The organism is Ralstonia pickettii, assembly GCF_001699815.1.
In the GTDB taxonomy this organism is placed as follows: Bacteria; Pseudomonadota; Gammaproteobacteria; order Burkholderiales; family Burkholderiaceae; genus Ralstonia; species Ralstonia thomasii.
In genome coordinates this window covers 57,043-98,789 of record NZ_MCGB01000074.1, presented here as the reverse complement: position 1 = coordinate 98,789, position 41,747 = coordinate 57,043, and the positions used below count along the sequence as shown (strand labels likewise).

General features: G+C 63.7%; 45 protein-coding genes and 2 pseudogenes (1 of these 47 running past the window's edge). 23 read left to right on the top strand and 24 right to left on the bottom strand.

Translation table 11 applies throughout. The features are described 5' to 3' along the window. Positions 1-239, top strand: a 239-nt coding sequence (locus BEK68_RS24990; RefSeq protein ID WP_139111357.1) for a transposase, incomplete at its 5' end; no start/stop codon positions are given. Positions 240-246: 7 nt separating this feature from the next. On the opposite strand, the pseudogene BEK68_RS15445 reads toward BEK68_RS24990, so the two are convergent. After that, positions 247-1,113, bottom strand: a pseudogene (locus BEK68_RS15445) (bifunctional transcriptional activator/DNA repair enzyme AdaA); the annotation flags it as partial. Positions 1,114-1,251: 138 nt separating this feature from the next. On the opposite strand from BEK68_RS15445, the gene BEK68_RS15440 reads away from it, so the two are divergent. Further along, a complete protein-coding gene (locus BEK68_RS15440; protein WP_004631879.1) occupies positions 1,252-1,998 on the top strand; it encodes an SDR family oxidoreductase in 747 nt (248 codons plus the stop codon). Positions 1,999-2,005: 7 nt separating this feature from the next. Here the strand turns inward: BEK68_RS15440 and ypfJ are convergent, their stop codons facing one another. Next, positions 2,006-2,893 (bottom strand): KPN_02809 family neutral zinc metallopeptidase, encoded by an 888-nt coding sequence (gene ypfJ, locus BEK68_RS15435; protein ID WP_004631881.1) that lies wholly within the window; start codon positions 2,891-2,893, stop codon positions 2,006-2,008. Between the two features lie 318 nt (positions 2,894-3,211). Between ypfJ and BEK68_RS15430 the strand changes: the two genes are divergently transcribed. Then, entirely contained in the window at positions 3,212-3,802 is a 591-nt protein-coding gene (locus tag BEK68_RS15430) for a hypothetical protein (protein ID WP_012436282.1), read from the top strand. Positions 3,803-3,812: 10 nt separating this feature from the next. On the opposite strand, the gene dapA is transcribed toward BEK68_RS15430, so the two are convergent. The 4 genes from dapA to BEK68_RS15410 form a co-directional block, all read right to left on the bottom strand. Continuing rightward, the gene (gene dapA / locus BEK68_RS15425; RefSeq protein WP_012436281.1) at positions 3,813-4,703 is read right to left on the bottom strand and encodes a 4-hydroxy-tetrahydrodipicolinate synthase; all 891 of its coding nucleotides are present in this window, start codon (positions 4,701-4,703) and stop codon (positions 3,813-3,815) included. A gap of 8 nt (positions 4,704-4,711) precedes the next feature. Beyond that, positions 4,712-5,059, bottom strand: a complete 348-nt coding sequence (locus BEK68_RS15420) for a hypothetical protein (protein WP_024542260.1) — start codon at positions 5,057-5,059, stop codon at positions 4,712-4,714. 129 nt (positions 5,060-5,188) lie between these two features. Beyond that, the gene (locus tag BEK68_RS15415; protein WP_004631889.1) at positions 5,189-6,505 is read right to left on the bottom strand and encodes an MFS transporter; all 1,317 of its coding nucleotides are present in this window, start codon (positions 6,503-6,505) and stop codon (positions 5,189-5,191) included. A 101-nt stretch (positions 6,506-6,606) separates the two neighbouring features. Then, positions 6,607-8,235 carry a gamma-glutamyltransferase family protein gene (locus tag BEK68_RS15410; RefSeq protein WP_012436279.1) on the bottom strand — a complete coding sequence of 543 codons (1,629 nt, stop codon included), beginning with the start codon at positions 8,233-8,235 and terminating at the stop codon, positions 6,607-6,609. A gap of 124 nt (positions 8,236-8,359) precedes the next feature. On the opposite strand from BEK68_RS15410, the gene BEK68_RS15405 reads away from it, so the two are divergent. Both BEK68_RS15405 and BEK68_RS15400 read left to right on the top strand, forming a co-directional pair. Then, the gene (locus BEK68_RS15405) at positions 8,360-9,244 is read left to right on the top strand and encodes a LysR family transcriptional regulator (RefSeq protein WP_004631893.1); all 885 of its coding nucleotides are present in this window, start codon (positions 8,360-8,362) and stop codon (positions 9,242-9,244) included. A gap of 35 nt (positions 9,245-9,279) precedes the next feature. Next, a complete protein-coding gene (locus tag BEK68_RS15400; protein ID WP_012436278.1) occupies positions 9,280-9,690 on the top strand; it encodes a DoxX family protein in 411 nt (136 codons plus the stop codon). A 7-nt stretch (positions 9,691-9,697) separates the two neighbouring features. Here BEK68_RS15400 and BEK68_RS15395 read toward each other — a convergent pair whose 3' ends face one another. Next, complete coding sequence (locus tag BEK68_RS15395) at positions 9,698-11,254, bottom strand: MFS transporter (protein WP_004631897.1); 1,557 nt, start codon at positions 11,252-11,254, stop codon at positions 9,698-9,700. A 73-nt stretch (positions 11,255-11,327) separates the two neighbouring features. On the opposite strand from BEK68_RS15395, the gene BEK68_RS15390 reads away from it, so the two are divergent. From BEK68_RS15390 to BEK68_RS15380, 3 genes are all read left to right on the top strand, one after another. Next, positions 11,328-12,236, top strand: a complete 909-nt coding sequence (locus BEK68_RS15390) for a LysR family transcriptional regulator (RefSeq protein ID WP_004631898.1) — start codon at positions 11,328-11,330, stop codon at positions 12,234-12,236. Positions 12,237-12,300: 64 nt separating this feature from the next. Beyond that, positions 12,301-13,266 carry a LysR family transcriptional regulator gene (locus BEK68_RS15385; protein WP_004631901.1) on the top strand — a complete coding sequence of 322 codons (966 nt, stop codon included), beginning with the start codon at positions 12,301-12,303 and terminating at the stop codon, positions 13,264-13,266. Positions 13,267-13,301: 35 nt separating this feature from the next. Next, positions 13,302-13,769 carry an MliC family protein gene (locus tag BEK68_RS15380; protein ID WP_004631903.1) on the top strand — a complete coding sequence of 156 codons (468 nt, stop codon included), beginning with the start codon at positions 13,302-13,304 and terminating at the stop codon, positions 13,767-13,769. On the opposite strand, the gene BEK68_RS15375 is transcribed toward BEK68_RS15380, so the two are convergent. The 5 genes from BEK68_RS15375 to BEK68_RS15355 form a co-directional block, all read right to left on the bottom strand. Next, a complete protein-coding gene (locus BEK68_RS15375; protein ID WP_012436277.1) occupies positions 13,766-14,731 on the bottom strand; it encodes an MBL fold metallo-hydrolase in 966 nt (321 codons plus the stop codon). The two genes, BEK68_RS15380 and BEK68_RS15375, sit on opposite strands and share 4 nt — an antisense overlap. Before the next feature lie 38 nt (positions 14,732-14,769). Further along, positions 14,770-15,231: a DUF192 domain-containing protein gene (locus BEK68_RS15370; RefSeq protein WP_004631906.1), complete on the bottom strand. Its 462-nt coding sequence runs from the start codon at positions 15,229-15,231 to the stop codon at positions 14,770-14,772. Between the two features lie 90 nt (positions 15,232-15,321). Continuing rightward, positions 15,322-16,662: a cytochrome-c peroxidase gene (locus tag BEK68_RS15365; RefSeq protein WP_012436276.1), complete on the bottom strand. Its 1,341-nt coding sequence runs from the start codon at positions 16,660-16,662 to the stop codon at positions 15,322-15,324. Next, complete coding sequence (locus BEK68_RS15360) at positions 16,659-18,173, bottom strand: metallophosphoesterase (protein ID WP_012436275.1); 1,515 nt, start codon at positions 18,171-18,173, stop codon at positions 16,659-16,661. Before BEK68_RS15360 ends, BEK68_RS15365 begins: the two co-directional genes overlap by 4 nt. 187 nt (positions 18,174-18,360) lie before the next feature. Continuing rightward, positions 18,361-18,573, bottom strand: a complete 213-nt coding sequence (locus tag BEK68_RS15355) for a hypothetical protein (protein WP_004631913.1) — start codon at positions 18,571-18,573, stop codon at positions 18,361-18,363. A 146-nt stretch (positions 18,574-18,719) separates the two neighbouring features. Here BEK68_RS15355 and BEK68_RS15350 point away from each other — a divergent pair, with 146 nt between their 5' ends. From BEK68_RS15350 to BEK68_RS15305, 11 genes are all read left to right on the top strand, one after another. Further along, positions 18,720-19,334 (top strand): hypothetical protein, encoded by a 615-nt coding sequence (locus BEK68_RS15350; protein ID WP_012436274.1) that lies wholly within the window; start codon positions 18,720-18,722, stop codon positions 19,332-19,334. Positions 19,335-19,594: 260 nt separating this feature from the next. Continuing rightward, positions 19,595-20,845 carry an NADP-dependent isocitrate dehydrogenase gene (gene icd / locus BEK68_RS15345; protein ID WP_004631917.1) on the top strand — a complete coding sequence of 417 codons (1,251 nt, stop codon included), beginning with the start codon at positions 19,595-19,597 and terminating at the stop codon, positions 20,843-20,845. 179 nt (positions 20,846-21,024) lie between these two features. Further along, on the top strand, positions 21,025-22,272 hold the full coding sequence (locus BEK68_RS15340; protein WP_012436273.1) for a tyrosine-type recombinase/integrase: 1,248 nt from the start codon (positions 21,025-21,027) through the stop codon (positions 22,270-22,272). A 97-nt stretch (positions 22,273-22,369) separates the two neighbouring features. Further along, positions 22,370-23,158 carry a hypothetical protein gene (locus BEK68_RS15335; protein ID WP_012436272.1) on the top strand — a complete coding sequence of 263 codons (789 nt, stop codon included), beginning with the start codon at positions 22,370-22,372 and terminating at the stop codon, positions 23,156-23,158. 91 nt (positions 23,159-23,249) lie between these two features. After that, positions 23,250-23,453, top strand: a complete 204-nt coding sequence (locus tag BEK68_RS15330; protein WP_012436271.1) for an AlpA family transcriptional regulator — start codon at positions 23,250-23,252, stop codon at positions 23,451-23,453. A gap of 11 nt (positions 23,454-23,464) precedes the next feature. Continuing rightward, complete coding sequence (locus tag BEK68_RS15325; protein WP_012436270.1) at positions 23,465-23,800, top strand: helix-turn-helix domain-containing protein; 336 nt, start codon at positions 23,465-23,467, stop codon at positions 23,798-23,800. Further along, positions 23,797-24,258: a hypothetical protein gene (locus tag BEK68_RS15320; RefSeq protein ID WP_012436269.1), complete on the top strand. Its 462-nt coding sequence runs from the start codon at positions 23,797-23,799 to the stop codon at positions 24,256-24,258. Before BEK68_RS15325 ends, BEK68_RS15320 begins: the two co-directional genes overlap by 4 nt. A gap of 138 nt (positions 24,259-24,396) precedes the next feature. Beyond that, positions 24,397-24,948, top strand: coding sequence for a hypothetical protein (locus BEK68_RS15315; protein WP_012436268.1), 552 nt, complete (start codon positions 24,397-24,399; stop codon positions 24,946-24,948). Positions 24,949-24,987: 39 nt separating this feature from the next. Next, positions 24,988-26,487, top strand: coding sequence for a hypothetical protein (locus BEK68_RS26195; RefSeq protein ID WP_012436267.1), 1,500 nt, complete (start codon positions 24,988-24,990; stop codon positions 26,485-26,487). Beyond that, positions 26,369-26,950 (top strand): HGGxSTG domain-containing protein, encoded by a 582-nt coding sequence (locus BEK68_RS26465; protein ID WP_316685515.1) that lies wholly within the window; start codon positions 26,369-26,371, stop codon positions 26,948-26,950. Before BEK68_RS26195 ends, BEK68_RS26465 begins: the two co-directional genes overlap by 119 nt. Positions 26,951-27,095: 145 nt before the next feature. After that, entirely contained in the window at positions 27,096-27,614 is a 519-nt protein-coding gene (locus BEK68_RS15305; protein ID WP_012436265.1) for an HGGxSTG domain-containing protein, read from the top strand. Here BEK68_RS15305 and BEK68_RS15300 read toward each other — a convergent pair. Further along, positions 27,611-28,150, bottom strand: a complete 540-nt coding sequence (locus BEK68_RS15300) for a zinc ribbon domain-containing protein (protein WP_012436264.1) — start codon at positions 28,148-28,150, stop codon at positions 27,611-27,613. The genes BEK68_RS15305 and BEK68_RS15300 overlap by 4 nt on opposite strands. A 296-nt stretch (positions 28,151-28,446) precedes the next feature. Here BEK68_RS15300 and BEK68_RS15295 point away from each other — a divergent pair, with 296 nt between their 5' ends. Continuing rightward, positions 28,447-28,971 (top strand): hypothetical protein, encoded by a 525-nt coding sequence (locus BEK68_RS15295; RefSeq protein ID WP_012436263.1) that lies wholly within the window; start codon positions 28,447-28,449, stop codon positions 28,969-28,971. Positions 28,972-29,612: 641 nt separating this feature from the next. Here BEK68_RS15295 and BEK68_RS15290 read toward each other — a convergent pair. From BEK68_RS15290 to BEK68_RS15270, 5 genes and pseudogenes are all read right to left on the bottom strand, one after another. Next, a pseudogene (locus BEK68_RS15290) lies at positions 29,613-29,856 on the bottom strand (DUF3761 domain-containing protein). Between the two features lie 31 nt (positions 29,857-29,887). Further along, complete coding sequence (locus BEK68_RS15285) at positions 29,888-30,616, bottom strand: hypothetical protein (protein ID WP_012436262.1); 729 nt, start codon at positions 30,614-30,616, stop codon at positions 29,888-29,890. Positions 30,617-31,602: 986 nt separating this feature from the next. Beyond that, complete coding sequence (locus BEK68_RS15280) at positions 31,603-32,223, bottom strand: DUF4126 domain-containing protein (protein ID WP_004631947.1); 621 nt, start codon at positions 32,221-32,223, stop codon at positions 31,603-31,605. A 78-nt stretch (positions 32,224-32,301) separates the two neighbouring features. Next, positions 32,302-32,757 (bottom strand): DUF2501 domain-containing protein, encoded by a 456-nt coding sequence (locus BEK68_RS15275; protein WP_012436260.1) that lies wholly within the window; start codon positions 32,755-32,757, stop codon positions 32,302-32,304. A 185-nt stretch (positions 32,758-32,942) separates the two neighbouring features. Next, positions 32,943-33,146: a cold-shock protein gene (locus tag BEK68_RS15270; protein ID WP_004631953.1), complete on the bottom strand. Its 204-nt coding sequence runs from the start codon at positions 33,144-33,146 to the stop codon at positions 32,943-32,945. 577 nt (positions 33,147-33,723) lie between these two features. Here BEK68_RS15270 and clpS point away from each other — a divergent pair. Both clpS and clpA read left to right on the top strand, forming a co-directional pair. Next, complete coding sequence (clpS, locus tag BEK68_RS15265; RefSeq protein WP_004631954.1) at positions 33,724-34,050, top strand: ATP-dependent Clp protease adapter ClpS; 327 nt, start codon at positions 33,724-33,726, stop codon at positions 34,048-34,050. After that, a complete protein-coding gene (gene clpA / locus BEK68_RS15260) occupies positions 34,047-36,335 on the top strand; it encodes an ATP-dependent Clp protease ATP-binding subunit ClpA (RefSeq protein WP_004631957.1) in 2,289 nt (762 codons plus the stop codon). The genes clpS and clpA overlap by 4 nt, the downstream gene beginning before the upstream one ends. A gap of 65 nt (positions 36,336-36,400) precedes the next feature. Here the strand turns inward: clpA and dut are convergent, their stop codons facing one another. Genes dut through coaBC form a run of 3 tightly spaced genes read right to left on the bottom strand, consistent with a single transcriptional unit; the run spans position 36,401 to position 39,092 of the window. Next, on the bottom strand, positions 36,401-36,847 hold the full coding sequence (dut, locus tag BEK68_RS15255; RefSeq protein ID WP_004631959.1) for a dUTP diphosphatase: 447 nt from the start codon (positions 36,845-36,847) through the stop codon (positions 36,401-36,403). Next, positions 36,844-37,890 carry an LLM class flavin-dependent oxidoreductase gene (locus BEK68_RS15250; protein WP_012436259.1) on the bottom strand — a complete coding sequence of 349 codons (1,047 nt, stop codon included), beginning with the start codon at positions 37,888-37,890 and terminating at the stop codon, positions 36,844-36,846. The genes dut and BEK68_RS15250 overlap by 4 nt, the downstream gene beginning before the upstream one ends. Continuing rightward, positions 37,887-39,092: a bifunctional phosphopantothenoylcysteine decarboxylase/phosphopantothenate--cysteine ligase CoaBC gene (gene coaBC / locus BEK68_RS15245; protein ID WP_012436258.1), complete on the bottom strand. Its 1,206-nt coding sequence runs from the start codon at positions 39,090-39,092 to the stop codon at positions 37,887-37,889. The genes BEK68_RS15250 and coaBC overlap by 4 nt, the downstream gene beginning before the upstream one ends. Positions 39,093-39,241: 149 nt before the next feature. Between coaBC and BEK68_RS15240 the strand changes: the two genes are divergently transcribed. After that, complete coding sequence (locus BEK68_RS15240) at positions 39,242-39,820, top strand: YdcF family protein (protein WP_012436257.1); 579 nt, start codon at positions 39,242-39,244, stop codon at positions 39,818-39,820. 3 nt (positions 39,821-39,823) lie between these two features. Here BEK68_RS15240 and BEK68_RS15235 read toward each other — a convergent pair whose 3' ends face one another. The 3 genes in view from BEK68_RS15235 to ileS are tightly spaced (at most 7 nt apart) and all read right to left on the bottom strand, a layout consistent with a single transcriptional unit that may run on beyond the window. Beyond that, positions 39,824-40,201 carry a DUF4180 domain-containing protein gene (locus BEK68_RS15235; protein ID WP_012436256.1) on the bottom strand — a complete coding sequence of 126 codons (378 nt, stop codon included), beginning with the start codon at positions 40,199-40,201 and terminating at the stop codon, positions 39,824-39,826. Between the two features lie 7 nt (positions 40,202-40,208). Then, positions 40,209-40,733, bottom strand: coding sequence for a signal peptidase II (lspA, locus tag BEK68_RS15230; RefSeq protein ID WP_004631969.1), 525 nt, complete (start codon positions 40,731-40,733; stop codon positions 40,209-40,211). Further along, on the bottom strand, positions 40,733-41,747 hold the end of the coding sequence (gene ileS / locus BEK68_RS15225) for an isoleucine--tRNA ligase (RefSeq protein ID WP_012436255.1). Its footprint extends 1,865 nt past the window's final position; the window shows 1,015 of its 2,880 coding nt (coding positions 1,866-2,880); the start codon falls outside the window, past its right edge; the stop codon is at positions 40,733-40,735. Before ileS ends, lspA begins: the two co-directional genes overlap by 1 nt.

Sequence of the window (41,747 nt, the reverse complement as noted above, 5' to 3'; positions counted from 1 at the left end):
CGCAAGCCGCGCGGGACGAAGGCATCGAATTGCAGGTCATCAAACTGCCAGAGGCGAAGAAAGGCTTTGTCCTGCTGCCACGCCGATGGGTCGTCGAGCGCAGTTTCGGATGGCTCAATCGGTTTCGAAGACTCGCACGCGACTACGAGCGCTTGCCTGAAACACTCGCCGGCTTGCATTTCGTCGTCTTTGCCATGCTCATGCTCGTTCACGCCGCACCTGTCGTCCAAAGTGCATAACACGCTCTAGGTCCGGGCGGCAATCGAGATCGAACAGCCGCCGCGTACGCGCCAGCACGGGCGGCATGGCGTGCAGCAGACTGGGCGACAGGGTCAGTGCCACCGCGTGGCGTTGCGGCACATTGCGCGCGTGCAGCCAGCCGATGTGCCGCACGCCGCCGTAGTCGACGGTGATCGTGCGGGCGTAGCTGTCGGCGGTGACCACCTCGACGCCGTCGACGGCACGGGCGCGCAGAAATTCGAGCAACGCCGGCCACGCAAACGGCGGACGGCAGCCGAGCATGAGCGTGGGGCCGTCTTCGGTGCGCGGTGCCGTCGTGCGCGAGCGCAGGCGCGTGGGTGTAAAGCCGTAGCGCTCGATAAAGCCGCTGTTCAGGCGCCGGACGCTTCCGAAGCCGGCGGCAAAGGCGACGTCGCCGACGGGCATGGCCGTATCGGTCAGCAGCTGTTTGGCGAGCAGCAGGCGCTGCGTTTGCGCGTACTCGATGGGCGAGACGTCGAACTCCGCGCGGAAGATGCGGCGCAAGTGGCGGTCGGTCACGCCCACGGCTGCAGCCAGCGCGGTCAGGTCGTGTTCTTGCAGAAAGCCTTCGTCGATCATGCGAGCGGCGGCGCGTGCAAGGTTGGACGACATCTCAGCCAGGCTGTGCCCCGGTGCCAGTTCTGGCCGGCAGCGCAGGCAGGGCCGAAAACCCGCGCGCTCGGCAGCGGCCGCCGTGGTGAAGAAGCGGCAGTTCTTCTCCAGCGGCGTGCGCACCGCGCAGACCGGGCGGCAATATACGCCGGTGGATGTCACACCGACGAAGAACCAGCCGTCAAAACGTCGGTCGCGCGATTGCACGGCGTGGTAGCAGGCGTTGTGGTCGAGATGCATGGTGGTGATCGGGGGACTCGCCAGCTAGTCTAGCCCTGTCGGCCCGAATGAATTCGCCGGATTCGGACACATCCCTCGATGTCAAAACTTCGGTATCTCGGCACAATTGCGAACACAACTACACATCAGGAGACCGGCATGTCCAAGACCATCGTCATTACCGGCGGGAGCCGGGGTATCGGTCGCGCCACGGCGGTGCTGTGCGCGCAACGCGGCTGGTCTGTCGCGCTGCAATACCGCGGCAACCGCCAGGCGGCGGAAGAGACGGTGGGGCTGATCGAACAGGCCGGCGGCCATGCGCTGGCGGTGCAGGGCGACGTGTCGAACGACGAAGACGTCATCGCGCTATTCGAGGCAGCGACGGGTCGCTTTGGTGCGCTGCATGGGGTGGTCAACAACGCCGGCATCGTGGCCGAGGCGCAGGACGTGGCCGATATGACCACGCACCGGCTGCGGACGATGTTCGAGACCAATGTGCTGGGCGCCTTTCTGGTCGCGCGCGAGGCGGCGCGGCGGTTGTCGACGTCGCGCGGTGGTGTGGGCGGTTCGGTGGTGAACGTGTCGTCGGCGGCGTCGCGCCTGGGGTCGCCGCACGAATATGTCGACTACGCCGCCTCAAAGGGTGCCGTCGACACCATGACGCTGGGCTTGGCGCGTGAACTCGGGCGCGATGGCGTACGTGTCAATGCCGTGCGCCCCGGTTTGATCGAGACCGATATTCACGCCTCTGGCGGCCAGCCCGACCGCGCTCAGCGCCTTGGCAGCGGCACGCCGATCGGCCGCCCCGGCACGCCGCAAGAAGTGGCCGAGACCATCGTCTGGCTGCTCTCCGATGCGGCGTCGTACGTGACTGGCGCGCTGCTGGATTGCGCGGGTGGGCGCTGACGGGTGATCAGGCGTCCGCCCCCGCGCGGAAGGTATCGCACTGGCGAAGGTCGCCGCCATCGAAGCCCTGACGGAACCAGTGCATGCGCTGCTCGGACGTGCCATGCGTGAAGGCATCGGGCGTGACGCTGCGGCCGGCGTTGCGCTGCAGGGTGTCGTCGCCGATGGCGTGTGCGGCGGTCAGAGCTTGCTCCAGGTCGCCGCGCTCAAGCAGACCGCGTTGCTGCGCAAAGTGGCCCCACACGCCAGCCAGGCAATCGGCCTGCAGCTCCAGCTTGACCGACAGCGCATTCGTCCCGGCCTGCGATTTGCCGGCCTGTGCGCGGCTGACCTTCTCCGACACGCCCAGCAGGTTCTGCACATGGTGGCCCACTTCGTGCGCGACGACGTACGCAGCGGCAAAGTCCCCTGGGGCGCCAAACTTGCGGCGCAGTTCATCGAAGAAACCGAGGTCCAGGTAGACCTTGGTGTCGGCCGGACAATAGAACGGGCCGACGGCCGAGGTGGCGTCGCCGCAACCTGAGCGGATGCCCTGGCGGAACAGCACGAGCTTGGGCGGCTGATACGCGCGGCCGGCTTGCTTGAACAGTTGGCTCCACGTGTCTTCGGTGTCGCCCAGCACGTGCGAGACCAATTGCTTGCTGCGGTCGTTGTCGGTCTCGCCGGTCGGCCTGGCCGGGCTGTGCGGCGCGGATTGCGTCGGCGCATTCTGCGACACCTGCATCACCATGCTGAGGATTTCCAGCGGGTTCTTGCCCATCAGCAAGCCCACCACGGCCACGATCGCGATGCCGCCGATGCCGAGCCGCATGCCGCCCCCGCCGAAGCCGCCGCCGCCCGAGGATGAGCGCTCATCCTCGACATTGTTGCTTTCGCGCATGTCATCCCAACGCACGGTGTTCTCCTTGAGGGGCCTGTGAGGCAATTAGGGCGGGGTAAGGCCGGGTGTCACACCCGGCAAACTTTGCAAAGTCTACCTGCTGTGCGTACGTACGGGCATGCCGCCGCGCTGCCGAATCGTCTGTACGGAGCGCCAGCGCGAGCATTGGCAAGGGTTCACGGCGATTTGCGGCGCCGCACAAAGCCCGGCAGGAAACTTGCTAGCCAAGGCTGCTCATCCTCCGTCCGGCTGTCACACAGGTGACATGCGGCGGTTCCCGAATAACGTTCGGCAGAAGATGACGCTGCCGATCCATGACCTCGAGTTCTCACCATGCGCTTGCCTGCTTCGATCACTGCTCAACCACCCGGCGCCACAGAGCCGTCGCATCTGGCTGCCACCCATGTCGATCCGACCGAGGTGTCGGACGTGGAGCAAGCCACAGCCGAGCGCAAGCCGTGGTGGGGACGCGTGTCGGATGCAGTCATGGGCGGCGCATTCAGCAGTGTGGCAGCCGCGTTGATTGCGGTGACGGGCGCGATTTACGTTGGGATGTACCACGCGCCATGGGTGAAGAGCCTCGCCGGCCACACGCCGTCGGCCGCACAGGCCGGCGATGCGATGAGCGTTGCCATGGCCGCCGGGCCTGCCAACGCCGCCGCGCCGGCGCTGACGGCTGCACCCGCGCCGGCGGAAGCTGCCACGCAACCCGCATCGCCCGACCGGGTTGCGGCCGCGCGTGACCGGATGGAGCAACGCGTCTACTCGCAGGTCCAGCCGCCGCGTGCCCGCACGGTGGCCGAACGCGAGACGATGGAAGACAACGACGCGCCGGCGCCGGCCAACGCGCGCCGTCATCATCGCGGTACGCGCTACATGCGCCACGGCGCGCCGTTCAACGCGGCGTGGTACAAGGGCGCCTGATCGGCCCTCTCTACATCGCGGCCAGCTGCGGCGGGCAATCCGCTTTGACGTTTTCCAACGCGTGCATCGCTGCCACCAGGCGGCGGTGCAGCGATTCGGATACCGGCAGAATCGGCGCGCGCGTGTCTGCGCCAATGCGGCCCTCCGCTGACAACACCGCCTTGACCGGCGCGGGGTTCGGCTCTGCAAACAGCAGCGCAGCCAGCGGCGCCAACGCGTCGGCCAGGCGGCGCGCCTCGTCGATGCGGCCCGCACGATGGTGCGCGACGAGCGCCACGAACAACTCCGGCCGCAGATGCGCGCCGGCCAGGATGCCTCCCGTGCCGCCATGTGCGAGGCAATCGAGCAGCGCGCTGTCATCGCCGCTCAGCACATCCAGCGGCCCATCCTGCAACGCGCCGAAATGCTCGGCCACACATTCCTTGATGGCGATGATGTTGGGCTGTTCAGCCAGCGCCAGCGCGGTATCGGGCGCGATCGAGACGCCTGTGCGCTTGGGCACGTTGTAGAGCACCACGGGGCGGGCCGTGCTGGCCGCCACGTGTGCGTAGTGCCAGTGCAATCCCGCTTGCGAAGGGCAGACGTAATACGGCGGGGGCACGAGGTAGCCGGCGCTGTTCCAACGCTCGTAGTGGCGGATCTGCGCGCACACGTCGCGTGTGTCCGTCGCGCCGACGCCGATCAGAAACGGCGTGCGCTCGCCGCAAGCGTCCGCGATGGCCTCCAAAACGGTGTAGCGCTCGATCTGAGAGAGCAGCGCGGCTTCACCGGTCGTGCCCAGCGCCACGAAGCCCGACACACCGGCGCCCTCGTAATGGCGTACCAGTTGCCGCAGTGCGGCGGTGTCGACCTGTCCATGGTGGAACGGCGTGACCAGCGGAATCCAGATTCCTGAGAACATGGCACGCCTCAATGCAGCACAGCATGCGCGCGCTTGTGCGACGTGCGCAGCGGCGTAATACGGCCCAGCGTGGCGCGCGGCAAGCCATGCAGCAGCGCGCCGATTACCGCATCCACATCTGCGTGAGCCAGTTCGAGATCAACGGTGACCGCTTTGCGGCGCGCGTCATGCCGCACGATGTACAGCCCGAGCGCGTCCCCAAGCAATGCATGCATCTGCCGCCGAACCGCATGCGGTGTGTCACCGGGCACGGTCACGCGCAGACGCACGTGCTGGCGTGCCGGCAGAGCCACTGCGCGAGGTACCGCCGCCGGAGAAGGCGGCAGCAATTGCGGAACCAGCGAAGATAGGAGCATCGATCGCGCCATGATGGAAGGTGGCGACGGCCCGCGTCGCCATGTCGTTGAACATGACGACACCGTATCGATTCGCTCGTAAAAAGCGTGAAAAAGGGGTGTGACGCTCCGTAAAGAAAGTGTAAATGCTCAGGCAGCGCCCACTGCCTTGCGACGACGCAGCGCGATGATCGTCAGCGAGATGCCGCTCACCGCAGCGGCCGTCAGCACGTAGTAGCTCGGTGCCAGCGTATCGCCCGTCGTATGGATCAGCCATGTGACGATGAACGGCGCGAACCCGCCAAACAGCGTCACGCCGAGGCTGTAGCCGAGCGACAGGCCGGTCGAGCGCACGCGCGTGGGGAAGATCTCCGACATCAACGCCGGCATCGGGCCTGAATACGCTGCCTTGAAGATGCCCGACACGGCTTGCAGCGCCAGCAGCGCACCGATGGTCGGGTACGCGCGCAACAGCGCAAACATGGGGTAGATCAGCAGGATCATCAGCGCCGATGTGGTGAGCATGATTCGGATGCGGCCGATGCGATCCGACAGCGCGCCCATCACCGGCGAGAGCAAGAACTGCAACCCGCCGTTGAGCACCACCACCGCGAACGACTGCGCCGCCGGCAGGTGCAGTTGCTTGACGGCGTACGTGGGCATGTAGAGCTGCAGCACATACACCGACACCGTCGACTGCGCCACCACGCCCACCGCCAGCAGCAGGTTGGTCCACTGCGCTTTGAACGACGCCTGCGGGTCGACCGTTGCTTTCTTCTGCTCGGCGACGAACTCCGGCGTCTCATCCAGATGACGGCGGATGTAGAACCCCACCGGCCCGACCAGCAGACCGAAGATGAACGGCAACCGCCAGCCCCAGCCTTCCAGATCCGCTTGCGTGAGCGATGCCGTGAGCAGCGCTCCCAGCCCGGCCGCCAGAATGGTGGCAATGCCCTGGCTGGCGAATTGCCAACTGGCGTAGTATCCGCGCCCGCGCGGGCTGTGCTCGACCATGAAGGCCGTCGCGCTGCCGAATTCACCACCCACCGCAAAGCCCTGCACCAGCCGTGCGAGCAGGATGGTGATGGGCGCGACGATACCGATTTGCTGGTAGCTCGGCATCACGGCAATCACCAGCGTGCCGATGATCATCAGCAGGATCGACAGTGTCAGTGCTGCCTTGCGCCCCTTCCTGTCGGCATACATGCCCAACACGATCGCGCCGACCGGCCGCGTGATGAACGACACGCCAAAGCTGCCCACCGCAAACAGCAGCGACACCCATTCGTCATCGGCCGGAAAGAACAGCTTGCCGATGACCGACGCGAAGAAGCCGTAGACAAGAAAGTCGTACCACTCCAGCGCATTGCCGATTGACGACGAAATGACGATGCGGCGTGCGTGCGCTGCACTCGTGGGCGCAGGACGAGCAGGTGCAGCAGTGCCTGCCGCAGAGGGGGCGGTCATGATGAGGGTTCCTTTGGTGCCGGCCGGGATCGTTTTTATGGGAACTGCAGCGCGTTGCCCGCCCGGTCCAACGGGTCAGCGCGCTGGTGCGGCGGGCCTCTTTAGAAGCCCACCGCGTGGCCGTCGCGGCGGCTGTCGCTGGCGGCCACGTAGCCGTGGTCGGCGTCGTCCGACAGGCGCCAGATGAACTGGCCGGAGCCGAAATCCATGTACGGATCGGCCACCGATTCAAGCTTGTGGCCTCGCGCTTCCAGTGCAGCGACGGTCTTGGCGTTCATCGTGCCTTCCACGTCGAGCGTGAAATCGCGGTTGACCTTCCAGCGCGGGGCATCGCACGCGGCCTGCGGCTGCTGCTTGTAATCGAGCATGCGCACGAGCGTCTGCAGGTGGCCTTGCGGCTGCATATCGCCGCCCATCACGCCAAAGCTCATCTGCGGCTGGCCGTCCTTGGTCAGGAACGCCGGGATGATCGTGTGGAATGGCCGCTTGCCGCCTTCCACCACGTTGGCCGAACGCGCGTCCATCGAAAAACCGAAGCCGCGGTTCTGCAGGCTGATGCCGGTGCCGGGCACCACCACGCCGGAGCCGAAGCCCATGTAGTTGGACTGGATGAACGAGACCATCATGCCGTTCTCGTCGGCGGCCGTCAGGTACACCGTGCCGCCGGCGCGTGGCATGCCGAAGGTCGGCATCTGCGCGCGGCCCATGTCGATCAGCTTGGCGCGCGCATCGAGGTACGCGTCGTCGAGCATCTGCTCGGGCGTGACGTCCATCGAGCGCGGGTCGGCCACGTATTGGTAGAGATCGGCAAACGCCAGCTTCATCGCCTCAATCTGCAGATGCTGCGAGTCTGCCGAGTCGACGGGCAGGGCGCCAAGATCGAAGCGATCCAGAATACCCAGCGCGATGAGCGCGGCGATGCCCTGGCCGTTCGGCGGGATTTCGTGCAGGTCGTAGCCGCGGTAGCGCTTGGTGATCGGCTTGACCCATTCGGGGCGATAGTCGCGCAGGTCTTGTGCGGTCATGCTGCCGCCGCATTCTCGTGAATAGGCGGCGATGCGCTCGGCGAGTTCGCCTTCGTAGAAATCGCGGCCGTTGGTCTGGCCGAGGCGGCGCAGCGTGGCGGCTGCGTCGGGCAGCTTGAACTTCTCGCCCACTTCCGGCGCGCGGCCGTGCGGCATGAAGGCCTGCGCGTAGCCGGGCTGGTTGTGCAGTTCGGGAATGGCCGCTGCCCATTTGTGCGCAACGATGGGCGCGATGGTGTGGCCGCGCTCGGCAATCTCGGCGGCGGGTTCCAGCACATCGGCAAACGGCAGCTTGCCGAAGCGTTCGTGCAATGCAGCCCACGCGGAGATGGCGCCGGGCACGGTCACCGCGTCCCAGCCGCGTGTGGGGCGCTTGGGGTTGCCGTTGGCGTCTTCGCCGTATTTCTTGCGGAAGTAGTCGAGGCTCCAAGCCTGCGGCGCCGTGCCGGAAGCGTTCAGCCCATGCAGTTCCTTGCCGTCCCACAGGATCGCGAATGCATCGCTGCCGAGTCCGCACGAGACGGGCTCGACCACGGTCAGCATGGCCGCCGCGGCGATGGCTGCATCCACGGCGCTGCCGCCCGCGAGCAGCATGCGCAGTCCAGCCTGTGCGGCCAGCGGGTGCGACGTGGAGACAACGTTGCGCGCAAACAGGGGAATGCGGACGGTGGGATAGGGGTTTTGCCAATCGAAGCGGTGGGACATGGGGCTCAAGCGGTGATAAGCGGGAATGTTTGACGAATGATTATTTGCGGTGCGCTGGATTTAATAAAGTTAAAATTCATTGGATCTTGCTTAAGAAAAACTTGATAGTCCGCCGCGCCTTGCCGTGAGTACCGTCCGCTTTCTCCGCACCTTTGTCGCCGTGGCGCGCCATGGCTCGTTTGCCGCAGCCGCCGAGCGCGTGGCACTCACGCAGGCCGCTGTGAGCCTGCAGATGCGCGCGCTCGAAGCCGAGCTGCGCCGCGACTTGTTCGACCGGTCGGGGCGGACTGTCACGCTGAATGCGCATGGTCGCGCGCTGCTGCCACAAGCCGAGCACCTGCTGGCGCTCTACGACGCCATGCGCGTCGGTGACGAACCGCAGACGGCGTTGTCCGGCGCGGTGGCGATTGGTGCGGTGGTGTCGGTGATGGGGTCGCTGGCACATGCGGTGGCGGGGCTCAAGCAGGCGCACAAGGGACTGGACGTGAAGCTCATTACCGGCAAATCGGGCGAGCTGGTGGAGCAGGTGGAAGCGGGCGAGCTGGATGGGGCACTGGTGGTCGAACACCTTGAGCGCCTGCCTGCCAACCTTGTGTGGCACCCGCTCTATACCGAGCCGCTGGTCGTTGTGGCGGGCCGCCACACACGCGGCCGCGCAGAGGAAGTCCTGCGCACTCACCCGTTCCTGCGCTTCGACCGCGCGGTACGCACCGGCGCCCTGATCGATCGCGCCCTGCGCAAGACGCACATGGCGGTCAACGAGTTCATCGAGGTCAATTCCATCGAGGCGATTGTCGAACTGGTGCGCCAGCAGGTAGGGGTGACACTGGTGCCGCGCCTGCGCCGCGCAAGCTGGGAGAGCGACCCGGCCCTGCGCGTGCTGCCCCTGCCGCCGCAGACGCCGGTGCGCACCGTCGGCATGATCGAGCGGAAAGAGCACGTGCGGCACGGTGTGATTCAGGCGGTACTCGATGCGCTCGAAACCACACTTGGTAAATCCAGCGCCTAGACTGCAATCACCAAAGCCCGCCCTGGAGGCCCAAAATGGACGCGTTCATCGAACGTTGGCGCAACGAACTAATGCTGCTCGCCCGCATCCTCATGATGGTGCTGTTCGTGATGTCCGGGTGGGGCAAGCTGACGGGCTTTCAGGGCACCGTCGGCTACATGGCCAGCACGGGCGCGCCCATGCCGATGGTGGCCGCAGCGGTTGCCGTCGTCATGGAGTTTGGCGTGGGTATCGCCTTGCTGATCGGTTTCTGGACGCGGCCGCTGGCGCTGCTGATGGCGTTGTTCGTGCTGGGCACTTCGTTCATCGCCCACAGCTACTGGAGTATGGAAGGCTCCATGGAGGCCGCCAACAAGATCCAGTTCTACAAGAACCTGAGCATCATGGGCGGGCTGTTCCTGCTGGCAGCGGTGGGGCCGGGCAAGTACGCGGTGCAGAAGTCGTAGTGCGCGCTCAGCGCAACGACCGCTGCACCAGCACCAGCACGGCAAACACGCCGCACGCCACGGCAAACCAGCTGAAGAGCTGCGTGCCGGCCAGCAGCGTTGCCTGCCGGTCGATCTCGGCCGACAGGCTGGCCAGGCGCTCCGGCGTGAGCGGGTTGGCAGCCTGCAGGTCTGCCGTGAAGCGCGTGACGTGCGCCACGATCAGCGAGCGCGATTCCGCCTGCTGCGTCTGCAGCGACACAGCCGCCAGCCCCGTGCCCACCGCGGTCGCAAACTGGCGCGCAATGTTCTTCATCTGGTAGCCGTGCGCGAAGTCTTCGCGGTCGAGATCGAGGTAGGTCATCATCGCGACCTGGATCATCACCGCGCCTGGCGTGATGCCTTCCAGAATCGACACGGGGAAGAACGCGTAGTCTGGCGCGCCCGGCATCAGGCTTGTTGCCAGCAGCAGCGCCGCTGCCGCATACACGGCAAAGCCGATGGCGATGAAGCGCCGCTTGCGGAAGAAGAACGGCAACCAGGCGGTCATGGCGACGGCTACCACGGTCGACACTGCCCCGCTGATCATCAGGAACAACGTGGTCGTGCGGAACGTAAAACCCAGGCCGCCTTGCGATACCGCCGGAAAGAGGTACGACCAGTACCCGCTCATCAAGTAATAGATGCCGTAGAAACCGATGCCCCACAGGTAGCGGCGGCCGTTCAGCCGCGAGAGATCGAGCCACGGGTCTGGGTGCGTGCGCAGGCGGTGGATGGCCAGCAGCAAAGAAGCCGTACCGCCCAGCAACAGCAGCGGAATCAAAGGCGAGGCCGTCAGCCGGTTGTAGCGCAGCTCCGACAGGCCCACCAGGAACGACAGCGCACCGATGGCCATGGCGCCCACGCCAACCCAATCCCACTGGCCGTCTTCAGGCGGCGCTTCATCGGGGCGCCGCGCGGCGCGTGTGCGCGGCTGATGATGCTCGGGCGGCAGGAAGAACACCGCCATCCATGCCACACCGGCCAGCGCCAGTTCGATCCAGAAAATCACGCGCCATTCGCTGTATTCCAGCACTTCGGCGCAGATCCACGGCGCAATGGTGGTCAGTCCGAACAGGCCGACGCTGAACATCAGCATCGGCGGAATGCGTTCGTCGGGCTCGGCTGCGAGTTGCACCAGGATGCGCGACGCCGAGAACAGGCCACCCGCGCCCAGGCCCTGGATGGCCCGTCCGATGATCAGTTCGCCGATGTTGTTGGACTCGGCGCACACCACGCAGCCGATGGCGAACAGCACGATGCCCACCAGCGAATACATGCGGTAGCCCACGTGCGCCGCAATGCGGCCGATGGCGAGGTTGGCGACGACGGCCGCCACGGCATACGCTGTGACAGCGTACAGATAGGCATCGGGGCTCGCATGCACACCGCCCTGGATGTGCTGGCCCGCCACGGCGAACATCTGCGACGAGACGAAATCGAGGCCCGTGGAGAGGCCCATCGCCAGCCCAAAAGCGTGGACGCGCGCCGAAGAAAAATGGGGAAACGCCCGCAGGGATGCGGGTTTGAGGATTTGCAGCGACATGTGCCCGAGCTTAAACTTGCCCGCCAGCCGGATAAACGGCCAACTCTAGGAACACTGTCCAGTCATGCGAACAATGGAGTGGAACGATTGGGAAACCTTCTGCCGCGTGGTGGAGGCCGGCAGCTTTACCGCCGCCGCCGAGGCGCTGGGCATCCCCAAATCGACCGCCAGCGCCGCCGTTTCACGGCTGGAAGCCGGGCTGGGCGTGCGGCTCATGACGCGCACCACGCGACAGTTGCGGCTGACCGAAGCGGGCTCGCACTTCTACGACGACATCGCGCCGCTGTTCGAGCGCCTGCGCGAAGTGCACGCCGACACCACCGCGGCCAGCGAAACCGTGGCCGGCACGCTGCGCATCGCTGCGCCGTACGAAGTCGGTGCGCAGCACCTGACCGAACCCGTGTGCCGCACGCTGGAGAAATACCCGCATCTGCAAATCCAGGTGCACATCTCATGGGAACAGCCAGACCTGCTAGCCAGCGGCTTCGACATCGTCTTCGTCATGGTTGACCAGGTGTTGCCGGATTCGTCGCTCGTGGCGCGCCGCGTGGTGCTCATCCCGCGCGGCTTGTATGCATCGCCGGCCTTGCTGGCGGAACGCCCGCCGCTCAAGACGCCCGCCGACCTGGCCGGCTGGCCCTGCCTCTCCGGGCCTGACGACGCGAGTTGGGCCTTCCGCCCCGTTGGCGAGCCCGCCGTCGAACCAATCGAAGTCCCCATCCAGCCACGCCTGCAGACGTTGAATGCCGAAATGCGCGCCCGCGCCGCCGTGCGGGGCCTGGGCGTGGCCCGCATGGCGCGCTCTGTGGGCGATACGGAAGTCGCGGCCGGCCGGCTTGTGCGCGTGCTGCCCGATTTCGAGTTGACCGCGCTGCGCGTCTACGCGTTGATGCCTGCCCGCAAGCTGGTGCCGCGCAAGGTCCGCGTGTTTCTGGATGCGCTGGAAGCGGAGGGCGCTTCCGCCACACCTGCACCCGCCTAGCCGAAGACCGGCGCCGGATGTCACAATCGGCGCTTCCCTATTCGGATTGTGAGGACCGGCGGCTATGCGTTTGCGCCAGATCGAAGTCTTCCGCGCCGTGATGCTGGTCGGGACCGTCAGCGAGGCGGCGCGCATGCTGAACGTGTCGCAACCCGTGGTGACGCGCGTGCTGCAGCACACCGAGCTGCAACTCGGTTTCCGCCTGTTCGACCGCACCAAGGGCCGCCTGCAGCCCACCGCCGAGGCGTTCGAACTGTTCAGCGAAGTCGAGCGGCTGTACCAGGAGGTCGAGCGCGTGCGGCGCGTGTCGGCCAACTTGCGCCACAAGGGGGCGGGGCGCTTGCGCGTGGCGGCTACGCCCAGCCTGGCGCCGAGCATTCTCGCGCCCGCCGTGCGGCGTTTCTCGCAGCGGCATCCCGATACGCTGGTGCGTGTGTTCACGCACCACACCGCCGAGATCGTGCAGGGCTTACTCTCGCAGGACATCGACGTCGGTTTCGCCTTTGCGCCGCCCGTGCATCCGGCCATCAGCACCAAGCCGGTGGCGCAGGGGCGCATCCTGCTGGCCGCGCCGCGCGCCTGGGTGAGCGGCAAGACCGATGGGCGCGCGCTGCACAAGCTCGTTGCCGAGAAGCCTTTCATCGGATTGGAAGACCAGATCTCGCTTGGCTCGCTGGTCGGGCAGACATTGGCGCGCGGCGGGCTGGCGCCGCAGTCGACGTTGGAAGTGCAGACATATTCGTTGGCGCGTTCGCTGGTAGAGGAGTCGCTCGGCGTGACGATGCTCGATCAGTTCACAGCCGCCACCGGCAGCATGGAGCGCATCGCGCTGTTCGCGCTGGAGCCGGCGCAGACGTTTGATGTGCGTGCCATGCGTGCCGAGCATCACGCGCCGTCATCGTTGGCCGATAGCCTGGTGCAGTGCTTTGCCGAGGCCGCGCGTGCGCTGTCCGATGAACTCCCGCAGCGCGTCGAGCCGACAGCATTCGTGCTCAAGCCCACCGAACCTGACAGCGACGCGGCGGACTAACCGACTTGCGCTGACCATTCTCAGGAGACGGATCCATGCGTCGTTTCGCAACTGCAGTGATGTTCGGGCTGGCGCTGGGCGCCGGCGTCTTCAGCGGCGTCGCCACCGCCCAGCAATCGCCGGTGCCCGGCATGTCGTCCGACGATCTGAATACCGCGCTCGACTTTGCCAAGGCGGGGCTCAACAAGGCGATCGATCAGGCGCGCGCCTATTCCGCGTTGCCGATCAAGGACCCGCACGACGTGCGCTACACGTGCGAAGGCGGCAAGACGCTGCTTGTGAAATACATGACCGTGGGGGATACGCCGCTGGCCGCCATGACCCTCAACGGCAAGACGCTCGTGTTTGCCAACGTGATGGCCGCGTCGGGTGCGCGCTATGCGTCGGGCCAGTATGTCTGGTGGACGAAGGGCCCCACCGGTTTCCTCGCCGACGAGACCCTGTCCGGCAGCCGCAACCAGCTTTACCGCGATTGCAGCGAAGCGAGCAGCGGCCGTCCTTAAATTTCCTGCAGATCGCGCCCGACGATGATCTCGCCCTTGAAGTGCGGGCGCACGGCATCCAGCCAGACTGAATCTTCCAGATACGGATAGCCGCCGGGCACGAAGTGCGACAGCACCAGTGTCTTCACCTTGGCCTCGGTGGCAATGCGGCCGACCTCTTCGGTGGAGGTGTGGCTCGCCAGCAGATGCTCGCGCAGCGTCTTGGCGTTGGGCTCGGTGGACAGCAGCTTGTCGAGCGACGGCAGGTGCATCACCTCGTGCACAAGCACATCGGCGCCGTATGCCAGGCGCACGAGGTTTTCGCTCGGCGCCGTATCGCCGGAGATGACGATGGAGCGGTCTGCCGAATCGAAGCGAAACGCGAATGCCGGCGAGACCGGTGGGTGCTTGACCAGCGCGCTCGTCACCTTCACGTTGGCATCCTGCATGACGAGGCCGCCCTCGGTCAGCTCGTGCGGATGAAGCATCGGCGCCAGCGGCGGGCGGCCTTCATCGGCAATGCGGGTGCGGATGTCGTAGTCGTACAGCTCAAGGAACTTGGTCGTCATTGCGGCCAGCGGGGGCGGGCCCCAGGCGTCGACGGGGCCGGTCAGGTCGGTGGCCCAGGCGAGCAGCATCAGCGTGCCGTAATCGGCGTTGTGATCGGAGTGCTGATGCGTGATGAAGACGTGGCGGATGTCCTTGAGCTTGAGGCCCGCCGTCACATACTGGCGTGCGACACCGTTGCCGCAATCGACCACGTACGACACGCCGTTGATGACGATCACCTGTGCCGGCGCCGAGCGATTCTTCTTCGGCGTCGGCCCGCCCGCCGTGCCCAGCAAGATCAACCGCGTGCCCTTCTTGGGTGCATCGGCGGCCAAGGCGCCAAGCGGCAGACCTGCCGACGCCGCGCCCGCACCCACGGCCAGCGCGCCGGCCTGCCGCATCCAGCGGCGACGGTTGTTGTCGAAACCGTGCATGCGGCGGTCTCCTCTCTGTTGTTGTATGTGCGTGGGCTTCAGCGCGGCAGCCCGCCCACCTTCATGCCGGGCTTGACGCCTTTGCGTGCAAACCAGCCCTTGTTCATTTCCAGCGCGTAGCTGCCAGCCCGGGTGGGGCAGTGATTGTCTTCGGTCTGCGGCTTCATCTCGGCAATGTCGGAGATGGTGCCGTCGTCGGTGATGAAGGCGATGGACAGCGGCAGGTCAGTGTTCTTCATCCAGAAGCAGTGGCCAGCGGATTCATCGAACACGAAGAGCATGCCTGCGGTATCGGGCATGGTCTTGCGGAACATCAGGCCGGTCTCGCGGGTTTGCGGGGTGGCCGCCACTTCGGCCTTGACCTTGTACATGCCGATGGTCAGGTCGACCACGGGCAGGCCGGTATTCGGGGCGGTGGGCGCGGCGGGTGTCTGGGCGAGGGCTCCGGTGGCGGCAACGGCCAGCGACAGAGCGGCAAAGAGGCGGGACAGGGTGGTCATGGCGCGAGCGGATCGGAAAAGAAACGCTCCATGATCGGCACTCGGCCCGCCGCCGTCAATGAAACGGCGGCGGGCTGTGCGACGAAGTTGTTACCGCGTGTTGGTGCCCGCGGGAGGCTGATGTTCGAGGGCGACCGTCTTCGCGGCCACCTTTGGCGCATGCACCGAGCGCGCCTTGTCGGCTGCCGGATCGGGCATCAGCGCCACATACCGCGCATCGGTTAGCGTGCGCAGGAATGCAACGATGTCGTCGATCTCGTCTTCCGTCAGCGCAGGCGTGGTGCCGGGGCGGCGGTTCATCGGCACGGCATTCACGTTGATATTGCCCTGGTACTTGGCCGGCACATCGTTGAAGCGCTTGCCGCCGGGGTACCACTGCGCGGGGTCGGTCGAGCGGGTGGCATAAAACGCCACCGTGTCGCGCAGCGTGCGGAACACGCCGTTGTGCATGAACGTCTGGCGCACCGCCACGTTGCGCAGGCCGGCCGTGCGGAAGTAGCCGCACCACTGGTTGGGCTCCGGCCATTTCAGCGTGCGGGCGGTCTGGCACAGGCCGACGTCGAAGTGGCGCGCGTCCTTGTTGGCGGGCAGCAGCGGGTTGCGCGGCACAGCGATGGCGTCGTAGCCGAAATCCGTGAACAGGGACCGCTCTGGACGCGACGACGATTCCACCATCAGGTGACACGACGCGCAGTTGCCTTTGTCCGGATTGCGGAACAGGGCGAGGCCGCGCATCTCGGCGGCGGAGAGCGGCGTGCGCTTGCGCAGGAAATCATCGAAGCGCGAGGTGAACGGCGCCAACTCATCGCTCTGGAAATAGGCCTCCAGCGCCTTGCCCAGCACGCTGACCAGGCGTTCGGGCTCATGCACCGCATTGGCGCCGAACTGCTTTGCAAGCGCCTCGCCAAGGTCGGTGCCGGCCACCTTGCGCTGCAGGTCGCGCGCTGAACGGTTGCCCATTTCGTCCGGGTTGAACAGCGGGCCGCGAATCTGTTCCGGGATGGAATCTGCTCGGCCATCGGCAAAGAAGCCACCGAACGGCGACGGGAAGCTCGCGTCGTCATCCTGGAAGAAATAGCGATGCGGGATGTAGCGCAGGTACAGCAGCGACGGCGCATTGCGTGCCGCAACATGCCCTGGGCGGCTGCCGGCCGGCACACCGATGCGCAGCGCCTCGCCCTTCAGCGTGGGCCCGAAGGCGCGGCCCGGATCATGGCACGCCGCGCATGCGGTGCCTTGCGGCTCCGACAGGCGCGGGTCGAAAAACACCCGCTTGCCGAGCGCGACGAGGTTCGGGTCCGGCTTGAACGCGGTCGACTCGGCGGGCGGCGGCACGGCGTCCAGCCTGGGCGTCATGCCGATCGATTCGGCCGCTGCCGCACCCGAGAAGAGTGCGGCGGCAACGAGCAGCGTGGTGCTCAGGCGCTTCAAGGTGCAACGAAGCCGGTCTTGTCGCACACCAGGCTCGTGCCGTTTTGCGTGCACGTCGTCAGCAGCTTGCCGGCCACGGTGTAGGCCTTGAACAGCCAGCCCTTGGCGGGCGCGGCCTGGCGGTCCATCACCATGAAGCCGAACGAGTTGTTGTGCGAGATGCTGCCAACGGTCACACCCGAAGCCGGGCTGATGGCCGGGAACGGATCGGGCAGGGCCACGTCGAGCGAATCGCCGGCGTTGCCGGCAACGATGGTCGCGGGGTGGTTGCTGGTGAAGTTGATGGCCTGGAAGTCATGCACATGGCCGTGCAGCGCGACCTGCACGCCCGGGGGGTAATACGCCGTGGCGTTCAGGCTGTTCATGACCGACAGCAGCGCGGCATTGCCGCCCAGTGGCGTGCTGCCCGCGATGGGCACGAAGCCCAGAATCGGGTGGTGATTGGTGAAGATCGACATCACGCCCGGCTTGGCGGCCAGCGTGCCCACCGCGCTGAACTGCTTCTGGTAGGTCTGGAACCACGGGTCGGTCGTCGCCAATGCCGTCGTGCCGGCCTTGGCTGAATCGAACACGATGACCTGCGTGTCGCTGCCGAGCGCCACGGCGTATGGGTCCGACGCATTGGCTGCCGTGTCGTTGGCCGGGTTGTCGCACGAGCGGTCGGCCGAGTACGGGTGCGGATCCAGGAAGCGGTACCAGCCCTGGCCGGCGCGTGCACATTCCTCGTGGTTGCCGCGCACAAGCACCCACGGCGCTGCGGCCATCAGCGGGGCGGCGGGCTGGAACAGGTCGGCCTGCCACGTATCCCAGCCGTAGCCCCAGGGGCTGCCCTGGCAGCCGGCCACGTCAGGCGGGCAGGCGTTTTCTCGGTAGTGATAGTCGCCCACGTGCAGCACGAGGTCCGGGTTCATCTTGGCCGCCGTGGCGGCAGCGCTCGCAAACGGCCACGACAGCGGGTCGTTACACGACTGGAACGTGTTGCTCGACTTTTTCATGCGGCAGCCGGTGTCCGCCAGGATCACCACGCGCTGCGGGTTGGCCTTGGGCAGCGGCAACACGCGCGAGCCGATCGACGCGGCCTTTGCCGTGGATGCCACGGTGGCTTCGCACGCGTTTACAGGGAAGGACGAAGCTTTCGAATCGCTGGCGGCACTGGCCGTGGTGCGCTGAGCCGGCGTGCCGGCCGCCACACGCAGCGTCATGCGCGTGGCGGTGCCGTCCACCGTCAGCAGCGGGCAGACCGAGCTGTCGACGGGCGAGGCGCTGTTCGTATAGCTGGTGACCGCGCGCACGACAGCCTGGTTGCTGTCGCCGATTTCCACCCATGCGGCCTGGATGTTGGCGTCAGCCGTGGCCGCATCCGAGGGCGTGGCCGTCGACACCGGCGTCGAATCAGACGACGAGCCACCGCAGCCGGCAATTATGGCGGCAGCGGCCAGCGCGGCAAGAGAGAGCATCGTGAACACGGTGCGTTTTCGTCGCACCGGAGCGAACATCGATCGGAATTCCATTGCGCCATCCCTTTTTTTTGTTGTGAGGAACGGGCAAGGTACTCAAGCTTGATGGCGCTATTTTGACAGCCCAGCACGCGCGCCCGGGATTTCCGTTCAGCAGGCGAGGGCGAAAAAAAAAGCAGATGCATAAGCACCTGCTTTTTCTGTATCGGCCGAGCCGCGTGGGCCCGGCAGAAACACAAGCTTATTGCTTGGCGGCGTCAGCAGCCGGAGCCGAAGCGTCAGCAGCCTTCTTGGCAGCCTTCTTGTGGTGGTGCTTCTTGGCCTTCTTGGCCTTCGGAGCAGCCTTTTCGGCAGCAGCCGGAGCAGCAGCTGCGTCAGCAGCCGGAGCGGAGGCTTGAGCGAACACACCGGTGGCGAACAGGCCGGCGATCAGGGCAGCGATCAGCTTCTTCATGGTGAATCCTTTTATAGATCAGTGAGTTAACCAACGACCCGCTTAATGAGTCATCTGCAATAACGCAGGCCGTTACAGGCGCGTTGACATGTTCCGTCGAATTTTTTGTGGCCCCGGGCGAAAGCCTCTGCGTCGCCGGATCCGCCATGTGGCGCATGTTGCGCTGCGCAAGAAAGGTGCCCGCCGGACGATGCGTCGTGACTGCGTTTCGGACCCATCTGATTGGATGGGGGCGCCTGAGCCTTGAAAATGCGAGCCGATTTTGTTCAAGGCCCGCCGTGTCTCTGCCGTCGTCATCTCCCCGCCCCACCAAGCCCGCCCAGCGCAGCAAGCCTGCCCATTTCCGGCGCCGCGATTTTGTTCTGGGCTGCGGCGCCTTACTTGTGCTGGGCGCCGTGCCGGGTTTTCGTCCGCCTTCGCGTGACGCTTCCAGCCTCGACGATTTCATGCTGGTGTCGCAGACGATCTCCGGTGCCCCGCCGGACCGCCACGTGGGCCTGTCCTGTTTCAGCCATTTGCACCGGACTGACGATCGCTTCATCGAACACATCCAGACGCTTGCGTGGCTGGTCAGGCGCAATCCGGGCCTGGACGGCGTTGGCCTAGTCCGCTTAATCGATGCCGACAGCGCGTGCGACCTGCGCGCCGCCTTGGCCCGCCTTGTGGATGCCTGGAGCGCCCGGCTGGATGCGGATCCCGCGTGGGGGGACATCCGCCCGCTCATCGTCAGGGCTTCTGAGGCCAGCCTGTCAGGCAGTTGACAGCCGCCCCGATGCGTGCGGCAGTATGGCGGATGGTGAAATTTTCCGGCATAATGCGGAATTCACTCTTGTGTCTTATATAAGAGTTGCGGCTTGCGCGAGATGCGTGATTTGTGCGGTGCATCGTGAGAGCGTCACCGTAGGCCGTTAGAATCGCCAGTTCACTGCAGCGCGCCACGCCGGCCAACCCGTGAGCGGCGCGCTGTGCTGTCAATCCCCACCGTCCACCCGCTAACCTGCGGTCTGCACTGGAGTCGTCCATGTATCAACACATCAAGGTCCCGGCCGGCGAGAAGATCACCGTCAACCAAGACTTCTCCCTCAACGTTCCGAACAACCCGATCATTCCTTACATCGAAGGTGACGGCACCGGCTTCGACATCACCCCGGTGATGATCAAGGTGGTCGACGCAGCGGTTGAGAAGGCTTACAAGGGCGAGCGCAAGATTTCCTGGATGGAAATCTACGCCGGCGAGAAGTCGACCAAGGTGTACGGCCCGGACGTGTGGCTGCCGGAAGAAACCCTGCAAGTCCTGAAGGACTACGTGGTGTCCATCAAGGGCCCGCTGACGACGCCGGTGGGCGGCGGCATCCGTTCGCTGAACGTGGCGCTGCGCCAGGAGCTGGACCTCTACGTCTGCCTGCGCCCGGTGCGCTACTTCAAGGGCGTGCCTTCGCCGGTCAAAGAGCCGGAGAAGACCGACATGGTCATCTTCCGCGAGAACTCGGAAGACATCTACGCCGGTATCGAATTCGAAGCCCAGAGCGACAAGGCCAAGAAGCTGATCAAGATTCTGCAAGACGAATTCGGCGTCAAGAAGATTCGCTTCCCGGAAACGTCGGGCATCGGCGTGAAGCCGGTTTCGCGCGAAGGCACCGAGCGTCTGGTGCGCAAGGCCATTCAGTACGCGATCGACAACGACAAGCCGTCGGTCACGATCGTGCACAAGGGCAACATCATGAAGTTCACGGAAGGTGGCTTCCGTGACTGGGCCTACGCGCTGGCACAGAAGGAATTCGGCGCCGAGCTGATCGACGGCGGCCCGTGGTGCAAGTTCAAGAACCCGAAGACGGGCAAGGAAATCATCGTCAAGGACGCGATTGCCGACGCCTTCCTGCAGCAGATCCTGCTGCGTCCGGCCGAGTACTCGGTGGTGGCAACGCTGAACCTGAACGGCGACTACATCTCCGACGCTCTGGCTGCGCAAGTCGGCGGTATCGGCATCGCCCCGGGCGCGAACCTGAGCGACTCCGTTGCCATGTTCGAAGCCACCCACGGCACGGCACCGAAGTACGCAGGCAAGGATTACGTGAACCCCGGTTCGGAAATCCTGTCGGCCGAAATGATGCTGCGTCACATGGGCTGGACGGAAGCCGCTGACCTGATCATCTCGTCGATCGAAAAATCGATCCTGTCGAAGAAGGTCACGTATGACTTCGCCCGTCTGCTGGAAGGCGCGACCCAAGTGTCGTGCTCGGGCTTCGGTCAGGTGATGATCGACAACATGTAAACTGATCCGGAGTGTTCCGGAAAAGTCCAGAAAACCCCGGTGTACACTTAGTGTCGCCGGGGTTTTTTGTCTCTAGAGTTCCAGAAAGATTGAGTACGATCCGGCGCTAAGTGAGTGTTGTACGGAGTATTTTGGGGGCGAAGCAATACTCAAAGTGCTCACTTCTGAGGATCGCTGCCATGCGCCACTTCAACTACAAGCTGACGCCCACCCGTATCAACAACGCTAAGCCCAAGGAACAGCCCTACAAGCTCACGGACGGCGGCGGCCTGTTTGTCCTGGTGCACCCGGGCGGCTCGAAGGCCTGGCGCTACCAATACATGCTCTCGGGCAAGCGCCGATCGGTGCTGATCGGGAGCTATCCCGAAATCGGCGTGTCTGATGCGCGCGACCGGCACGCCGAATACAGGGCAATGGTCGAGCAGGGCACTGATCCGGCCGAACACCGGCGCCAGGACAAGGCAGAGCGCAAGGCCAAGGAATCACTGCAGGAGGATGAGGGGCTATTCAAGGCGTTCTCCCTCAAGTGGATCGATGAGCGCTTGGCTACGAAAACCGAGGGGTACCGCAGCCAGATCAAGTCGCGCTTGGAACGTTTCGTGTGGCCGGTCATCGGCCGCAAGGCCTTAGAAGACGTGAAGCCGTCCCACCTGCTGGAGATCATCGAGGCCCGGCGCGCCACGCCAAACACCGCGGAGGGCGTACGGGTCATCATTCAGCAGATCTACAACTACGCCATCCAGAAGCTGCTTGTAGAGAGCAATCCGGCAGTTCCTCTGCGCGGCGTCATCACCGTGCCCAAGGCTGAGCACCATCGGCACCTCAGCGAATCGGAACTGGGCGCGTTCTGGCGCGCTCTCGGGCGCCAGGGCGCACACCCGGCTACCACCGCGGCGGCGCGCCTGCTGGTCTACAGCATGTGCCGCAAGTCCGAGGTGCTGCGCGCGAAGTGGGCGGAGTTCGATCTCGACAAAGCCCAGTGGGACATCCCTGCCGAGCGGATGAAGTCGCGCCGCCCACATCGTGTGTATCTGTCGCGCCAAGCCATTGAGTTGTTGGAGATCATGCGCGCGATCAGCGGCGATGGGGTGTACGTCCTCCCCTCGGTGAAGATCGCCAGCGTGCCGTTGGCCGAGGCCACGCTGAACCACCTGTTCAAACGCCTGGACTTCGGCGTGCCCGAGTTTTCCCCGCACGGCACGCGTGGCACTGCGGCGACGCTACTGCGCGAGCACGGATTTAGCCGGGATGTGGTTGAGCTGCTACTTGCCCACACTGAGCGCAGCCAGACGGCGGCGAGCTACCACCATCACGAACTGGAAGCGGAGCGGCGCAAGGCGCTGCAGTACTTGGCAGATGAGATCGATCGGCAGGCGGCCATATCGGCAGCCGGCAATGTGGTGAGTCTCAAGGGCCGGGCAGCATAACGGTAACAGCCGCGCCTAGATCGGCCAATCGAAAACGGGTTCTCTCACCCGCTGGCGCTGCTCTCTTTTTCGAGGGACTTTGCGTGAGGGCGCAAGGATGGGCTCGACTCCCACACCCAACGACATCAATTCGCAGAACAGAGAGTTCTGGGCGAATCAGGATCACATCGGCAGGTACGGTGACGCGATCGCGGCCGCCACTGATGCCCTGATGAAATATGACACGTATGGGCACGGTCGCTTTGTGTGGCTAGCTTACAAGAGCGTCCGAGTTGCGGAAAGGCTCTGGCCGGCCTATCGGGAAGCGATGATTGCCTACGTCAGTACCTGGGGAAATGGGCAGGAAGTTAGGTTATCCACAGAGGTGTTGGACACCCTGCGAGAGCGAGTCCTGTGCATCCTGGATGGTGTTGTTGGGGATCTTCTGGATCTGGGCGATACGAGCAGCAAACACGGGCACGCCGCCGTCAAGAAAGCGCTTAGGATCGATGCGGAAAATTCCCCCACTAGTTCCAAAGCTCGCACGCTTGAAGAAGCAATCATCGAGGGGATGATCGCCATTTACCGCCAAGCATCAGTGCTGCAGGAAAGGTTCGCGCGCGGGGAGTCATCCTTTAGCGTGCGACCCCCAGCCGCCGCAGATCACATCAAGCGGTTGGTGGCAAATAACACCGGGGTGAGCATTTCTCAGGTTGATGCAACCTGGCGCAAATATCTATCAGAGGGTGAACATGCGGACGACTGCAAGGCACTGATTCAGCAGGTCAAGGAACAAGACAAGGCACTTCGGCGCAAGGTAGTGCCAAAGCTGAAAGCAGCGGTCAAGCGGCCCCAGAAACCAACGGCGGATCACCGCTGGCGGAGAACTGTGAGGACGAAAATTTAGAAACCCTCCCTGTTTTCTAAATATTTTTTCTTAATGCAAACAGTTCCGCAGAGCTTCGGGATGGTCCCGAGGCAGCCGACGGAGCTTTTGCATGACCGCAAACATCCAAGCCGCACTGACCATCCTGCGCCGCAGGCAGGTGGAAGCCGCAACCGGGCTCTCGCGCTCGAGCATCTACCAACGCATCAAGGAAAGGACCTTTCCCGCTGCGGTCCAGCTAGGCCCGCGGGCTGTCGGCTGGCGAGCCGGCGACATTGAGGCGTTCTTGGCAAACCCCGCCGGATATAAGGCATAAGGGGCGCGCGCATGACCACCAAAAACGGAAAGGGCCGCAACTCCTGCAAGAGTGCGACCCAGAAGACCACCGATGTCAATGATAGGGATATGTCGGTCGCGGCGCAATGCAAGCGCGTGCTCGAATACCTAAAGTCCGATGGCCAGACCACTTACAGCCTCCGCGCCAAGGGCATCAGTCATCCTGCACAGCGTGTGAAAGAGCTTGTCCGGCTTGGCTACAGCATCTGCTCGGATCGGGTCATTGCCGTCGATAGCGACGGCTTCTCACATGCCAACGTGGCCCGATACTGCCTCATGGATCGCGAGCCGGATCTCGTCGACCTGATGGAGGCCGCCAGTGCATGAGCAGACGAGCCACCACTGCCAAAGCCAAGCGGGACGGAGCAGGCGGCGCCATTCTGTTGATTCCGCACACGGTGATCGACAGCCCGGCATTTGTCACGCTCTCGGCCAACGGCGTCAAGCTGCTGATCGACATGGCCGCGCAGTACAACACCCGGAACAACGGCGCCTTGCTTTGCTCCTGGCGCTACATGAGCGAGAAACGCGGCTGGAAATCGCCGGACACACTGAACCGCGCGCGACAGGAGCTGATCGATCGGGGTTTGATCGTCCAGACGGTGCAGGGACGTATGCCCAACAAGGCGAGTTGGTACGCAATCGGCTGGTGCGCGTTGGACAACCTAGACGGGCTGGACATCAAGCCGCAGGGCTTCCCACGGGGCGCCTATCGGCACTGGAACCCGGCGCCTCTAAAAACGCAGTCGCCTGTACGGAAATCGTACATAGACCCCCCTCAATAGATACGGTTTCCGTATATGGGCCACTGACCGTAGATACGGCAATCGTATCTATCCGGCCCATTTTGCCCCCAGTCCTAGATACGGTTTCCGTACACCTTCTAGTAATGCCACTCCACAGCCAAACAATCAGGACCGCTCATGCTTGAAAAACTCCTCACCCGCAAACCCATGACAGCTATCAATGACGCAAACCATCTGAGCGAGGGCGACGAACTGCGGCTTGCCGAGCAGGCCGTGCAACGGCTGTTGGATGACATGGCGGCAGCAAAGCTGAAGCTCGACCGGTCCGCAGCAGATGCCGATCGCTGCGTTGCTGATCCGGGCAAGGTCCTGCCCCAAGAGCTTCATTCGGCGCTGCTGGCTCGGTCGGAGGCGCTGGCGGCATATGACACCGCAGCGACCAGGTACCAGAGCGCGCTCGGTGAACTTGAGAAGCGATGTACCGAGATTACCGAGCGGCGGGTGCAAGAGGATGCCAAAGCGAGGAAAGAGGCGTACGAGAAAGCGCTATCTGACTACCGGGTGCAGTGCATGGCGCTGATCAAGCCGGCGCTGGAGGTGCGCCGCTTGGGCCGAGTTGCAGGGGTCTTCCTGCCGTACTCCGCACCCGGCGATCTACTTTTTGACCATGACTCCGACATCACTGTCGCTGGCTATCCCGTGCCTGTGTGGGTGCAGGGCTCAATTTGATGCGCAGCACCGCGGAGAGGCAACCAAACGGAGAAACACATGACTGATCGCCAGATCACCTATGACGGCCAAGTACCCCAAACGCTTGACCTGTTGAACACCAATAAATCCACGATGATCGCCATCGCCAAGCTGACGGGCGACATTCTTGGCACTAGCACTATTGTGACGGGCCTTGCGTGTGTTCCAACGTCGCCGGCTTCGATGTCCGTCAACGTCAACCCTGGTCAGATTTACCAGAATGTCGTCGTTGACCAGAACGTCTACTCCGACATCGCGGCGGACACGGCGCACAGCATCGTCAAGAGCGGCATTCTCATGGATGCCCAGAATTTCGCCATCAGCGCTCCGTCCACGGCGGGCTATTCGCAGAACTACCTGATTCAGGCGACCTTCCTTGAGACGGACACGAACAACATTGTTCTGCCTTACTACAACAGCTCGAACCCGGCGCAAGCGTTGAATGGCCCGGCAGGCAATGGGAGTCAGCAGCCGACGCGGCGCGCTGGACAGGTATCGCTGCAACTTGTAGCCGGCACGGCTGCGGCTACCGGTACGCAAACGACGCCGGCGGTCACGGCTGGGTATGTCGGCCTGTGGGTCATCACGGTAGCGAACGGGCAAGCGACGATCACGGCGGGGAACATCTCTAAGTTCTCAGGTGCGCCGTTCTTCCCGGGCTTCGCGCGTCTTGATGGATCGACGCCATTCACCGGCGTACAACAAGGTGTCGCGCCTGCGAAGCTCGACAACTCCCCGAATCTTGCAACGACCGCATTTGCCAATTCGACTGGGTCAGTCGTTGGCATGGTGCGAAACGGGAAGATGCAGGTCGCTACTGCGGCCGCGACTGCAAGCTTCACGGCAGACGAAGTGGTTGTCGAAACAGTGCTTGGTGGCGCACCGCTGCGGCTGGCGAACTTCAACCAGTCTGTCAATCTCGCAACGACTGGCGCCGGCGGCATGGACACCGGCACGGCCCCAGTAAGCGGGTATGTGGCGCTGTATGCGATCTACAACCCGACGACTGCAGCTTCGGCTCTTTTGGCAACAAACGCCACTAGCGGCAAGCAACCCGAAGTGTACGGCGGCGTCAACATGCCCGCTGGCTACACCGCATCGGCGTTGGTGTCGGTGTGGCCGACGAACGCCTCCTCGCAATTCATCACTGGCACGCAGATTGGTCGGACGGTTATGCGCGGCATCGTGACGGTTCTGAGCACCGGTACAACACAAGCAAGCCCGACTAGTCTCAGCATCTCCAGCGCCGTGCCGCCAAACGCATCTAGCATGATTGGTAGCTGCGGCGCGGTGCCGAACAGTGGGCAAGCGGTGGCGTCGGCAGCGGTAACTCTTTCGATCTACCCAGATGCTGCCGGCACCGGTGGCAGCGGTGTTAGCGCAGTTGCTGGCGGCGGCAATGGTGCCAACGCGAACGTGTTGGTTCAGCTCAATACGCCGCAAACCGTCTACTACACGAGCAGCATCAACACCGGTACCGCCAACTTCACGCTCGGCGTGGTTGGCTACACCTTCTGAGGCAGAAGCCCGCCATGCGCGGGCCTCAACTCCCAAACCGAGAGTCCCTATGAGCGACCAAGACAAACCATTCGGCGCACTCACCGCGACCCAAAGGCTAGCCATGGGCGACGACGAAAAACGGAAGCGGCTGAGAGCGCATTACGTTGAATGTGACGCCGTGCGAGCTGAGCGTGCTGCGATCGAGCGCGCAGAGTATGAGCGGTTTCTGAGCTCTCGTTTGTCACCCCGGCGCGGCTGGAGTCGGGCCCCACTGCCGTCTTATCCGGTATTCCCTGAGGAACTGTGCGGGATGACCTGCGGTGCCCGAACGCGCGCCGGCACGCCCTGCAAGATGACGGCGATCTACCGCAACGGTCGATGCAAATTGCACGGCGGGATGTCGACGGGGCCGCGCTCCAATTCGGGCAAGGCTAGATCCGCGGCTAACGGCCTGATGCCGAAACGGAAGCAAACCCCATGAGAGGTACATAAAAGATGGTTTCCAAACCGCTGGTAACCACTTTGGTTTCCACGGTTTGGGGCCTTTTGGAGACCTGGTTAGCAGCGCGGTTAGCACGGTTTGCGCTCGTTGCGCGCTCGATATCAAATTTGAGGAACGCCACCCCATGAAGAAGTTCTGCGGTGCCCAAACGCGCGCTGGAACCCCCTGTAAGCGCTCGCCACTGGCCGGGAAGCGTCGCTGCCGGCTGCACGGCGGGGCCAGCACTGGCGCAGGCAATCCGGCCCGCCCCGGCAACCGGAATGCCCTCAAACACGGCTTGTATAGCGATCGCCTGACGGACGAGGAAAAGGCGTTGCTGGAGCAGATGCCGGTCGGCTCGCTCGACGAGGAGATCCGCCTTGCGCGCGTGTTGCTGATGCGCACGCTGGGGGCTGAGGAGACAGACGAGCGGCTGCTGTCGATCGACCGTGTGATTCTGCGCAAACCGGGTTTGGAGGCCACCTATCGGCCGCCCCAGCACCTTGAGCACATCCTCCGATTGCTGGGCCGCATTGGGCGCCTGGAGATCGCCAGAGCCGCGCTACTGGAGGGTCTATGCGACAGCATCGGCGCCGGAGCGGACAGCCAAGACAGCCCGCGAATAGCGGTCGTCCGTGAGAATGGCGAGACCAGCGCGGGTTAGCCTGGCAACCGCCCCTCGCGTGCGCGCACATCGAGCACGGTCTTATCATCGGCCGCCAGATCGCACTCATAGGTGACCGGAGTAAAGGCGCCGAACCCATTTTGAAATTCAGCCTTGTCGCCGATCATGGTGAGCGTACCAGCGGCCTTGTCCGCCCAGCGGAATCGGCTGAACTTCATCTCAAACGTGCCGTCTGTCCATCGGACGCTGTGCTTGGCCAACCGTTCGATTGGGTCTTTGCAATAGACGCTGGCGGCCACCACAGCCTTATCTCCCCGGCATTGCAGATTGTCCTTTGCGCACTCTTGGGCGACTGGCTTGGTTTCGCCTTTCTTCTCATTGTTCGAGCTGCATTGCGCGATAGCGACGGCCCCTATGATCGCAAGAAATAACACGCCAAGAATGCTCTGCTTCTTCTTTGGCTTGCCTGCCGCCACAGTCGCTGTGCTGCGCAACGGTGGCGCGCCGCAGTTCGGGCAGGCGGCGGCTTCAGTGCTGACATCTTTGCCGCATTCACGGCATTTGATCAGAGCCATTCTAGGAATTAATCGTGAAACTAATTTGCGATTACATTCGCAATTTGCGAATGCATTCGCCCATACATCGCGCCAGCGTTTTCGATAGCGAACTATCTATTTGATAGCATGCTATCAAAGGATATACAAAAGCTTATTTGTAATCTAATCCGAAATAATTTAATTCCGATGGCGGATTTTGTCAATTAAATCAGCGCGCTATATTGCTTCAAGCCTGCTGTCGGCAGGTAGGCGGCGGCCAAGGGGCCGCAACCCCAAGGCCGCCTATCACACCCCAAGCAACAGGAGCTTGAGCTATGACCGAAGACAACTTCACCCCGTCACGCCACGACATCGGCGAACTGAAGATCATCATTTCGCTCGGCCTGTCGTTTTGCATGTACGTCGGCACGCGGGCGCATCTTGACGCTGAAGGCGTTATCCCTGTCGGAACCAAGTGGCCAGACGGCTTTAGCTGGGTTTCGTGGGAGGCTAATGGTCTTCGCTTCAGGCTGGTGCGCGAGCGTCCCGAGGGTGCGAAGGGACCGCGCCGCGTTTTCCTCGACTGCGACAACTGGTGTTTGCGTATGGATGTGCAGGGGCGGTCCGTTGCCGACGCAGTCATCAAGCACAAGGCAGACAATCTAGCGCAGTATATCCACGGCCAGACGCCGGCTGGCCAAGCAGAGTTCTTTCGGCAGTGCGAACTGTATTATGCCGCCTGCAACGACGAGAAGTTCCAGGCATTCAAAGCACTCATTCCCGGCCTTATTCCGCCGTCGCGCAAGCGTCGCGGCCGTCCGTCCAACGCTTCCGCTACCCAATCTCAGGAGGCGGTATGACAACGGAAAACTACAGCAAGACCGGCGACATGCGGCAGGAGTTGGCTTCGCGAAAGGGTGTCGTCCCTACCGTTCCGCCGCGGGCTTTCTAGCCAATTGCCGGCGTGAGTTGGTGGCCTGCGCAGTACCAATAGCCCTCGGCGATGTCCGAGGGCTATTACTTTGAGCGGCCTTGGCTGTCCCGCGCCTGTCCCTCGGGACAGTCACGCGATGTCACACAATGTCACGCGGACAGGTGCGCCGTGTCCGCATCTTGTCCGCCTCGCCTGCGGACTGATTGCGGACATAGAAAGGCTATGCGGATGTCTTCGGGGAAGGCTTGCGGGAAGGTTGCACCGTGTTCTAACGGTGTCTTAACAGTTAGGTCACGGTGTCGAGACGGGTGAATGCGCGGCATGTCCTAGCGCCGCCTGCGTTGCATCGCGTTGCGTTGCATCGTGCCCGCAAGAGTATAGAAGGCTCGCGAGCATTCGCGAAGTTTCGCGAGCCGTCCGGAAATCCGATGGAAGCCCCTTGCTAGCCCCTTGCTAGCACTCGGGACGCCAAAGATCGGAAGCGCTCGACCTGCCTGAGTGGAAACCCAGTGGGTTTCCCGTGGGATTGGCCTATCGTTGCGCCCCAGTTTCCCGAGGCGTCCCCCTTCAAAGCCAGCCAGCGACTCCACCATGGCGCGAACACGTGCCCCGATGCGATTCGCTGAAGCTGTACGAGCCATCACAACACTGGGCGGTTGTGCCGTTGGGTGCCCGACACATCCTTGGTGTGCGGCGGCGAACGGACGTCACGCCCGTGCTGGCTGACGTAGTGCCCGTGCTCAACGAGCGCGGATTGGTCCGGCGCCTGGTTGTAGCTCTGTTGCGCGATGCTGACGACGCGGATTTCCATGTTCCGTGAAAGTGTGCGCCGTGCGCCGAGCCTAGTCAGATAACGTCGCGGGGATCGTGGGGTCGATCTTCCGGATCGCCCGAAGATCAGCCTTGTCTTCGTCAGTCATCGGCATATCCAGACCCGCATACTTGCGCTTTACAGCGTCATAGTGGGCACGGCTGAGCGATGTCATTTGCCACACGCCCGGTACTTGATTGGGCATCGTGAAGATGGCCGTTGCCGGCTTCGGTATGAGGCTGTGGGGGACTGTGAACTCACAATGGAAGAAGCCCATGTCCATTCCGCAGTTGTTCGGTTTCAGCGCTTGCCCGTCGATGGCGAGGCTCAGTTGAACCTTGTCTGCCCCTTGCTGTGTCCATGCCAACTGCACGTATTCGGAGGTCTTTGGCTTGGGCGGCCGGCCGAGGCGTTTGCTCGGTGGCACCCCTATGACGATCTCCTCGCTGATATCCCACAGTTTTACCGGCCCAAGCTGGACAATGACGCTGTCTTTGCTGATGTAGGTCTTGCCCATGCCAACCAAATCGACTGCTACCTGGTTGTTTTTCTGGGCGTAACCATCGATCAGTGCTTTTGCGTAGTCGGCCTCGGGGATCACGAATAAGGTGCCGGCTTGGCTGACTGCGACGTAGTCGCCCCATGGCGTAGAGATTCTCGGATTTCCGCCGGGCCCGGGGTGAACCTGGATTGTCTGCGCTACGGCCATGCCAGAAGCGAGGCCGAACAGAATGGCAACTCCACGTCTGATCTTGTTCATTTTTCTTTTCTAGTCGGGACGCCAGGAGGTCGATCGAGGCGTCATTGCTGGTGCGGTTGCTTGGCTCTCGATTATGGCGACGTAGCCACGTGCTGCAACTGCAAAAAGGTGGGGCAGCCGCGCGCTAGTGAGTACTTTTCTGAGTGTTATTCGGGGGATTGAACGCAGATGCATTGATGCAACAAAGGTTTGCGGGAAATTTACACAGAATGATCGAGCACGCGCTTCGCGGCTTCGGCCGTGATGCAAAGGAAAACCCCGGCAGCTTCGGCTGGCCGGGGTTTTTTTATTTCGCGCCGCCAACGGCCATCCGCAGACGCTCGCAGTTCTGGCCGCGTTTGCACGCAAAAAAAGGGCGGGCGAGCCCCAACAAGCCCCAACGCCGGTGCTGCAACAACGGCGCTGCAGGCCCATGCGCCGGGCCTCGCCCATTGATCAGCAGGGGTGTTCGGGTTGCTCTGGCGAGTCCGCCGTGCTCGTCGGGGAGTATTTCAGGGGCGCAGCGCGCGCGGACACCGCATGCAAAAACGCACGCCCGGAGGCAACGCCTTTCTGATATTCGGTGAGCGAATCGCCAGCCGGGGAATCGGCGGATTTGGAGATCGAGCGGGTCACGGCATTCCTTTTCATCTGATGAACGGAACCGCGCCCAACCCTGGCAGGAGGGGTGGGCGAGCACAGGCAAGGTGGAAAACCGATGCGTAACAGTCGGCGCGGCCGAAGCCGCTCATGCCTGGCTCGCCCCAGGAGGGTGACGAAGCCAAGCCATAGCAGTCGAGGGCAAGAACCTATGCTCGGTCCTCACCCGTTACGCACGAGGTTTCCACACCTCGATCGCTTTCTCTATGGCACTGAAAGCGATGGCGCGAGTGTACCGATGGCTGCTTCGTCTGAGCAGGGGCGAAACTATAAATCAGAATTTGCCTAGAGGATGCGCATGTGCGGCGCGGATGCTGTTTCTCGCCGCTGCGCTTTCGGATGGTGCCTCAGTGCGGCAACCGCGTTGTGCCGGGCGATTGTGGCCCAGGCGAGCGTCCGCGCAATGCATCGCGCAGCTGCCGCACACCGCGCCACAGCTTGGGCAGTAACCACGCCGATACCAACAGCAGCAGCGCCAGCACCACCAGAAACGCAATCGGCAGGAAAAACGCCATCAACAAACCACCGCTGGCGGCCACGTCTTCGCTGAACGACGCCACCCAGTTCGAGAAAGGCTCCGGCGACGTGTTGATCAGTGCGCGCGTGCCGGCCTTGGTGGCATGCGCCGTGCCGGCCAGCGTCCCGCCGATCAGTCCTGCGGCCACCATCCATTGCGGATCGAGCTGCCCGAACGCGGCGGCAGCCAGAATCGCACCCGCAGGCACGCGGATGAAGGTCTGGATGCCATCCCACACCGAATCGAACCCGGGAATCTTGTCGGCGAGGAACTCCGCCACGGCCAGCACGCCGGCCAGGCCGATCACCCACCACGATTCCAGCATCTGCAGCCCGGGCGGCAAATGCAGCCAACCCGTGCGGCCGAGCACGCCGGCAGCAAATACGGCCAGATAGAGGCGGAATCCGCTGGTCCAGGACAGCCCGGCGGCCAGCGCGGCGGTTTCCAGCATGAGGCTCCTTGGGGTGCAGAAGAGAGGCGAACGGCGAGTCAATATTGCAGTGTAGTGCGCGCTCGCCTGCGCCGCGGCTTAAAGCAGCGATTTGCCCTGCGACAGGATCTTGTCGCAAGCCTGCTTGGTGATCTGCGACTTGATGCTGCTCAGGTCGAATTTGTTGCCATCCGAATTGGTCAGGATGCCTTTTGTGCCCTCGGTGTAACCCGGGTTGGATGCCGGCGCATCCCCCAGCTTGCCGAGCAGCCTGTCTTTGACCGAGGCCGCGTCGGTGGCGCCGCCCAGGTAGTTGTTCTTCATGCAGAACTCCAGCACGCCAGCCACATTGCCGGCGCTGCCCGACGTCAATGACCCTAGCGACGGCACACCGCCCAGGCTGCCGATGCTGCCAAGGCCACCGGTGGTGTCCTGGCTGTTGCCCTGCGTGGCACCCTTGATCAGGTCTCCAAGCTGGGCGTGGGCGACAGCGGGAAGCAGTGCGGCAATCAGCAGCGTTGCCGCGGCGGCGGTGCGGGTCAGGGGGTGTTTCATGGGGGGCTCCTTGGAATGACGGGGATCACCACACCGCAAGTGCACAGCCCGCCGAAATGACGTGTTGCGCGCGGTGAGTCATCTGCGCCATTGTCGTGCGCCCCGGCAACAAAAAACCCGGCATGTCGCCGGGTTTTTTGCATTTGGGCACCATCGCCATGCGGCAAGGTGCCGCACAACGCCAATCAGGCAGCCTGGATGTTGGTGGCCTGCTTGCCCTTCGGACCTTGCGTCACTTCAAACGAGACGCGCTGATTTTCCTTGAGCGTCTTGAAGCCAGCCATTTGGATGGCCGAGAAATGCGCGAACAGCTCTTCGCCGCCTTCGTCAGGCGAGATGAAACCGAAACCCTTGGCGTCGTTAAACCATTTGACCGTACCGAGTGCCATGAAAACCCCTCCGTTAAAACACAAGTCCGAGCCGGGAGGGGTGTGCCTGTCGGGGCAGTTCAGAGCGGTACCGCGCAGTCATCGCCCGGCCGCCGGCCCGCAGGGCACGACGAATGGCACGGGTGGAACCGCGCCGCAAGCGATCGGTCTTCTTGTGGCAAACACCACAGCCTGAAGCGGTTGTCGATCTGTTGTCGACTGGTGTGAGGCCTCCCGGGCTCACCATTCATGTGGCTCACTGCCAACGGTTTGCGGGGCAGTAGGGCGCACATGCTGAATTCGATTGTTCGAGGAATGTAAGAGACTGTCAAGGCCACAAAGGATGGGTTTGTGGCGAAAAACGGTCAGTTTCTGAAGAGGATTTGCTCGAAATCCGGCCGATCGCCTCAAAGTACGGAAAACGATTGGCATCCCGGGCGCGGCGCTTGCGCCGGCTCCAGCCAGCGCGGAGGCGGTAAGACCCTTCGCTCCCGAGGGCTGACGGACGCACGCGGCACGGGCCAAACCGTTTGTAGACCTTGAAGTCGGCGTTATTTCCCCAAATTGCGAACTCGAAAGGAGTGGTTAGAATAAGACCATGGCAATCCGGCAAGCGACCACTCCACAACACGATGCAGGCACCGTCCTGGAGCGGAAAGAGCAAGCGCTCAAACCGCCCGCGATGTACAAGGTGCTGCTGCTTAACGACGACTACACCCCGATGGAATTCGTCGTGATGATTCTTCAACAATACTTCAGCAAAGACCGGGAAACAGCCACACAAATCATGCTGACGGTGCATCGGGAAGGTAAGGGCGTGTGCGGTCTCTATACCCGGGATATCGCCGCGACGAAAGTGGAATTGGTGTCAACCCATGCACGGCAAGCGGGGCATCCGCTGCAGTGTGTGATGGAGGAAGCATGATTGCGCAAGAACTGGAAGTCAGCCTGCACATGGCGTTTGTTGAAGCCCGCCAGGCTCGCCACGAATTCATTACGGTGGAGCATCTGCTGCTTGCGCTGCTGGACAACCCGACGGCCGCCGAGGTGCTTCGCGCCTGCGCTGCCAACATCGAAGACCTCCGCACGCACCTGAAGAACTTCATCGCCGACAACACCCCGGTGGTACCGGGCACGGACGAGGTGGACACGCAGCCGACACTCGGCTTCCAGCGCGTGATCCAGCGCGCCATCATGCACGTGCAATCCACATCGAACGGGAAGAAGGAAGTGACGGGCGCGAACGTGCTGGTCGCCATCTTCGGCGAGAAGGATTCGCACGCGGTGTACTACCTCCAGCAACAGGGCGTGACCCGGCTGGACGTCGTCAACTTCATCAGCCACGGCATCCGCAAGGACCAGGCCGAGCCTGCCAAGCAAGGCGAAGGCAACCCCGAGGGCGAAGGCGGCGACGGCAAGGAAAGCCCGCTCGAGCAATTCACGCAAAACCTGAACGCGTTGGCCAAGGCCGGCAAGATCGATCCCCTGATCGGTCGCGAGCAGGAAGTGGAGCGCGTGGTGCAGGTGCTTTGCCGCCGGCGTAAAAACAACCCGCTGCTGGTGGGCGAGGCCGGTGTCGGCAAGACGGCCATCGCAGAAGGCTTGGCATGGCGCATCACCAAGGGCGAAGTGCCGGACATCCTGGCAAAGTCCGTCGTCTACTCGCTCGACATGGGCGCGCTGCTGGCCGGCACGAAGTACCGCGGCGACTTTGAGCAACGCCTGAAGGGCGTGCTGAAGTCGCTCAAGGACAACCCGAACGCGATTCTGTTCATCGACGAGATCCACACGCTGATTGGCGCAGGCGCCGCTTCGGGCGGCACGCTGGACGCCAGCAACCTGCTCAAGCCCGCGCTGTCGTCGGGCGCGCTCAAGTGCATCGGTGCGACGACGTTCACGGAATACCGCGGCATTTTCGAGAAGGATGCTGCGCTGTCCCGCCGCTTCCAGAAGATCGACGTGGTGGAGCCGACGGTCGACCAGACCGTCCAGATTCTGCGTGGCCTGAAGTCGCGCTTTGAAGAACACCATGGCGTGAAGTACGCGTCGTCGGCGCTGACCGCCGCGGCTGAATTGTCGGCGCGCTTCATCACCGATCGTCACCTGCCGGACAAGGCGATCGACGTGATCGACGAAGCCGGTGCAGCGCAGCGCATCCTGCCGAAGTCGAAGCAGAAGAAGACCATCGGCAAGGGTGAGATCGAGGACATCGTCTCGCGTATTGCCCGCGTTCCGCCGCAAAGCGTGTCGCAGGACGACCGCAGCAAGCTGCAGACGCTGGAGCGCGACCTGAAGTCGGTCGTGTTCGGGCAGGACCCGGCCATTGATGCGCTTGCTTCGGCCATCAAGATGTCGCGCGCCGGGCTGGGCAAGACGGACAAGCCGATCGGCTCGTTCCTGTTCAGCGGCCCGACGGGCGTGGGCAAGACGGAAGTCGCCAAGCAGCTCGCGTTCATCCTCGGCATCGAGCTGATCCGTTTCGACATGTCGGAGTACATGGAGCGCCATGCGGTGAGCCGGCTGATCGGCGCGCCTCCGGGCTACGTGGGCTTCGATCAGGGCGGCCTGCTGACGGAAGCCGTGACCAAGAAGCCGCACTGCGTGCTGCTGCTGGACGAGATCGAAAAGGCGCACCCGGACATCTTCAACATCCTGCTGCAGGTGATGGACCACGGCGCGCTGACGGACAACAACGGCCGCAAGGCGGACTTCCGCAACGTGATCATCATCATGACGACCAATGCGGGCGCCGAGACAATGAACAAGGCAACGATCGGTTTCACCACGGCGCGCGAACAGGGCGACGAGATGGCCGACATCAAGCGCATGTTCACGCCTGAGTTCCGCAACCGTCTGGACGCAACCATCAGCTTCCGCTCGCTGGATGAGGAAATCATCATGCGCGTGGTCGACAAGTTCCTCATGCAGCTGGAAGAGCAACTGCACGAGAAGAAGGTGGATGCCATCTTCACCGAGAAGCTGCGTCGCTTCCTGGCGAAGAAGGGGTTCGACCCGCTGATGGGTGCACGCCCGATGCAGCGCCTGATTCAAGACCTGATCCGCAAGGCTCTGGCCGACGAACTGCTGTTCGGCAAGCTGGTCAACGGCGGCAAGGTGATCGTGGATCTGGACGATGCAGACGCGGTGAAGCTGGAGTTCTCCGAGAACGAAGCGCCGCCGGCACCTGCCCAGGAAGAAGCGGAAGCGTGACGAGTTTGTCGCACCAAACAAAAGGCCCGGAAGTTCCGGGCCTTTTTTATATGTGGGCGATATTGTCAGTGACGCCCGGTGCTGCCGAAACCACCGGCACCGCGCTCGCTCTCGGCAAAGTCGTCCACGATGTTCAGCTCGGCTTGTACCACCGGCACGATCACGAGCTGCGCAAGCCGCTCCATCGGGTTGAGCACGAACGCAGTGCTGCCGCGGTTCCACGTGCTGACCATCAGCTGGCCCTGGTAATCCGAATCGATCAGGCCGACCAAGTTGCCCAGCACGATGCCATGTTTGTGGCCCATGCCCGAGCGCGGCAGGATCAGCGCGGCATAGCCCGGGTCGGCCAGGTGGATCGCCATGCCGGTCGGGATCAGGTGCGTAGTGCCAGGTTCGATGGTGAGCGGGGCGTCGACGCAGGCGCGCAGGTCCAGCCCGGCGCTGCCGGTGGTGGCGTACTGCGGGAGTTGTTCGTGCAGGCGGGCGTCGAGGATCTTGACGTCGAGTTTCATGCGGGGCAGGCCGAAGAGGTTGCAGAAGCCGGAGATGGTAGCGCAAACGCCTCGGCTAGCAGCTCGTATGAGCGCAGGCGCGCCTTGTAGCTTGGCGCGACGGTCAGCACGATCAGTTCGTCGGCGACAAAGCGGTCCTTGAGCGCATGCATCTGCTCGGCCACGGATTCCGGCGTGCCGATGATGCTGCGCGGCCGCTCGCGCATGACGATGGCCTGGTCGCGTTCGGTGTAGACGTGCGCTTCGCCTTGCTCGACGGTCGGGATCGGGCCATTCACGCCAAGCGCCATCTGCACGCGGCGCAGGTCGATGGCAGCTTCATAGCGGCGCGCCTCGGCCTCGGTGTCGGCGGCGATCACGAAGACGGCGGCGGCGCTATACGGGCGCGCATCGTAGCCAGGTTCGAAATCGGTGCGGTACTGCTGGGAGACGATGTGCCCGACGTGCGGGTTGATGAAGTGCGCGAACGCGAAACGGATACCCAGGCGCGCGGCCAGCGCGCCGCCAAAATCGCTGGAGCCGAGCACCCACAGTTCGGGTCGGGTGTCGATCTCGGGCTGCAGGATGACGCCGTAGGCGGGGTGATCCGGCGGTAGCGTGCCCGTCAAGTGCCAGATCAGTTCCTGCACCTGCTGCGGGAAGATGTCGCCGCGGTTGTAGTCGCCCATGGCCACGGCCTGCGCGGTGCGCATGTCGCCGCCGGGTGCGCGGCCGACGCCCAGGTCGATGCGGTTCGGGAACAGCGCTTCCAGCAGGCGGAACTGCTCGGCCAGCTTGAACGGGCTGTAATACGGCAGCATCACGCCGCCGGAGCCCACGCGCAGGTGTTTCGTGGCGCTCGCCACGCGGGCGATCATCACTTCCGGCGCCGGATTGCTGACGCCACGCAGGCCGTGGTGCTCGGCGCACCAGTAGCGCGTGTAGCCGAGTGCATCCGTGAGTTGCGCCAGGTCGACCGTCGCGGCGATGGCATCGCGCGCGCTGTGGCCGTAGATGACGGGGCTTTGATCGAGGACGGACAGGCGGATCGGCGCGGCGCTCATGACTGAGCCCCATGCACGCGATCGGCGATGGCCGCGACGATCTGGCGCGCGAGCGTCAGCTTGTCGGCACGCGGCAGGCGCGTGATCCCCTTTGCATCGAAGAGCGCCACTTCGTTGTCGTCGCGGCCGAAAGTCTGATGGCCGAGATTGCCGACCAGCAACGGGATGCCCTTCTTCTGACGCTTGGCCTCGCCAAACTCCTCCAGCCGCTCCGTTTCGGCCGCAAAACCGACGCAGAACGGCGCATTCGGGCGGCGTGCGACAGCCGCCAGGATGTCGGGGTTCTGCGTGAACGTTAGAGAGGGCACGTCGGCGTCGCTCTGCTTCTTCAGCTTGTGCTCTGCCGCCTGTGCCACACGCCAATCGGCCACAGCGGCGACGGCAATGAAGATGTCGTTCTTTGCCGTATCCAGTTCGTGCATGACGGCGTCGTGCATCTGCTGGGCGGTTTGCACATCGATGCGCAATACGCCTGCAGGGGTGTCCTGATGGCACGGACCGGCAACGAGCGTGACCTCCGCACCGGCCTGCGATGCCGCCCGCGCCAGCGCAAAACCCATCTTGCCGCTGGACAGGTTCGTGATGCCGCGCACCGGGTCGATTGGCTCGAAGGTCGGGCCGGCTGTCAGCAGCACCCGGTGTCCTCGCAGCAGCTTGGGCTGGAAGAAGCCAATGAGTTGCTGGACGATGTCTTCCGGCTCGAGCATGCGGCCGTCGCCGACTTCGCCGCAGGCCTGGTCGCCGGCATCGGGGCCGAGCAGGGTGACGTCGTCGGCGCGCAGTTGGGCGGCATTGCGTTGCGTGGCGGGCGCGGCCCACATCTGGCGGTTCATCGCGGGCGCCACGAGCAGCGGGCAATCGCGCGCGATGCACAGCGTTGAGAGCAGATCGTCGGCCATGCCGTGCGCGAGCTTGGCGAGAAAGTCCGTGGAGGCAGGCGCAATGACGATGGCATCTGCCTCGCGCGAGAGGTCGATGTGCGGCATGTTGTTGCCGATGCGGCCATCCCACTGCGACGTGAAGACCGGGCGACCGGAAAGCGCCTGCATCGTCACCGGCGTGATGAAGTGCGTGGCGGCCTCGGTCATCACCACCTGCACGGTGGCGCCCGCCTTGGTCAAGAGCCGCACCAGCTCGGCCGACTTGTAGCACGCGATGCCCCCGGTCAGGCCGAGCACGAAATGTTTGCCTTGCAGTTCCATAACAACCCGCTTGGGAATCCGATTGACGCAATATGCGCGGGCAGGATACAACCCGGTGCCCGGGCTTCCTGCTGAACAGTGGCGATGATACCGGCTTGCCCCGCGGCGCGTCTGGCGCTCGGGTTTTTCGTTAAGAGCGCATTCTCGATATGGTTTTCGGTCGTTCCGCAGTTCGCAATGTTCTCGCCTGGATTGGCGGTTGCGCCATCGTGGCGGTGGTGGTCGGAGGTGCGCTCGTGTGTGGGGCGAAGGCATGGCTGCGCGAGGAGCCGAGGCTCGCACAGGCGGACGTGATCGTCGTGCTGGGCGGCGAATCGGGCCAGCGCGTGATCGGCGCCGCCGAGCTGTACCACGCGGGCGTTGCTCCCCGCGTGTTCGTCAGCGGGCAGGGCGATTGCCTGCTGATCGAACGTCGCCTGGTGATGGCGGGTGTGCCCGCAGAGCGCATCGGCCACGAATGTGTGTCTGGCAGCACGATGGAAAATGCGCGGATGACGCGCGGGACGCTAGCGGGCCAGCAGGTGCAAAGCGCAATACTGGTCACGAGCTGGTATCACACCGGCCGGGCGCTGGCGGTGTTCCGCAAGGTATGGCCGGAGGTCACCTGGGGTGCGCAGGGCGTATTCCCGGGCGACACGCTGGCCAAGTCGGTCCCGATCTACGAAGCCGGGTCGATTCTTGCGGAGTACGTCAAGCGGGCGTGGTATGCCGTCCGCTACCGGGCCTGAGCCTCATTTGGCTGGCATGGGCCGCGCATCGGCGGCCAGGTCGTCAAGCGAGGGCACGAAGCGGACCGTGTCGCGCTTGTTGGATTCCCGCACCCAGTCGCGCAGCGCGTTGCTGGCTTGGAGATGCGCAGAGATGTCTCCGACCACGGCGAGCTTCAGTCGATAGTTCGTGATCTTCTGCGCGATGCCGCCGGCCAGGCCGGTGCGCAGTGCAAAGAACGCGGCATCGAGACGGCTGACAGGCACGGCAATCATCGATGCTCCATGCCCCAGCGCCTCGCCAATCAGGTGGTCCAGCGCATCCTGTTCGCTGGCGATGCGCGGGCCGGCCTCATCGAGGCATAGCACCGCTTCGCCGTTCCAATGCTGGAGTTCTGACACAGCAGGATCAGCGACGCACGCGTCGCAGTTCGTCGACGATCAGCAGCACCGCGCCGATGGTGATGCCGCAGTCCGCCACGTTGAAGGCCGGCCAGTGGTAGTTGTGCAGGTAGAAGTCGAGGAAGTCCACCACGTGACCGTAGATGACGCGGTCGATCACGTTGCCCAGCGCGCCGCCCAGAATCAGCGCCAGCGCGAAGCAGAACATCTTCTGCCCGCTGTGCCGCTTGAGCAGCCACACGATGAACAGCGCCGCCGCCACGCCCAGGCCCGTGAAGAACCAGCGCTGCCAGCCGCCTGCCGCCGCCAGGAACGAAAACGCCGCTCCCCTGTTATAGGCGAGCACCAGGTTGAAGAACCCGGTGACCGGGCGCGACTCGCCGTAAGTGAAGGTTTTGAGGACGGCGATCTTGGTCAACTGGTCCAGCAGGATCCAGATGACGGCCAGACCCAGCCAGGGGCCCACGCCATGACCGCCGCTGCTCTTCTTCAACCCGATCGATTTGCTCTTGCCGTTGTTCCGAGTGGCCATCAGGCAGCGCTCCGTTGTTCGCCGGAACCGAACAGGTTGTCGGTGCAGCGCTTGCAGAGGGTCGGGTGGGCGTGATCGTGGCCGACGTCGGCGCGGTAATGCCAGCAGCGCTCGCATTTGGAGTGCGTGGACGGCACCACGGTGATGAGCAGATCGCCGCCTTCCGGCGCGCGCTCCAGCTTGGCCGCGGACGTGATCAGCACGAAGCGCAGGTCGTCGCCGAGGCTGGCCAGTGCGTCATGCACGGATTCACCCGCCGACACCGTCACTTCCGCCTGCAGCGACGAGCCGATCTTGCCGTCGATACGCAGCGCCTCCAGCTGCTTGGTCACTTCGCCGCGCACGTTGCGGATGGCGGCCCATTTCTCCAGCAGCGCGCTGGCGCCTTGCGGCACCGGAGCGTTGTAATACGTGCTGGTGAAGATGGTGTCGGTGTGCTCCGTGCCGTGCGCAAACACCTGCCAGGCCTCTTCGGCCGTGAACGACAGGAACGGCGCCATCCAGTGCAGCATGGCCTGGGTGATGTGATACAGCGCGTTCTGTGCCGAGCGGCGTGCCACGGAATCGGGCGCCGTGGTGTACAGGCGGTCCTTCAGCACGTCGAGGTAGAAGCCGCCCAGGTCTTCCGAGCAGAACGTCTGCAGCTTGGCGACCACCGGGTGGAATTCATACACGTCGTAGTGCGACAGGACTTCCTTCTGCAACGCATCCGTCAGCGCTACCGCGTAGCGGTCGATTTCGAGCCATTGCTCGGTCGGCAGCGCGTGCTTGGCGTGGTCGTAGTCGGTCAGATTGGCGAGCAGGAAGCGCAGCGTGTTGCGGATGCGGCGATAGCCTTCCACCACGCGCTTCAGGATTTCATCCGAGATGGCCAGTTCGCCCGAGTAGTCGGTCGAGGCCACCCACAGGCGGATGATCTCGGCGCCCATCTTGTTGGCGATTTCCTGCGGCGCGATCGTGTTGCCGATCGACTTGGACATCTTGCGGCCTTCGCCGTCCACCGTGAAGCCGTGT

What these genes read in the sequence shown, in the direction of transcription:
- dut (WP_004631959.1), bottom strand. Translation starts at nt 36,847, where the DNA reads ATGAAACTCGACGTCAAGATCCTCGACGCCCGCCTGCACGAACAACTC.
- icd (WP_004631917.1), top strand. Translation starts at nt 19,595, where the DNA reads ATGTATCAACACATCAAGGTCCCGGCCGGCGAGAAGATCACCGTCAAC.
- BEK68_RS15325 (WP_012436270.1), top strand. Translation starts at nt 23,465, where the DNA reads ATGACCACCAAAAACGGAAAGGGCCGCAACTCCTGCAAGAGTGCGACC.
- clpA (WP_004631957.1), top strand. Translation starts at nt 34,047, where the DNA reads ATGATTGCGCAAGAACTGGAAGTCAGCCTGCACATGGCGTTTGTTGAA.
- BEK68_RS15390 (WP_004631898.1), top strand. Translation starts at nt 11,328, where the DNA reads ATGGAGTGGAACGATTGGGAAACCTTCTGCCGCGTGGTGGAGGCCGGC.
- BEK68_RS15275 (WP_012436260.1), bottom strand. Translation starts at nt 32,757, where the DNA reads ATGAAACACCCCCTGACCCGCACCGCCGCCGCGGCAACGCTGCTGATT.
- BEK68_RS26465 (WP_316685515.1), top strand. Translation starts at nt 26,369, where the DNA reads ATGGTGCCAACGCGAACGTGTTGGTTCAGCTCAATACGCCGCAAACCG.
- BEK68_RS15300 (WP_012436264.1), bottom strand. Translation starts at nt 28,150, where the DNA reads ATGGCTCTGATCAAATGCCGTGAATGCGGCAAAGATGTCAGCACTGAA.
- BEK68_RS15420 (WP_024542260.1), bottom strand. Translation starts at nt 5,059, where the DNA reads ATGCTCCTATCTTCGCTGGTTCCGCAATTGCTGCCGCCTTCTCCGGCG.
- BEK68_RS15320 (WP_012436269.1), top strand. Translation starts at nt 23,797, where the DNA reads ATGAGCAGACGAGCCACCACTGCCAAAGCCAAGCGGGACGGAGCAGGC.
- BEK68_RS15305 (WP_012436265.1), top strand. Translation starts at nt 27,096, where the DNA reads ATGAAGAAGTTCTGCGGTGCCCAAACGCGCGCTGGAACCCCCTGTAAG.
- BEK68_RS15340 (WP_012436273.1), top strand. Translation starts at nt 21,025, where the DNA reads ATGCGCCACTTCAACTACAAGCTGACGCCCACCCGTATCAACAACGCT.
- BEK68_RS15380 (WP_004631903.1), top strand. Translation starts at nt 13,302, where the DNA reads ATGCGTCGTTTCGCAACTGCAGTGATGTTCGGGCTGGCGCTGGGCGCC.
- BEK68_RS15285 (WP_012436262.1), bottom strand. Translation starts at nt 30,616, where the DNA reads ATGAACAAGATCAGACGTGGAGTTGCCATTCTGTTCGGCCTCGCTTCT.
- BEK68_RS15375 (WP_012436277.1), bottom strand. Translation starts at nt 14,731, where the DNA reads ATGCACGGTTTCGACAACAACCGTCGCCGCTGGATGCGGCAGGCCGGC.
- BEK68_RS15280 (WP_004631947.1), bottom strand. Translation starts at nt 32,223, where the DNA reads ATGCTGGAAACCGCCGCGCTGGCCGCCGGGCTGTCCTGGACCAGCGGA.
- BEK68_RS15360 (WP_012436275.1), bottom strand. Translation starts at nt 18,173, where the DNA reads ATGGAATTCCGATCGATGTTCGCTCCGGTGCGACGAAAACGCACCGTG.
- BEK68_RS26195 (WP_012436267.1), top strand. Translation starts at nt 24,988, where the DNA reads ATGACTGATCGCCAGATCACCTATGACGGCCAAGTACCCCAAACGCTT.
- BEK68_RS15350 (WP_012436274.1), top strand. Translation starts at nt 18,720, where the DNA reads ATGTGGCGCATGTTGCGCTGCGCAAGAAAGGTGCCCGCCGGACGATGC.
- BEK68_RS15240 (WP_012436257.1), top strand. Translation starts at nt 39,242, where the DNA reads ATGGTTTTCGGTCGTTCCGCAGTTCGCAATGTTCTCGCCTGGATTGGC.
- BEK68_RS15370 (WP_004631906.1), bottom strand. Translation starts at nt 15,231, where the DNA reads ATGACCACCCTGTCCCGCCTCTTTGCCGCTCTGTCGCTGGCCGTTGCC.
- BEK68_RS15250 (WP_012436259.1), bottom strand. Translation starts at nt 37,890, where the DNA reads ATGAGCGCCGCGCCGATCCGCCTGTCCGTCCTCGATCAAAGCCCCGTC.
- BEK68_RS15415 (WP_004631889.1), bottom strand. Translation starts at nt 6,505, where the DNA reads ATGACCGCCCCCTCTGCGGCAGGCACTGCTGCACCTGCTCGTCCTGCG.
- BEK68_RS15400 (WP_012436278.1), top strand. Translation starts at nt 9,280, where the DNA reads ATGGACGCGTTCATCGAACGTTGGCGCAACGAACTAATGCTGCTCGCC.
- BEK68_RS15430 (WP_012436282.1), top strand. Translation starts at nt 3,212, where the DNA reads ATGCGCTTGCCTGCTTCGATCACTGCTCAACCACCCGGCGCCACAGAG.
- BEK68_RS15315 (WP_012436268.1), top strand. Translation starts at nt 24,397, where the DNA reads ATGCTTGAAAAACTCCTCACCCGCAAACCCATGACAGCTATCAATGAC.
- BEK68_RS15410 (WP_012436279.1), bottom strand. Translation starts at nt 8,235, where the DNA reads ATGTCCCACCGCTTCGATTGGCAAAACCCCTATCCCACCGTCCGCATT.
- coaBC (WP_012436258.1), bottom strand. Translation starts at nt 39,092, where the DNA reads ATGGAACTGCAAGGCAAACATTTCGTGCTCGGCCTGACCGGGGGCATC.
- BEK68_RS15295 (WP_012436263.1), top strand. Translation starts at nt 28,447, where the DNA reads ATGACCGAAGACAACTTCACCCCGTCACGCCACGACATCGGCGAACTG.
- BEK68_RS15330 (WP_012436271.1), top strand. Translation starts at nt 23,250, where the DNA reads ATGACCGCAAACATCCAAGCCGCACTGACCATCCTGCGCCGCAGGCAG.
- BEK68_RS15395 (WP_004631897.1), bottom strand. Translation starts at nt 11,254, where the DNA reads ATGTCGCTGCAAATCCTCAAACCCGCATCCCTGCGGGCGTTTCCCCAT.
- clpS (WP_004631954.1), top strand. Translation starts at nt 33,724, where the DNA reads ATGGCAATCCGGCAAGCGACCACTCCACAACACGATGCAGGCACCGTC.
- BEK68_RS15355 (WP_004631913.1), bottom strand. Translation starts at nt 18,573, where the DNA reads ATGAAGAAGCTGATCGCTGCCCTGATCGCCGGCCTGTTCGCCACCGGT.
- BEK68_RS15335 (WP_012436272.1), top strand. Translation starts at nt 22,370, where the DNA reads ATGGGCTCGACTCCCACACCCAACGACATCAATTCGCAGAACAGAGAG.
- BEK68_RS15440 (WP_004631879.1), top strand. Translation starts at nt 1,252, where the DNA reads ATGTCCAAGACCATCGTCATTACCGGCGGGAGCCGGGGTATCGGTCGC.
- BEK68_RS15270 (WP_004631953.1), bottom strand. Translation starts at nt 33,146, where the DNA reads ATGGCACTCGGTACGGTCAAATGGTTTAACGACGCCAAGGGTTTCGGT.
- lspA (WP_004631969.1), bottom strand. Translation starts at nt 40,733, where the DNA reads ATGGCCACTCGGAACAACGGCAAGAGCAAATCGATCGGGTTGAAGAAG.
- BEK68_RS15385 (WP_004631901.1), top strand. Translation starts at nt 12,301, where the DNA reads ATGCGTTTGCGCCAGATCGAAGTCTTCCGCGCCGTGATGCTGGTCGGG.
- dapA (WP_012436281.1), bottom strand. Translation starts at nt 4,703, where the DNA reads ATGTTCTCAGGAATCTGGATTCCGCTGGTCACGCCGTTCCACCATGGA.